Genomic DNA, 57,671 nt, shown 5'->3' with positions numbered 1-57,671 from the left:
GAGGGCGCGGTCGAACGCCGCACGGATCTCGGCGCCGTTCTCGAGCTTCTCGAGGCCGGCGAAGATTCCGCCGAGGCCGTCGTTGGCCGAGAGGCCGGCCGCCTCGAGGTCGGCGCCGTACTGCGCGAAGACGGGGGCGAAGTAGGCCTTGACGATGTGGCCGAAGATGATCGGGTCGGAGACCTTCATCATCGTCGCCTTGAGGTGCGCCGAGAACAGCACGCCCTCCTGCTTGGCCTGCGCGATCGCGTCGGCGAGGAACGCGTCGAGCGCCTTGGCGCTCATGAAGGTCGCGTCGACGACCTCGCCCTCGAGAACCGCCACCTTGTCCTTGAGGACCGTCACCGTGCCATCCGCCGCCACGTGCTCGATGCGCAGCGCGTCGTCGGCGGGCGAGACGAACGACTTCTCGTTCGAGCGGAAGTCGTCGTGACCCATCGTGGCCACCGAGGTCTTCGAGTCGGCCGACCACGCGCCCATGCGGTGCGGGTGCGCCTTCGCGTACGCCTTGACGGCGCCGGGCGCGCGGCGGTCGGAGTTGCCCTGACGCAGGACGGGGTTCACCGCGGAGCCCTTGACGCGGTCGTAGCGCGCGGCGACCTCCTTCTCGTCCTCGGTCTGCGGGTCCTCGGGGAGGTCGGGGATGTCGTAGCCCAGCGCCTGCAGCTCGGCGATCGCGGCCTTCAGCTGCGGCACCGATGCCGAGATGTTGGGGAGCTTGATGATGTTGGCGCTCGGCTCGTTGGCGAGCTCGCCCAGCTCGGCGAGTGCGTCGCCGATGCGCTGCGCCTCGGTGAGACGCTCGGGGAACTGCGCGATGATGCGGCCCGCGAGCGAGATGTCGCGCGTCTCGAACTCCACACCGGCCTTGGACGCGAAGCCCGAGATGATCGGCAGCAGCGAGTACGTCGCCAGCAGCGGCGCCTCGTCGGTGTGGGTGTAGATGATCTTTGACATGGGTGAGGCGACTCCAGACGGTGGGGTGTTGCCGGGGAACGACGGATGGCACGCGGATGGCGCGATTCTGTCTCGACATCAAGATACCTGGTGGGCTCTGCGCGGACGAAAGCGGGACGCGACTTGACCCTCACGCAGCGTCAGGCTCGAGGGTGGAGCGCATGACCGACTACTACGACGCCTTCGAGATCAGCCCCGTGCCGCCGCGCGACCCCGACGCGGTCGCGCCCGAGCCGTTCCGCGGCATCTACGCGATGCCCTCCTTCGTCACCATCCCCGCGCCCGACCTGCCCGCGTCCGTGGAGTTCTGGACGAGAGGGCTCGGCTTCATCGAGCTGTTCAGCGTTCCGGGCGGGATCGTGCATCTGCGGCGCTGGGCCTTCCAGGACGTCCTCCTCGTGCCCGCGGGCGATGCCCCCGCGCCGCCTCCCGCGATGAGCGTCAGCTTCGCCTGCGTCCTCCGGCAGATCGAGCCGGTCGCCGCCGCGTGCCGTGCCCTCAGGGCGGACGCGGTCGACGGCCCGCGCGACACGCCGTGGGGCACGCGCGACCTCGAGATCCGGACGCCCGAGAACGCCCGGGTCGTGTTCACCGCGCCCCTGCCCTGGGACCCGGAGAGCGACGCCGCGTGCCACCTCGCGGAGCTCGGCATCACGGCGCCCGATGCGGCCCGTGAGCAGAATGGGGAGCATGCGCGATGACGTCGACGGCCTGACGGTGGGGCAGGCGGCTGCGCAGCTCGGGGTCACGGTGCGGACGCTGCACCACTGGGACGCGATCGGGCTGGCGAGCCCGTCGGAACGGACGCCGGCGGGCTATCGGCTCTACACGGCGCCGGACCTCGATCGGCTGCGCCGCGTCGCGATCTACCGCGAGATCGGCGTCGCGCTCGAGGACATCCGCGCGATCCTCGACGGCGCGTCGCCCGAGGCGGCGGGCACGCTCCGGGCGGCGCACGCCCAGCTCGAGGAGCGGATCGCGCGGCTGAACCGGCTCGGATCGGGCCTCGAGCGGATGATCGCCGCGCACGAGCGCGGCGTCCCGCTCGCGGACGAGGTGCAGCGGGAGGTGTTCGGATCCGGCTGGGACCCCGAGCAGGCGCGCGGCGCGCGCGAGGCCTACGGCGGCACACGGCAGTGGCGGCAGTTCGCCGAGGCGGCCGCCGACCGCACCGCCGAGGAGTGGCGCGAGGTCGCCGACCGCGTCGCGGGCGTCGAGCGCTCGCTCGCGGACGCGATGGACCGCGGTGTCGCACCGGGCAGCGCCGAGGCCGATGACCTCGTCGAGCGCCACCGGGAGGCGTTCTCGGCCTACTTCCCGCTCAGCCGCCAGATGCAGGTGTGCCTTGCCCGCCGCTACGAGGCGGATCCGGGGTTCGCGGCGCACTACGACGGCATCCGCGTCGGCCTCGCGGCCTGGTTCCGGCGCGCGGTCGACGAGAGCGCACGCGCGCGCGGGATCGACCCCGAGACGGCGGTCTGGGAGTAGCGGGACGCGACTAGGGTCGTGGCGTGGCCGTCCTCGTCGCGTGCATCGCCGTCGTCCTGCTCAACATCTACGCGATCGTGCTCGTGAGGCTCCGATCGGCGGTGTACGGCGTGCCGCTCTACCGGCCGATGCTGCTGAACATCGGCCTCTCCTTCGTTCCGGTCCTCGTCTCGCTCGTCGCGGTCGCCGGGCTCCTCGGGCTCCCCGCGCTGCTGTCGCTCACGGCGCTGCGGCCACGGGCCGCGGCGGTCGCGGTGTGGGTGTACGTCGTCGTGGGCGCGATCGTGTGGGTGCTGCTCTTCCCGAACTCGATCTATCTCATCACCGAGCTGAACTTCAGCCACCGCCGCGACGGCGACCCGGTGCCCCTCTGGTACGACATCGTGCAGACCCTCACGCTCACGCTCTCCGGCATCGCGAACGCGGTGCTCAGCCTCGCGGTCGTGCAGACGGCCTTCCTCGTGCTCGTCGAGCCCAACGCGATCGGCGCGGTGCCCGCGTCGAGCTGGGCGCTCGCGGCGGTCATCATCGTGCTCGGGGCCGTGGGCGTCTACCTCGGGCGCTACCTCCGGTTCAACAGCTGGGACGTGCGCCATCCGGTCTCGCTGCTCCGCAAGCTGCGCGCGCACTTGCGCCAGCGCGGGAAGGCCCTCGAGGCGGGCGGGTTCGTGCTCACGCACGCGGTGCTCATCGCCCTCATCTACGTCCCGACGTACCTCCTCGGGTTCGGCGCCCTGGCCGCCTGAGCCCTCAGCCCTTCAGCGCCTTCGCGATGCGCGGGAGCGACACCGCCTCGGCCGTGCCGAGACGCTGCGCGAACAGGCTCACGCGGAACTCCTCGAGCAGCCAGCGTGCGCGCTCGAGGTGCGCGGGAGCATCCGGCGGCAGGGGGATGGCCCCGCCCGCCTCGTCGAAGACGGCCCGCGCGCGCTCGAACTCCGTCATCCAGGCGCGGTCGCGGCCGGGATTGTCGGGGAGCGCCTCGAGGCGGATCCGCGCGCCCTCGAGATACCGGGGCAGGTGCGCCAGGCGCTCGACGCCCGTCGCCGACACGAAGCCGCGGAAGATCAGGCCAGCGAGCTGACCGCGCACATCGTTCAGCGCGCCGAGGAGCGCCATCGACGTCGCGCCCTTCATCGCGCGCTCCACGTCCCGCGCGAGGGTGAGGATGTGCGCGACGAGCGAGACGCACGCGAAGACGTCGTCGACCGAGCCGCGCGAGACCTCGTCGCGCAGGCGCTCGAACGCCGCGCGGTCGCGCACCTCGCCATGACGCGCGAGGACGGCGTCGGCGACCGCCGCTCGGCAGTCCTCGATGAGGGCCTTGGCCGACGCGTACGGCGACGCGGCGAGGGCGAGCTTCTCGTTCGCCGTGAGGTGCTCCTGCACGTACGACGCGGGCGAGGGCACCTGCAGCAGCACGAGCCTGCGCAGACCGGCGCGGGTGAGACGGGCGGCCGACTCGGGTGTCGCCTCGACGCGCAGCGCGACCGTCTGCCCCTCGTCGACGAGTGCGGGGTAGCCGCGGACGACGCCGCCCGCGACGCGCGTGTCGACGACCGGCGGCAGCTCGCCGAAGGTCCAGTCCGACAGGCCGGCGCGCTCGATGCCCGCGGAGGGCGCGGAGATGCCCGACGCCGCCGCGACGGCGGCCTCGCCGCGACGGCGCTCGCCGCGGGCTCCGCCGCGCGCGATCTGCTTCGCGACGCTGTCGCGCGTGCGCTCGGCGAGCCGCCTCTGCAGCGACGCGAGGTCGCGATCGGACGCGATCGCGCGCCCGCGCGCATCCACCGCTCGGAACGACATCCGCAGGTGCGACGGCACGCGCTCGAGATCGAAGTCGGCGGGCGACACCGGCTGGCTCGCCGCGCGCTGTACGAGCCGCGCGAGGGCGTCGAGCAGCGGCTCGGCGGGAAGACCCGCGCTGTCCTCGGGGCCCCGTCCTGCCAGCTCCTCCGACAGCTTCGCGGCCCAGTCGGCCGCGGGCACGACGTGGCGGCGGATGGCCTTGGGCAGCGCCTTGAGGAGCGCCGTGACGAGCTCGTCGCGGAAGCCGGGCACCTGCCAGTCGAAGCCGTCGGGTCGCAGCGATGCGAGCAGCGGGAGCGGCACGACGACCGTGACGCCGTCGTCCTCGGCGCCCGGTTCGAAGCGGTACGCGAGGTTCAGGGTCTGATCGCCCTGCGTCCAGCGCGTCGGGAAGTCCCGCGCATCGGCGGTCGCCGCGCCGTCGACGAGGTCGGCCTCGCGCATCGTGAGGAGCTTCGGCGTGCGAGTGCGCGCGTCGGTCCACCACTTCTCGAACGACCGGACGTCGAACACCTCAGCGGGGATCCGCGCGTCGTAGAAGGCGTAGACGGCCTCGTCGCCGGCGAGGATGTCGCGGCGGCGCTCGCGGTCCTCGAGGCGCTCGAGGCGCCGACGGAGGTCGGCGTTCTGCCGCAGGAACGCGGTGACCTGCTGCGGCAGCGCGTGCGCGTCCCATTCGCCCTCGACGAGCGCGTGCTGCAGGAAGAGCTCCCGGGCGGCCGGGCGATCCACGCGCGCGAACGGGATGCGTCGGCGCGGGACGATCTCGACGCCGAACAGCGTGACCTTCTCGTACGCGATCGCGGCGCCCGAGTCCTTCGACCAGTGCGGCTCCGACACCTGGCGCTTCACGAGATCGCCCGCGAGATCCTCTGCCCACGCCGGATCGATCGCGGCCGCGGTCCGCGCGAAGAGCCGGGAGGTCTCGACGAGCTCGGCGGCCATGACGGCCTGCGGGCGCCGCTTGCGCAGCACGGAGCCGGGGAAGATCGAGAAGCGCACGCCGCGCGCGCCGCGGTACTCGGCGCCGCGCGAGCGCGGGTCCTTCTTCGCCTCGCGCTCGTCGAGCACGCCGATCTGCGACAGCAGGCCGGCGAGGATCGCGCGATGCACGGCGGCGGGATCCGTCGCACCCTCGCGCCGCGGCGCGGAATCGCGTTCGCCGCGACGGCCGAGCCCGCGCGTGAGCCCCTGCAGCTGGCGGTGCACGTCGAACCACTCGCGCACGCGCACGTAGTTGAGGAACTCCGTGCGGCACAGGCGCCGGAACGCGCTCGAGCCGAGCGCGCGCTGCTGCTCCTGGAGGTGGTCCCAGAGGTTGAGCAGCGTGAGGAAGTCGCTCGTCGGATCCGCGAACCGCGCGTGCGCCTGGTCGGCCTGCTCGCGCTGCTCCTCTGGGCGCTCGCGGACATCCTGGATGGACAGGCCCGCGACGATCGCGAGCACCTCGCGCTGCGTGCCGTTCCGCTGCGCCTCCACGAGCATCCGCGCGAAGCGGGGATCGATCGGGAGCCGGGCGAGGTCGCGGCCGATGCGCGTGAGCCGCGGCTGCCCGCCATCGCGCGCCGGGTGCACGGCCCCGAGCTCGACGAGCAGGTCGAGGGCCGCGCGCACGCCGCGGGAGTCGGGCGGAGTGAGGAACGGGAACTCGGAGATGTCGCCGAACCCGAGCGACAGCATCTGCAGGATCACCGAGGCGAGACTCGTCCGCAGGATCTCCGGCTCGGTGAACGCGGGGCGCCGCGCGAAGTCGTCGTGCGCGTAGAGGCGGATGGCGATGCCCGCGCTCGTGCGGCCGGCGCGACCCGAGCGCTGCTGGGCCGACGCCTGCGAGACCGCCTCGATCGGAAGGCGCTGGACCTTGGCCCGGTTGCTGTAGCGCGAGATGCGCGCGGTGCCGGTGTCGACGACGTACTTGATGCCGGGCACGGTGAGCGAGGTCTCGGCGACGTTGGTCGCGAGGACGATGCGGCGCCTGAGGCCCGCGACCGTCGAGCGCTCGAAGACCCGGTGCTGCTCGGCCGAGCTCAGGCGGCCGTAGAGGGGGAGCACCTCGACGGGCGCGGTCTCGCTGCGGAAAGCCCCGCGGACGGCGTCGGCCGCGTCGCGGATCTCGGCCTCGCCGGGCAGGAACACGAGCACGTCGCCCGGGGCCTCGCGCTCGAGCTCGCGCAGGGCCTGCACGATCGCCGACACGTCGTCCTCGACGTCGTACGGCCGCTCGTCGGGTCTCGGCTCGTCGCCGCCCTCGGTCGACGACCGGGGTGTCGGCGCTTCGCCGTCCTCTGTCGTGTCCGCGAGCAGCGGCCGGTACCGGATCTCGACGGGGAACGTGCGCCCCGAGACCTCGATCACGGGGGCGGGTGTGCCGTCCGGCTCCGCGAAGTGCTTCGCGAACGACTCGGGGTCGATCGTCGCCGACGTGATGACGACCTTGAGATCGGGCCGCTCCGGCAGGATGCGCTTGAGATAGCCGAGGAGGAAGTCGACGTTCAGCGACCGCTCGTGCGCCTCGTCGACGATGACCGTGTCGTAGCGGCGCAGCAGCCGGTCGCGGTGGATCTCGTTGAGGAGGATGCCGTCGGTCATGAGAGCGATGCGCGTCGCGTCCGACACCTGGTCGGTGAAGCGCACCTTGTATCCGACCAGTCCGCCGAGCTCGACCTGCATCTCCTCGGCGACCCGCTCGGCGATGGTCCGCGCGGCGAGGCGGCGCGGCTGCGTGTGCGCAATCGACGTCCGCCCGAGCTCGAGGGCGATCTTCGGCAGCTGGGTGGTCTTGCCCGACCCCGTGGCGCCAGCGACGATGACGACCTGGTGGTCGCGGATGGCCGCGGCGATCTCGTCGCGCGCCGCGCTGACGGGCAGCTCGGGCGGGTAGGGGATGACGGGGGAGGACATAGCCTTCCAGCTTAGAGGTGCGCTGGGAGCGCGTGCACGCGCCGACCCTAGGATCGACCGCATGTCACGGGCGTTCACCTCGGTCGAGCAGCGGATCGATGCCTGGGCGCACCGTCGGCTGGAGCGGCTCGAGCCCGGGGGAGCCCTGCGCCGCGGCCTCGTCGAGTTCACGGTGTTCGTGCTCAAGCAGGCGTGGGCGTGCATCTTCGGGGCGGCGATGCTCACGGCGCTCGTCGCGGCGCGCCTGTGGTACCCCGACGACGCCGCGCTCGCGCGCACCGACGCGCTCGTCATCGCGGCCGTGGCGATCCAGGCGATCATGCTGCTCGCCCGGCTCGAGAGCGGCCGCGAGGTGTGGGTCATCCTGCTGTTCCACGTCGTCGGCACCGCCATGGAGATCTTCAAGACCGACGTCGGGTCGTGGTCGTACGAGGACGGCGGCGTGCTCCGCATCGCGGGTGTGCCGCTCTACACGGGATTCATGTACGCGGCCGTCGGCTCGTACCTCGTGCGCGTCTTCCGCCTCTTCGAGCTGCGCTTCGAGCGCTACCCGCCGATCTGGGCGACCGCGGTGGTCGCGATCGGGATCTACGCGAACTTCTTCGCGCACCACTTCCTGCCCGACGCGCGCTGGGTGCTGCTGGCCCTCGTCGTCGCGCTCTATGCGCGCTGCACGATGCACTTCCGCAACCACCGCACGCGGCCCTGGCGGCGGATGCCCGTGCTCGCGGCGTTCGTCGGCGTCGCCTTCTTCATCTGGATCGCCGAGAACGTCGGAACGGCGGCGGGCGCGTGGATCTACCCGGATCAGGCCGACGGATGGCAGCCGGTCTCGATCTCGAAGCTCGTCGCGTGGCTGCTGCTCATGATGATCTCGGTCGTCCTCGTGACCTTCGTGTACCGCCCGCAGCCGCCGGTCAGATCAGACGACGCAGCGCGTCCTCGGGGCTGATGCCCCACGAGGCGGCCCGCGCGCGCAGACGCGCGAGCTCGTCCGGTGCGAGGAGAAGGCGCAGCTCGACCATCTCCTCCTCGGGGGCCGCGAAGAGGGCGAGCTCGTCGTCGGCACCCCACAGCGCCTCGTCCACCGCGGTCGGCGCCGGAGCCGCGGAGGCAGACGGCCCGGACGCGGCAGGCGGCTCGGGAGCGACGACGGCACCGCCCGACACGCCCTCGACCGGGTCGGCGGCGAAGCCCGGGCCCCGGTTCGGCTCCGCGCGGCGCTGGAACGCCTGGGCGGCCGCGTTCGCGCGCTCGTCGGCCGCCTCGTTGAGCGGATGGCCGGCGTGGCCCTTCACCCACGAGAACACGACGTCGCGGCCCTGCATGGCCTCGTCGATCCCCTGCAGCAGCTCGCGGTTCAGGACGGGCCTGCCGTCGGCCTTGCGCCATCCCTTCCGCTTCCACCCGGGCATCCACTTCGTCACGGAGTCGATCACGTACCGGCTGTCGCATTCGATGAGCAGGGCGACGCCGGCGTCGGCCGTGGCGCGCAGGAGCTCGAGGACGGCCTGCAGCTCGCCCTGGTTGTTCGTGCCGTGGGGCGAGCCGCCCGCCGCCCAGCGCTCGTCGTCGATGTACCAGGCCCACCCCATCGGACCGGGGTTCCCGAGGGCGGAGCCGTCTGCGGCGGCGGTGATTCTCATCCCGCCAGCGTAGTTTCCTGCGCTGACATCTCCCGCGCGACGGTTCGTCACACGCCCGACGCGGGGCGGGGGTAGCGTCGGGCGCGTGAAGCTCGCAGACGTCGATCCGTTCATCGGGACCCAGCCGGCCGATCTCCCCGAGCCCCGAGGCATCGCGGCGTCGTGGTGGTGGCCCAAGCCGCAGATCGGCAACACGCATCCGGGCGCCACCTTCCCGCTCGGGATGGTCTCGGCGTGCGCGTACTCGGGCGCGTACCCCACGGGCTACGGCGAGTACGACCTCGCGACCGAGGGCGTGCCCCCGCGCCTGCGGGACCGGCCCGTGGCGAGCGGCATCACGCACTTCCAGCAGAGCGGCACCGGCGCCATCCGCAAGTACTACAACTACGTCCGCGTGACGCCCATGCTCGGCTCGCTCGACGCGCTCGGCGAGCAGTGGGACGTGTCCGACGAGGTCGCCGCGCCCGGCTTCTACGCCTGCACGCTCTCGAGCGGCATCCGCTGCGAGGTGACGGTCGGGCCGCGCAGCGCCGTGCACCGCTACACGTTCCCGAAGCACCGCGACGCGCGGCTCGTCGTCGACCTGTCCCTCGGCGGCCTCGACATCCCGTACGGCGCGACCGTGCCGCTGCGCGCGCACCTCGAGTCCACGGCCCCCGGGCACGCCGAGGGCGAGATCGTCGTCGAGGGCGCGCCCCTCGCGATGCGCATGGAGGCCGACGCACCGGGATGGCGCCAGCTGCTCTGGTACGACCGCCGGCTCATGCCGGGCGGCAAGCGGCTCGACTTCGACGCCATCCGCCCGACCACGCTCCGCCCCTTCGGGCTCATGTGGGCGGGACCGGCCGCGGCGGGGCAGACGATCGAGCTGAGGATCGGGTTCTCGCTGCGCGGCGTGGAGCGCGCGGCGCGGAACCTGCGCGCCGACTGCCCGGAGGGCAGCGGCTTCGCCCACCGTCGCACCGCGACGCAGCTCGCATGGACCGAGCACCTCGGGGCCATCCGCCTCTCCGATCCGCCCGAGCACCCGCGCGAGCCCGACCGCGAGGCGCGGAAGGCCGAGACGCGCGAGCGGCGCACGGTCTTCGGCACCGCGCTGTACCACTCGCTGATCAAGCCGTCGCTCGCGATGGGCGAGAGCCCGTTCTGGCCGTCGGAGGGCCCGTTCGTCTACGACCTCTGCACGATGTGGGACATCTACCGCACGCAGCTGCCGCTGCTCACCCTCCTGCGCCCCGATCGGGCGGTCGAGCTCGGGAACGCGCTCGTGACGATCTGCGAGGAGGAGGGCAACTTCCCGATCGGGTACCGGATGGCCAAGGGCTCGGACCGCTTCGCGCGCCAGGCGAGCGCGCTCGCGCACACGTTCCTCTCCGACCTCTGCCTCGCGGGCTTCGAGGGCATCGACTGGGACTGGGCGCTCGTGCACATGCTCTCCGACCTGCGCCGCACGTACGGCGAGGACTTCCTCACCCACGGTCGCGCCGAGCCGATCACGCACACGCTCGACATCGCCTTCGGCTACTGGTGCACGGCCCAGGTGGCCGCCGCCGTCGGCGACCGTCGCGTGCGCGAGGAGTGCCTCGCGCTCGCTGGGCGCTGGCGCAACGCGTTCGATCTCGACACGGGGCTGCTGCGCGACTCGACGTTCTACGAGGGCACGAAGTACAACTACTCGTTCCGGATCGGGCACGACATGGCGGGGCGCATCGCGCTCGCCGGCGGAGACGAGGCCTTCGTGGGCATGCTCGACCGCTTCTTCGGGTTCGGCGCTGCTCCCGTCCGCCAGCCCGGCGTGGGCCCCGGCGACGTCGAGATGGAGGGCGGGTACGCGCTCGGCCGTTTCGAGGGGCTCAACAACGAGCCCGACATGGATGCGCCGTGGGCCTACACCTACGCCGGCCGCCCCGACCGCACCGCCGAGATCGTGCACGCGGCGCTGCACCAGATGTTCGGCACGGGCCCCGGCGGCCTCCCGGGGAACGACGACTCGGGCGGGCTCTCGTCGTGGGTCGTGTGGGCGTCGCTCGGGATGTTCCCGGTGGCCGGTCAGGACCTCGTGCTCCTCAACGCCCCGGCCTGGCCCGAGGCGCGCATCGACCTCGGCGGCGAGAGCGAGCTCGTCGTGCAGACGACGGGATTCCGGCGGGTGGGCCGGGACGCGGCTCCCCAGTACGTGCAGGGGATGCGCCTCGACGGCCGTCCGCATCACGCGCCGTGGCTCTCCGGCGCCCAGCTGCGCGCGGGCGGAGTGCTCGAGGTCGACCTGGGCGACGAGCCGGGCGACTGGGGCCGGGAGAGCCGGCCGCCGTCGCATCCGCACGAGGCCTCGCCGAGCTCGCGGTCGCTGCGCTGAGCCGGGCGGCGGGGTCGATCGACCGCGCGACACAGACCGCGCACGCAGCCGACACATGCGTGTCGTATCATCGCCCGAACTCGCGCGCAGATCGCCCGCGATCCACGACCATCCGCCCCCTCGGACAGGAGCCAGCATGACCCGTCGACTCGTCATCGTCGTCCGCGCCGATCCGGTGATCTGCGGCCATTCGGGGGAGGCCCGGAATCTCGCCGAGGCCGCCATCGCCCGCGGCTTCGACGAGGTGCGCATCGTGACCTGGCCCATCGAGCGCCTCGAGTCGGCCGGGCTCCCGCTCAAGCCGCTCGAGTCGGTGCTCCCGTACAGCCCCGGGATCCTCGTCGAGCGCCCCGAGCCGGTCGGCGACTACAAGGTCGTCGACGGGCGGTACATCGGAGGTCTCGTCGGGCGCCTCGTCGAGCTGTTCACCGACGGCGTGCCGACCGTCGCGATGTCGCTCTACCTGAGCCCGCACACGACGGCCGTGAGCGACGCCGTCGCGGTCGCACGCCGCACGGGGCTTCCCGTCGACGTCGTGACGGTGGCCGAGGCCGTCGGATCCGACGTGACGAACGTCGTGCGCCAGTGCGTGAACGAGGGCCGCTTCGGCGCGGCGGCGCACGTGCTCGAGTCGTATCTCGCGAGCGACGTGTGCGTCGCGGTGTCGCAGTACACGAAGGACCTCATCGTCGAGGAGGCGCGCGTGCTCGACGCGCGCCACGGCACGCGGTACGCCGCGCGCTGCGAGGAGCGGATCGCGATCTCGTACCCCGCGATCGACGCCTCGCTGTTCCTCGATCTCGACGGCGCCGAGGTCGACCGGCGTCTCGCCCAGCGGGGCCTCGAGCGCGACGGCTACGTCTTCTACCTCTCGCGGCTGGCTCGCGCGAAGGGCGTCGACGACCTCATCGAGGGCTTCGCGCGATCGAGCGCCCCCGCGACGCGCCGGCTCGTCATCGCCGGTCGCGGGCCAGAGGAGCAGGAGCTGCGCGCGCTCGCCGCGGCGTCTCCGGTCGCCGACCGCATCACGTTCCTCACCGACGTCGACGACGCCGAGAAGCCGTATCTCTTCGCCGGCGCGGCCGCGTACGTGCTCCCGACGAAGCCGCGGCCGGAGTTCATCGAGACCTTCGGCATCGCGCTCGCCGAGAAGGCGCTCTCGGGCGGTGGCCCGGCCATCACCACGCTCACGGGCGGCGTCGGCGAGGCCGTCGGCGACACCGCGATCATCATCGGCGTCGACGCGCCCGATGAGATCGCGGCCGCGATCGACCGCGCGATCGGGATGGACGTGGTCGAGCGCGCGGAGTGGGAGGAGCGGGCCAGGGCGCACGCGCTCCAGTTCGACCGCGGCAGCGTGTTCGACGAGCTGTTCGCGCGCGTCGACGCGCTCCAGGCGGCGGCGGTGTGAATCCGCATCTTCCGGCGCCGACCGCCCTCGCGCTCAATAAGGTGGAGACATGAACATTCCCGCAGTGACTCTGAACTCCGGCCACGACATCCCCCAGCTCGGCTTCGGCGTCTTTCTCGTGCCGCCGGCGGAGGCGGAGCAGGCCGTCAGCGAGGCCCTCGAGCTCGGCTACCGCCACATCGACACGGCGGCGATCTACCGGAACGAGGAGGGGGTGGGCGCCGCCATCGCGAAGAGCGGCATCCCGCGCGAGGAGCTGTTCATCACGACGAAGCTCTGGAACGACCGCCAGTCGGGCGAGCAGCCGCACGATGCCATCCGCGAGAGCCTCGAGAAGCTCGGCCTCGATTACGTCGACCTCTACCTCACGCACTGGCCGACGCCCGAGAAGGACACCTACTCGAACGCGTGGGCGAAGCTCATCGAGATCCGCGACGCGGGCCTGGCGCGCTCGATCGGCGTCTCGAACCATCTGCCTGAGCACCTCGACCGGATCGTGAAGGACACCGGCGTCGTGCCGGCCGTCGACCAGATCGAGCTGCACCCCGCCTACCAGCAGCGAGATGTGCTCGCGTGGGCCGAGCAGAACGGCACGAAGATCGAGTCGTGGGGTCCGCTCGGTCAGGGCAAGTACCCGCTGTTCGAGAACCCGGCGGTCGCCGAGGCGGCTGCCGCGCACGGCGTGACGCCCGCTCAGGCGGTCATCCGCTGGCACCTGCAGAAGGGCTTCATCGTGTTCCCCAAGTCGACGCGCAAGGAGCGGATGGCCGAGAACCTCGACGTCTTCGGCTTCGAGCTCACCGCCGACGAGGTCGCCCGCATCGACGGCATCGACCCCCTCGACGGGTCGGGGCGCGTGGGCGCCCACCCGCTCGAGTTCAACTGAGCCGACCGCGCGGCCGCCGTCTCCCCGGAGCCGGCGGCCGCGTGCTGTCTGCGCACCGCCGCACCTCCTCCCCGGGCGTCCGCCGGGTTGCGGCTAGCCTGAACTGCGCCCGGGTGGTCCGGCGCGCATGCGGGAGGAGCGGTCTGTGTCGAAGGCGCCCACCGTCTACGACGTCGCGGAGAGCGCCGGTGTCTCGATCGCGACCGTGTCCCGCGTCCTGCGCACCCCCGAGGCGGTGCGCCCGGAGACGCGCGACCGCGTCCTCGATGCCGTCTCGCGTCTCGGGTACGTGCCCAGCGGAAGCGCGCGCGGGCTCGCCGAGCGGCGCACGGGCGTGCTCGGCATGTACTTCCCCGGCTTCGACGCGATCGACGACGTCTCGGCCCTCGACGTGCTCGCGAACGAGGTCAGGGAGCCGTTCACGGTCGTCCGCGGCGCCGGTCCGCGCGACGACGCCCGCGCATCGATGCTGTTCCAGGACGAGGTGCTGCGCGGCGCCGAGCTCGAGGCCTGGCGGCGCGGCTTCGTGCTCATGGTGGGCGTGGGGCGGGGCGACCCGTCAGCTTCGACCGTGCGCGACATGGCCGGTCGCGTCGACGGGCTCGTCGTCCTCGCCAGCAGCATCCCCGACGACGCGCTGGCGTGGCTCTCGCGGCGCGTGCCCATCGTCGTGCTCGCTGGGCCCCGCCGCGGCGACCGCCACGACCACGTCACCGTGAGCAACACCGAGGCCATGGTCGAGCTGACGCGCCACGTCCTCGCGCAGACCGACGGGCGCCCGCCCGCGTACCTCGCGGGCCCGGCGGACTCGCCCGACGGCGCGCAGCGCTGGGAGGGCTTCCGCCGCGCGATCGAGGCGGCAGGACTCCGCATCGACGAGATCGACGTGCGCCGGGGGGACTTCACGCGGGCATCGGGGCGCCGCGTGGGGGAGGAGCTCGTCGCGCACGGCCTTCCCGCCGCCCTCATGTCGTCGAACGACCAGATGGCGCTCGGGGCCCTGGACGCGTTCGCGAGCGCCGGCATCCGCGTCCCGCAGGACGTGATCGTCACGGGCTTCGACGGCATCGATGCCTCCGCTCTCGTCTCGCCCCCGCTCACGACCGTGCGGCAGCCCATGATCGAGCTCGGGCGCGCCGCCATCCAGGTGCTCGCGCACCGTCTCGAGACGCCGGACGCCGAGCCGGTGTCGGTCCGGCTGCCGGTCGAGATCCTCCTGCGCGAGAGCTCGCTGCGCGCGAGCTGACGCGCGCCCCGCCTCCGTCGTGCGGATCGGAGCACCCCGCAGACCGTTGCGCGCGGCAATGTATGCGCTTACACTCGTGGTGCGGACACCCTCCGCGAACGCCTCCTCCTCACGAGGAGCCGTGATCCAGACACACACGACATCGAGGTCACACCGTGCCGAAGACGCACAGACTCCGCCGCTGGCGGCGGGCGGCGGCCGCCGGGCTCGCCGCCGTCGCGCTCGCGGTGAGCGGATGCAGCATCCAGATCACGTCGCAGCCCGATCCCTCGATCGGCGACGACACGATGCTCATCAACGCCGACCACGGGAACCCGCTGTTCACGCGAACCTTCAACCCCTATCTCACGAACACGCGCACCGCGTCGCGGTGGATCTACGAGCCGCTCGTCCTCGTCAACCCGCTCGACGGGTCGCTGACGCCGTGGCTCGCGTCGGAGTGGGAGCAGCCCGACGCAGAGACGATCGTCATGACCCTCCGCGACGGCGTCGAGTGGAGCGACGGCGAGCCCTTCACCGCAGCCGATGTCGCGTTCACGTTCGACATGCTCAAGAAGACGCCCGCGAACGACATCTACGGCGCGTGGCAGCACCTCGCGAGCGTCGAGGCCGACGGGAAGACCGTGACGTTCCGCCTGCAGGGCGAGGACGCCCCCGCCCTGTCGATCATCGGGAAGACCTTCATGGTGCCCGAGCACATCTGGGCCGAGGTCGACGATCCCGGCACCTGGCGCAACGAGCACCCGGTCGGCACAGGGCCGTTCGTGCTCGGCAACTACAGCGACCAGCAGTACTCGATGGACCGGAACCCGACGTACTGGCAGGCCGACTCGATCGAGATCGAGCACATCATCCTGCCCGCGACGAACACCCAGCTCGACACCGTGACGCGCGGCTACGACTGGGCCTACTCCTTCATCTCGGACGTCGAGGGCACCTGGGGCGCCGCCAGCGCGCACAACCGCTGGTGGTTCCCTCCCGTCGGCATCATCTCGCTCGTGCCGAACCTCGAGCGCGAGCCGTTCGACGACGTCGACGTGCGACGCGGGATCGCGCTCGCGCTGGATCGCGAGGAGATCGCCGAGACCGCGTCGGAGGGCTACATGGAACCCGCCGGACAGACGGGACTCATCCTCCCCAACCAGGAGGAGTACCTCGATCCGACGATTCCCGACAGCGGCGTCCTCGCGCAGGACCAGGACGCGGCGCTCGCGGCATTCGAGGAGGCCGGCTACGAGCTCGAGGGCGACCGCCTCGTCGACGACGCGGGGGAGCAGCTCTCGTTCTCGCTCACGACGGCGAACGGCTACTCCGACTGGACGCGCGCCGCGCAGGCCGTGCAGCGCCAGCTCGCCGAGGTCGGCGTGAGGGTCTCCCTCGAGCTGCCCCAGCCGGCCGGCTACCAGAGCGCGATCGCGAACGGCGACTTCGAGATGGCGATCGGCGGCATGGGGAACGGCGAGGTGTACCAGTCGTTCAACAGCCTGCTCTCGAGCGACTTCTACGTGCCGAGCGGCGAGACGACCGCGAACAACTTCGAGCGGTTCCGCTCCGACGAGGCGGATGCGCTCCTCACCGAGTACCGCTCGACGGTCGACCCGCAGCGGCAGACCGAGATCGTCCACGAGCTGCAGGGCATCGTCTACGACGAGCTGCCGGTCATCGGGCTCTACTACGGCGGCAGCTGGGGGCTCTTCAACGACGCGAAGTTCACCGGCTGGCCCTCGGCGGAGGACCCGTACATGATCCCCCAGAACTACGACTCGGCCCCGCTCGCGATCTTCCCGCGCCTGGACCGGGTGGAGGGAGACCAGTGAAGTACCTGCTCCAGAAGCTCGGCCTGTTCGCTCTCACGCTGTGGGCCGCGATCACCCTGAACTTCTTCCTGCCCCGCCTGATGCCGGGCTCTCCCGCCGATGCCGCTCTCGCCAAGCTCTCGCAGAACGGCCCGGTGTCCGAGGCCACGCGGGCGGCGATCGAGGCGCAGCTCGGCGTGCCGAGCGGATCCCTGTGGGACCAGTACGTCGCGTACCTCGGCCAGGTCGTCACGCTCGACTTCGGCGTCTCGTACACGTTCTATCCGCAGACGGTCTCGAGCATGGTCGCGACGGCGCTGCCCTACACAATCGGGCTCGTCGGCATCGTCACGGTGCTCGCGTTCGTCATCGGCACCCTGATCGGCGTGCTCGCGGCGTGGAAGCGCGGCACCTGGCTCGATGCGCTGCCGACGCTGACGGGCTCCTTCCTCAGCACGTTCCCGTACTTCTGGACCGCGCTCCTGCTCCTGTTCTTCCTCGGGTACGTGCTGCACTGGTTCCCGACCACCGGCGCGTACGCCGCGACCACGACGCCGGGATTCACGGGGGAGTTCGTCGCCGACCTCGTCCGGCACGCGGCGCTGCCGGCGCTCACGATCCTGCTGACCTCGCTCGGCGGGTGGATCATCGGCATGCGCAACGCGATGATCAACACGCTCGGCGAGGACTACGTCACGTTCGCCGAGGCGAACGGCCTGCGCGGTCGGACGATCGCCATCCGCTACGCGGCGCGCAACGCGATCCTGCCGAATCTCACCGGCTTCGGCCTCACGCTCGGCGGCGTCGTCGGCGGGTCGATCCTCGTCGAGCAGGTCTTCGGGTACCCCGGCATCGGATACCTGCTCTTCAACGCCGTGATCGGGCAGGACTACCCGCTCATGCAGGCGCTCTTCCTGATGATCACGGTCAGCGTGCTCATCGCCAACTTCCTCGTCGACATCCTGTACGGCGTGCTGGACCCAAGGACTCGCCGATGACCTCCACCATGAACGTCAAGATGCCCCCGCGCTCGATCGCCGGGCCGCGCCCATGGCGCTCCGCCGGCCGCATGGTCGCGACCCTGTGGGGCAACGGCAAGGCGCGCCTCGGGCTGTGCATCCTCGCCGTGTTCGCGCTCGCCGCCATCTTCGCGCCGGTGCTCGCGCCTTACGGCCCCAAGGACAACGGCTTCCCGCGCAATGCCGACGCATCGTGGGAGCACTGGCTCGGCACGACGGCGGCCGGCGAGGATGTGCTCAGCCAGCTGCTCTACGGCGCGCAGGTGAGCCTCGTCGTCGGGTTCGCTGCCGGCATCCTCTCCACGGTCGTGGCGGTGCTCATCGGACTGAGCTGGGGCTACCTGCGGGGATTCGCGGCCGAGGCCGTCGGCTTCGTGGTGAACCTCTTCCTCGTGATCCCGGGGCTCCCGCTCATGATCGTCATCGCGGCGTACCTGCAGAACGGCGGGATGCTCATGATCGTCGCCGTCATCGTCGTGACCGGATGGGCGTGGGGAGCGCGGGTGCTGCGCAGCCAGACGCAGTCCCTGCGCGGACGGGACTTCGTCGCGTCGGCGCAGTTCTCGGGCGACGGTCCCGCGCGGATCGTGTTCCGCGAGATCCTCCCCAACATGACCTCGATCATCGCCGGAACGCTCTTCGGCGCCGCGACGGCGGCGATCCTCGCGGAGGCGGGTCTCGAGTTCCTGGGGCTCGGCGACTCGAGCATCGTGAGCTGGGGGACGATGCTCTACTGGGCCCAGAACTCCAACTCGCTCCTCACCGGCCAGTGGCTGCTCCTGTTCGCGCCCGGCCTCTGCATCGCCCTCCTCGCCCTGAGCCTCACGCTCATCAACTTCGGCGTCGACGGCATCTCGAATCCGCGTCTGCGGGAAGGAAAGGGGCGATGAGCATGGAGCGCGAGATCCTGCTGGATGTCCAGGGACTGTCGGTCGAGTACGCGTCGCCGGGAGCGACGCCCGTCACGGCCGTCGACGACGTCTCGTTCACGCTGCGGCGCGGCGAGTTCGTCGGCCTCGTGGGGGAGTCGGGGTCGGGCAAGTCGACGCTCGGCTTCGCGCTCACCCGGCTGCAGAAGCCGCCGGCGCGGATCAGCGGCGGGCGCATCCTCTTCGGCGGTCGCGACATCCGCGAGCTCGACGCCGAGGAGCTGCGCCGCCAGCGGCAGGGCGGATTCGCCATGGTGCTCCAGTCGGGCATGAACGCGCTCAACCCCGTCCGCTCGATCCGGAGCCACTTCCTCGACGTCTTCGCCGCGCACGGCCACGTCGCCGGCCCCGAGCGCGAGGCGCGAGCGCGCGAGCTCGTGGCCAAGGTGGGGCTGAGGCCCGAAGCGCTCGATCGCTACCCGGGTGAGCTCTCGGGCGGCATGCGCCAGCGGGCGTCGATCGCGATCGCCCTGTCGCTCGAGCCGCAGCTCATGGTGTTCGACGAGCCGACGACCGCGCTGGATGTGCTCGTGCAGCGCGCGGTCATGGACACGATCCAGGCTCTCCAGCGCGCCGAGGACTTCACCGCGATCCTCATCAGCCACGACCTCGGCATCGTGCTCGAGGCCACCGACCGCGTCCTGGTCATGCACGAGGGCCGCATCGTCGAGGACGCGCCGAGCCGCGACATCCTCGAGCGCCCGCAGGATCCGTACACGCGCATGCTGCTGAGCCACTACGCGGATCCGCGTGCTGCGCACATCTCGATCCCGGGCTTCGTCGACCTCGCGACGCGGAAGGCGCAGGGCGCCACGCGTGCCGAGGGCACCGAGACCGTGCCCACGGTCGGGTCGCGCGGAACCCGCCGCGCGGATGCGGCCATCGCGGTCGAGAGCGTGTCGAAGACCTACCCCGCTCCGCGCCGCGGACAGCCGCCCGTGACCGCGGTCGACGACGTGTCGTTCCGGCTCGAGCCGGGGGAGTCGCTCGCCCTCGTGGGCGCCTCGGGGTCGGGCAAGTCGACCCTCGCGAAGCTCATCACGGGAGTCGAGAAGCCGACGTCGGGCGTCGTCCGCTTCGGCGACGTCGACGTGCCGTCGCTGCGGCGGAAGGGGCTGCGCGACCTGCGCAAGGACGTGCAGATGGTGTTCCAGGACCCCTACGCGGCGCTGAACCCGCTCCACACGGTCGAGTACACGCTCACGCGCCCCGTCGTGAACTACACGGGTCTGCGCGGAGTCGAGGCGCGCGCCCGTGTCCTCGAGCTCCTCGAGACCGTCGGGCTGACGCCCGTCGAGCAGTTCGCGGCCAAGCTCCCGCACCAGCTCTCGGGCGGGCAGCGACAGCGCGTCGTCATCGCCCGTGCACTCGCGAGCGATCCGCAGGTGCTCATCGCGGACGAGCCGGTGTCGATGCTCGACGTGTCGCTGCGCGCCGGCGTGCTCGCGCTCCTCGAGGACCTGCGCGAGCGCTGGGGCATCAGCATGCTCTACATCACCCACGACCTCCTGAGCGCCCGCCTCGTCACCGAGAACATCCTCGTGCTCGACCAGGGGCGCGTCGTCGAGCGCGGAGAGACCGCGCACGTGCTGCAGCATCCGCAGGACCCGTACACGATCGGCCTCCTGGACGCCGTGCCGAACCCCGCTCGCGCGCTCTGAGCGCGCGGGCGGCATCCGAAACCGAAACAGCGAGAGGAGCATCCGTGCTCTCATTCCCCGATGGCTTTCTCTGGGGCGCCGCGACCGCGGCGCATCAGGTGGAGGGGAACAATGTCGGCAGCAACTGGTGGGTCATGGAGCACGCTCCCGGCTCCCCGATGGTGGAGCCCTCGGGCGACGCCGCCGACCACTATCACCGCTACCCGGAGGACATGCGCCTCCTCGCGGAAGCGGGCCTGAACTCCTACCGGTTCTCGATCGAGTGGGCGCGGATCGAGCCCGAGCGCGGGTTCGTCTCGCGCGCCGCGCTCGACCACTACCGGCGGATGATCGACACGGCGCGCGAGACGGGGCTCGACCCGACCGTGACGCTCATGCACTTCACGGTGCCGCGCTGGTTCCAGGACGACGGCTTCTGGCGTGCGGACGACGCGGTCGACCTGTTCGCGCGCTACACCGAGACCGTGCTGCCGATCCTCGAGGGGGTCGAGCACGTGTGCACGATCAACGAGCCGAACATCGCCGCGATGCTCGCCGGCGGGGAGGACGCCGCGAACCTCGTCGCGTACGGGCTCCCGCATCCCGACCTCGGCGTCGCCGACACCCTGCTCGCCGCCCACCGTCGATCCGCCGAGATCCTCCGGTCCGTGCCGGGCGTCAAGGCCGGCTGGACCATCGCGACGCAGGCGTTCCACTCGACGGGCGAGCCCGGCGCGGACGAGAAGCTGCAGGAGTACGGTCATCCGCGCGACTTCTGGTACCTCGAGCAGTCCGCGGGCGACGACTTCGTCGGGGTGCAGGCGTACACGCGCACGTTCATCGGGCCGGAGGGGCCGCTGCCCGTCGCGGAAGGCGTCGAGACGACGCTCACCGGCTGGGAGTTCTTCCCCGACGCGCTCGAGCTCGGCGTCCGCTCGGCTTGGGAGCTGTCCGGCGGGACGCCCATCCTCGTCACCGAGAACGGGATCGCGACGTCGGACGACACGCGACGCGTCGCGTACACGCGGGGAGCGCTCGAGGGCCTCCACCGCGCGATCTCGGACGGCATCGACGTGCGCGGCTACCAGCACTGGAGCGCGCTCGACAACTACGAGTGGGCGAGCGGGTACCGGCCGACGTTCGGCCTCATCGCGTTCGACCGCGAGACGTTCGCGCGCACGCCGAAGCCGAGCCTGGCCTGGCTCGGCGAGGTCGCGCGCCGCAACGGCCTCGACGGCTGAGCGCGTGATGCGCGAGACCCCCGGAGCGCGCGCTCCGGGGGTCTCGCGCATGCGGGATCAGACCCAGCTGGGCAGCCAGTTGTGCAGCTGCCAGAGCGGGAACGGCTCGACGATCCCGAGCGCGAGCGGAAGGTAGAACGCGCCCACGACGACGGCCACCGCGAGGAAGACGGCTGCCGCGATGCGCCACGCGCGCCGCTCGCGATCGGCGGCCTCCGTCGCGAAGGCGACCTCGGCATCCGTCGGGAACGGGAGCAGGTCGGGCTGCCGCGAGCGGGTCAGATGCTGCAGCGCGACCGCGAGTCCGAGCACGACGAACGGCAGCATGACGACCGTGTAGAACTGGAACACCGTGCGCTCGGGGTAGAGCAGCCAGGGCAGGTAGGTCACGGCGATCCCCGCGAGCGGGAAGCCGAATCGGGCGTCGCGGGTGCGGATGAGCAGCCAGACGAGGAAGAGGGCGGCCGCGATCCCCGCGTACCAGACGACGGGGTTCGGGATGCTCCCGATCACGCCGATGCAGTCGGTCGACCACGCGCAGGTCGTCGTGCCGACCTCGGGGCGCGTCAGCCACATCGCGGTCGGGCGGAGAAGGAGCGGCCACTGCCACGCGGGGCTCGCGTACGGATGGCTCGCGCTGAGCCCCACGTGGAACCCGTAGACCGCCTGATGGTAGTTCCACAGGGCGACCAGCGGGTTCGCGTCGCTCGCGCGGTCGTACCCGCCGGTTGTGACGAGCCACCCGCTCCACGAGAGCAGGTACACCACGGCGGCGGCCGGCACGAGCAGCAGGAAGGTGACGGGGCCCTGGCGGAGGATCGCGGAGAAGTACCACTCGCGGACGCCCGCGCGGCGGCGCCAGAGCGCGTCGAGGACGACGAGTCCGATCCCGACGCCCGCGATGACGTACATGCCCGACCACTTGACGGCGGTCGCGGCGCCGAACGCGGCGCCCGCGGCGAGGAGCCAGGGGCGCGCCCAGACGACGGGCCCCCACGCCGCTGTCTGATCGCGGAGGACGCGATCGCGCGTCTCCTGCACATCGCGCAGCAGGAACGAGAAGCCCAGGAGCACGAAGAGCGCGAGGATGCCGTCGAGCAGCGCGACCCTGCTCATCGCGACCGCGAGCGGGTCGATGGCGAGCAGGAGCCCCGCGACGCCCGCGACCGCGATCGAGCCGGTGAGACGGCGCGCGACGAGGGAGAGCAGCGGCACGAGGAGGGTGCCGACGACGGCGGTCGAGATCCGCCAGCCCCACCCCGAGTCGGCGCCGAAGACCGCGAGCCCCAGTGCGATGATCCACTTGCCCAGGGGCGGGTGCACGACGAAGGAGGCGTCCGCCGAGTACACGTCGGTGTCGCCCGCGAGGAAGCTCTCGTTCGCGCCCTCGGGCCACGTGCCCTCGTAGCCGAGATGCAGAAGCGTCCAGGCGTCCTTGACGTAGTAGGTCTCGTCGAAGACGAGCTCGTGGGGATGGCCGAGTCCGACGATGCGCACGAGGCCCGCGAGCAGCGTGAGAGCCGAGGGCACCAGCCAGCCCGCGTGCTGGCGGATGGCCGTGAGGGCTCTGTCGCGGGGGGATGCCTCGGGCAGCGCGTGCGTCACGGCTCCAGCGTAGTGCGCGGGCGCGAGGCGCCCGGGGGCGGGCGACTCTCCGGCCGGGTCCGCTCCAAGGGTCCTGACAACGCTCACCCAGGCGGGCTTCGTATGTTGACGGGATGTCCTACTCCGCGCATCGCCCGGGACGCTACGACTCGCAGGGGCGGATCATCCTCCCCGACGACGACCCGAACGGCGCCGTTCCCGACGAGGAAGCCCTGTACCTCGAACGGGAGTTCTTCCCCGAGACCGCCGCCGCCCCGACCGAGCCGATCGAGGTCGACGAGCGCCCCGCTGAGGCGTCTGCCGAGCCCGAGCCGACGCCGCGCGCTCCGCGACGTCGCGCGGCGCGTCCGCCGCGCACGCCCGGCTCGCGTCTGCGCATGCTCGCGATCCTCGGCGGCGCGGACGGGCACGTGCTCGACACCGTCCCGACCGAGACGCCCCGGTTCGTGCAGATGTTCTTCGTGCTGCTCGGCACCGCGCTCGTGTCCGCCCTGTCGATGCTCTTCGCCCTCACGACCGGCGTGCAGGTCTCGGTGTGGCTCGCGGTGCCGCTCGCGATCGTCTGGGCGGGCATCATCTTCAACCTCGACCGGTTCCTCACGTCGACGATGACCGCGACCCGCAGCATCGCGCGCCTCGTCGGGCTCGCGCTGCCGCGTGTCATCATGGCGCTCCTCATCGGCGTCGTCGTCGCGGAGCCCGTCGTGCTGCAGGCCTTCCGCAACGACATCGCGCAGGAGGTCGCCTCGACGAACATCGTGCAGTCGCAGGAGGACCAGGCGGCCCTCGACTCCGGGCCCGAGAAGCAGGCGCTCGACGCCGCGACCGCGCGCCTGGGCGAGCTGCAGAACCAGGCCGCGACGGGCATCGTCGCGGGCACCGACTCGGCCTCTGCGACGCAGGCCGCCGCGCAGGCGACGGTCGACGACCTCACCGAGAAGCTCGCGGCGCAGCAGACCGTGATCGATGAGGCGCGCGCGCTCTACCAGTGCGAGCTCGACGGCACAGGAGCGGGCGAGGTCGCCGGCTGCACGGGCGTGCAGGGGGAGGGCGCGAGCTCCGATGCCGCCCAGGACCAGCTCGCGGCGGCTCAGGCGACCTATGACGACCTCGCCGCCCAGCTGCGCGAGGCGAACGAGGCCCTCGCGGCGGCCGAGACTGCTGCGGGCGAGAACGCCGCGGCATCCGAGGCCGCGAACCGCCAGGCGGCAGAGGACCAGCTGCCCGCGGCGCAGCAGGAGTACGACGCGGCGCTCGCCGCGTACAACGCGCGGGCGGCATCCGTCGCCGAGACGAACGCCGGCGCGATCGGGCTCCTCAGCCAGATCAGCGGGCTGAACCGGCTCGCGGAGAAGGAGCCGGCGATCTGGTGGGCGCATCTCCTCATCGCCGCGCTCTTCCTCATGATCGAGCTCCTCCCCGTGCTCGTGAAGGTGCTGACGAGCTTCGGCGATCCCTCGCTGTACGAGAAGGCGGCCGCCGTGCGCAAGCAGGTCGCGGAGGAGCGCGTGAACGCGGACGGGTTCCGCGACCGCGCCGACATCATCTCGGCGCCTAGGCTGGCGGGGTGATCATCCTCGCCGCGACGCCCATCGGCAATCTCGGCGACGCGTCGCGCCGCCTCGTCGAGCTGCTCGAGCAGGCGCCCGTCGTGGCCGCCGAGGACACGCGCACGACGCAGCGCCTTCTCGCCGGGCTGGGCATCGCGAACCGCCCGCGGCTCATCGCCCTGCACGACCACAACGAGAGGCAGAAGGCGGCCGAGCTCGTGGAGCTCGCGCGCGGTGAGGATCTCGTCGTGCTGACCGATGCGGGCATGCCGACCGTGAGCGACCCGGGTTACGGGCTCGTGCAGACCGCGGCCGCTGCGGGAGTCGACGTCACGGTCGTTCCGGGCCCGTCGGCCGTGCTCACGGCCCTCGCGGTGTCCGGTCTCCCGACCGATCGCTTCACCTTCGAGGGCTTCCCCGCGCGCAAGCCCGGTGACCGCCGTCGCGCCCTCGCGGCGCTCGCGGCCGAGCCGCGCACGATGGTGTTCTTCGAGGCGCCCACGCGCGTCACGCAGACGCTCGCCGACATGGCTGCCGCGTTCGGCGGCGACCGCAGGGCGGTCGTCGCGCGAGAGCTCACCAAGCTGCACGAGGAGGTCGCGCGCGGCACGCTCGACGAGCTCGTCGGATGGGCCGAGGCCGGTGTGCGCGGCGAGCTCGCGATCGTCGTGGCCGGGTCGGAGCGGCGCGAGACGCCCCTCGAGGACGCGGTCGCCCAGGTCCTCGCGCTCGTCGCCGACGGCGGCCGCCTCAAGGAGGCGGCCGCCGAGGTCGCCGCAGCGACCGGGCGCTCATCGCGCGAGCTGTATCAGGCCGCGCTCGCGGCGCGCTGACGCGCGCCCGCGGGCTCAGCCGTCCGCGCGCCCGTGGTGCGCGCGGAACAGGTCGTGCGGGTCGACTGCCCGCTTGATCCGCTCCACGCGCGCGGTGTCCTCCGGCAGGTAGGCCGTCGCGAGCTCGGCGCGCGTCACCGCCGGGCCTGAGAGGAAGCTGGCGAGCACGCCGCCCGTGCTCCATGGCGACATGTCGCCGATGAGTCCGGCGAGCGCGGACCTGAGGGCGGGCGCGTCATCGCCGTGTGCCGCACCGCCCGCATACAGGACGAACGCGCCGTCTCGCCTCCCGATCGCGCTCGGCACGGCGGCGGGCCGAGCGAGGGCGCCGCCCAGGAGCCGGAGCTCGACGAGGTACGGGGCGGCCGCCTCGGGCCCGGCGTGCCGCAGGAGCGTGCTGATGGCGGCCGGATCGAGCGAGGCGAGCACGGTGTTGCGGCCGTGGAAGGGGACCGGAGCGGTCGGCTCGGCGTGGATGGACCCGACCTCGGCGTACGGCATCTCGGCCACCGTGTCCGTCGCCGGGTCCAGGTCGCGGAAAGGCTGGATGAGTCGCGCGCCTTCTTCGGCGCTCCCGGTGAACGCGAAGCGGAGGTGCAGGACCGAGCGGCCGCGCAGGGCGTCGGGGAGCTGCGGCAGGTCGGGCATCCGGATCAGGAGCGCGGAGGTTCCCATGGCCTCCGGAACAGTCTGCGTCCACTGCGCCCACGCCCGCAGCGCGCGCTCGACGTCCTCGGCGGCGAAGTGCATCCCGCCGCCGTACAGCCGGCTGATCGGATGCAGCGCGACCTCCATGCCGACCACGACGCCGAGGGTCCCGCGTCCCGCGCCCCGCAGCGCCCAGAACAGCTCGGGTTCCTCGGTCGCGCTCGCACGGCGCACAGCGCCGTCGGCCGTGACGACGTCCAGCGCCCGCACGTGATCGACGGCCCAGCCGAGGGTTCGGCCGAGGATGCCGACGCCCCCGCCCAGGTGGTATCCGATCACCCCCACCTCGGGAGATGAGCCGTTCACGGGAGCCAGTCCGTGCGCGGCCGCCGCCCGGACGAGGTCGCCGCCGCGGACGCCTGCTCCCACGCGCGCGATGCGGCGGACGGGATCGATCTCGACGGCATCCAGGCCCGACGTGCGGATGAGCACGCCGCCGTCGGCGGGAAGCGACGGGCCGTGCCCGGTCGCCTGGACGGCGATGCCGAGACCGCGCTCCGCCGCGAAGCGGACGCCGTCGATGGCATCCTCGACGGTCGAGGCGGGCACGACGAGGTCGGGGCGATGGGCGACAGAGAGGTTGTATCCGACGCACTCGGCGTCGAAGCGGGGATCCGAGGGGGAGAGGAATTCGGTCATGACTCCACCCTCGGCTCGGCGGACCCCGCGAACAACGACGGATCCCGCATCGACTGATAACGTGAGCCTTATGGAACGGCGCGAGATCGAGGTCTTCCTCACGCTCGCCGAGGAGCTCCACTTCGGACGGACGGGGGAGCGCCTGCTCATCTCCCAGGCCAGGGTGAGTCAGACGATCGCGGGTCTCGAGCGTCGGCTGGGCGTCGCCCTGTTCGAGCGCACCAGCCGGCGCGTCGCGCTCACCCCGGTGGGCGCGGCACTGCACGCCGAGGTGCGCGAAGGCCACGAGCGCATCGAGCGCGCTGTGGCAGACGCGATGGCCGCCGGCCGCGGGGTCGCCGGGAGGCTCGTCGTCGGACTCGAGGCGCCGGCGGTCGCCGAGCTGGCGGCGGACGTGTTCGACCGCTTCCGCGCGCGCCGCCCCGCTGTCGATCTCGCGTTCCGGGAGACGGGGTTCGCCGACCCGCTCGACCTCCTGCGCACGGGGGAGGTGGACGTGGTCGTCACGAACGGGCCCATCGACGAGGACGGCTTCGTCGAGGGACCGGAGGTGCTGCGCGAGCCGGTCGTGCTCGCGGTCGCGCACCGTCACCGTCTCGCGAAGCGCGAGACCGTGACCCTGGCCGACCTCGAAGGGGAGACGGTGTTCCGCGCGGGCCGCCGCGCCGCGCCGTACCGGCGCGAGCCGGATCGCACGGCTGCGACGCTCCTCGACCTCCTGACGATGATCGCCGCGGGCGAGGGCGTCTGCCCTCTGGCCGCGCACGCGGCGGACTACTTCGCGCGGCCGAGCCTGAGGATGATCCCGTTCGAGTCATCGGCGCCGCCCGTGAGCTGGGTGCTCTGCTGGCGCACCGGGCGGCTCACGGCGCAGGTCGCTGCGCTCGCCGAGGCGGCAGCGCGCGGCGACGCGGACGCCGCCGCGCGCTGAGCCGCCTCAGCCGACCTTCACGAGACGCACCTCGTCGACCGTTCCCCACGCGCCGGCCGACAGCTCCCACGCGATCTCGACCGTGACCTCCTGCCCACGCTGCACGCGCACGGCGTCGGTCTCTGAGGTGGCGTACGCGCGCCATCCGTCGAACGCGAGCAGCGCCTCCGCGGTGCGCGTCTGCGCCTGCGCCGCCCGGTCAGCCGCGGTCGCCGGCAGGTGCGTCGGCGACGCCGTGACGCGGAGGGTCACCGTGTCGCCGGGCAGCGTGCCGCCGCCCTGCGACGTCGCCGTCGCGACGTAGCGGCCAGGCTCGAGACCCGTCACGACCTGGGTCGCCGAACCCGTGAAGTCGCGGTCGAGCCACACATGGAGCGCATTCGTCCCTGCCGAGGCGTCGGCCCGCCATCCGATCGAGCCGCCGTCGCCGGCGAGCGTCCACAGCGCAGCCCCGTCTCCCTCGAAGCCGCCGCCGGGGAGGTGCGAGCGGGCGAGGACCTCGATCGTCGCGGACGTCTCGTGGCCGGCCGACGTGCGCCCCGCCACCGTGTAGACACCGGGCCCGTCGATCTCGACAGCATCCCAGACTACGGGCTGATCCTCTGTCGTGCCGTCGCTGTACGAGACCGTGACGGTCTCCGGCAGCGCGGCGTCCTCGCCCTCCTCGATCTCGAGCGCGACCGTCTCGACGCCGGTCACGACGCGCGGCCCCTGCGCTCCGGTGCGGACGTACTCGAACATCCGCAGCGACGGCAGGGGAGTGCCGTCGAACGCGAACAGCGCCTGGTTGTCGACGGCCGACCCGCCGAACCAGCGACCCGCGTCCGCGGGGTCGTACGCGCCCGCGTAGCTCGTCGCCCACCCCGAGCCGTCGCGCTCCCAGAGGAGGCGGTTCGCTTCGAGCTGCTCCGGAGGGCCGACGGGGAGCCACGCTGGCTCCCACGAGAACACGCCGATCCCCGCATCGCCGACATCGGCGACCGCCTGCACGACGTCGCGGAACGCCGTCGCCTGGCCCTGAGGGCTGACGGGATACGCCGTGGCCTCGCTTGCGAGGTCGATCGTGTTGCCATGGCCGTCGCCGTCCTCGAGCGTGTAGGCCCAGGAGGTCTCGACGACCGCGACCTTCTTGTCGTGCACCTCCGCGACGTGCGAGAGCACATCGGTGAGGTTCGCGATCGTGCCGTGCCAGTACGGGTAGTACGACGATGCGAACACGTCGTAGTCGACGCCGCGGGCGGCGAGCTCCGCGGCGTAGCCCGCGTAGCGCCCGGGCGTCTCGGGATTCGTGAAGTGCACGGCCACGAGCGCGTCAGGGAGCGTCTCGCGGACTGCCGCCGACCCGGCCCGGAACACCTCCGCCATCCCGTCCCAGCCCGTGACGCCGGCGACGCCGTTGTTCGTCTCGTTGCCGACCTGCACCATCCGCACATCGACGCCTGCATCCGCGAAGCGCGCGAGCGCGTCGGCGGTGAAGTCGTGCACCGCATCCGCGGTCTGGGCAGCCGTCAGTCCCTCCCACGCCTTCGGCGCCTGCTGCTTGCCCGGATCGGCCCAGAAGTCGGAGTAGTGGAAGTCGACCGTCACGCCGAGCCCCGCGTCGGTCGCGCGCTCGCCGATCTCGATCGCCCGTGCGACGTCGACGTTCCCGCCGCCGTATCCGCGTCCCTCGGCGTCGAAGGGGTCGTTCCACACCCGGACCCGCACGTCGGTGACGCCGTGGTCGGCGAGCACGTGGAACAGGTCGGCCGGCGCGCCGGTGTCGTCGCGGAACACGACCCCGGACTCCTCGAGCGAGAGGACGGAGGAGACGTCGACGCCGGTCATGAAGTCGGCCGACAGGCCGTCGACGGCGGACAGCGAGATGTCGATGCTCGCGTCATCGGCATGCGCGGGCGACGCCACGAGGGCGAGGGAGACGGCCGCGGCCGTCGCGATGGCCGCTCGGATGGGGGATGGCATGGCACTCCTTCGTGCGGGTGGATGGATGGGGGATCGGTTTCGACTCGCTGCGCGCGCTCAGCCCTTCACGGAGCCCGCGGTGAGGCCGCCGACGATGTAGCGCTGGAGCGACAGGAACAGCACGAGGACCGGGATCGATGCGAGCACGGAGCCCGCGGCGAAGATGCCCCAGCGCGACGTGAGCTGGTTCGAGACCCACTGGTACATGCCCACGGCGAGGGTCCAGTTGTCCTCGCTGGTCAGGACGATCTTCGCGAGGATGAAGTCGCCGAACGCCGAGATGAAGGCCAGCAGCGCGACGACGGCGAGCACGGGCGTCACGAGCGGCATGATGATGCGCCAGAAGATCTGCGCGTGCGAGGCGCCGTCGATCTTGGCCGACTCGTCGAGCTCGATCGGGATCGAGTTGAAGAACCCGTACATGAGGAAGGTGTTCGCGCCGAGCGCGCCGCCCAGATAGACGCAGATGAGCGCGAGGCGCGAGTTGATTCCGAGGGCCGGCACGACCTCGCCGAGCGCGAGCAGCAGGAGGAACACCGCGACGAACGCGACGGTCTGCGGGAACATCTGGATGATGAGGAGGCTCGTGAGGCCCGCGCGCCGTCCCGCGAAGCGGAAGCGCGAGAAGGCGTACGCTGCGGCTGCGCCCATGAGCACCGCGCCGATCGCGGCGACGCCGCCGACGTAGAGGGTGTTGAGCATCCAGGTCCAGAAGCGCGTCTCGGCGAGCGCGGCGTAGTTGTCGGCGCTCACCGCCGAGAACAGCGCGCTCGACCCGGCGAGGCTTCCCCGCGGGTTCACCGACGCCGAGACGATGTAGAGCAGCGGGAACATCGCGTAGACGAGGATGACCGCCGCGACCGGGTACTTCCAGCCCACCTCGGCCCACCAGCGGGAGCGACGTGCGGTGCGACGCCCCGGGGTAGCGGACGTGATGCGTTCGGTGACAGTGCTCACTGGAACTCCTCGAGCTTGCGGGTCTGTCGGAAGGCGAGCGCCGAGATCACGCCGATGACGATGAACACGACGATCGAGAGGGCGCTCGCGAGGCCGTAGTCGGCTGATCCGCCCGCGACGCCGGAGATCCGGTAGATCGCGGAGATGAGGATGTCGGTCTCGCCCAGTCCCGAGTTGCCGAGGAACGCGGGGCCGCCCTCGGTGAGCATGTAGATGATCGTGAAGTTGTTGAAGTTGAACGCGAACGACGAGATCGCGAGCGGTGCCGTCGACACGAGCAGCTGCGGCAGGATGATGGATCGGAATCGGCGCCAGCGTCCGGCCCCGTCGATCGTGGCGGCCTCGAGCGTGTCACTGGGGAGCGCCTGGAGCGCGCCCGTGCACACGAGGAACCAGTAGGGGTAGCTGAGCCAGAGGTTCACCCAGAGGACGGCGGCCTTGGCGAGCAGGGGATCGCCCAGCCAGGCGATGTCGGCGCCGAGGAAGAGCAGGTCGTTGACGACGCCGAACTCGGAGTTCAGCATGCCTCGCCAGAGGAGCGCGGACATGAATGCGGGGAACGCGTACGGGAGGATCATGAGCGTCCGGAGGACCTTTCGGCCGCGGACACGGGAGTCGTTGTAGATGAGAGCGAAAAGGAGCCCGAGGCCGAAGCTCGTGAGCACGGTCAGAATGGCGAACGCGAACGTCCACGCCGCGACCTGGAGGAGCGGCCCGGCGAGGCTCTGATCCGTCACGGCGCGCACGAAGTTGTCGAACCCGACGTTGACGTACCAGCCGGTCGGGAGAGCCGACCCGTCCTCGGCGACGAAGCGGCCGTCATCGGACGCCGCGTAGACGACCCCGGTCTCTGTGTCGGTGAAGGTCCGCGCGGCGGCATCCCATTCGAGGCCCGAGGTGTAGACCGCGCCGGTCGTGCCCTCGCGGGTGCGGAGCGAGCCGTCTTCCGCCTCGTCCGAGACGGGGACGCGCAGGCTCGCGACGCGCTCCTGCAGATCGGGGTCGGTGAGGATGTCCGCGCGCGGCACGACCGTCCACCCCGGCACGGTCTCGGGGGCGCTTGATCCGCCGGTGCGTGCGCCCGCGACGGCCTCCAGCGGCTGGTCGGCGGTCCCGGCCCGCACGACGCCGTCCTCGTCGACGATCGCGAACCCGAGCTCGCCGTCCTGCTCGACGACCGCGAGGGGATAGGACGGGGAATCGGGATCCCGCCGCTCGTCCTGGATGAGCGCCGCGTCGACGGCCTGCTCCATCGAGCCCGCATGCCCGGTGCCGTAGTTCGTGAACGCGACGTAGGCCGTGTAGCCGAGCACGAACACCTGGAAGACGGCGAGGAACACGAGCCCGGGCAGCAGGTACTTGAGCGGCAGAGCCCGTCGTGAGAAGTACACCGCGTCCGCGATCGCGAGCAGCACGAGGGACGCGCCGAGCACGATCCACGACTCCGCCTGCCACGCCGACAGCGCGACCGCGATGCCGAGCGCGTTGACGATCCCCATGAGCACGAGCTTCACGACGAAGCCCCATCCGAGCCCGCGCCAGCCGCGCGCGTGCGATTCGCCGCGCCGCGCGGGGGCGGTCGTCACATCCGTCATTCCGTCTTCCTTCCGCCGGAGCGCCGGGGCGCGCGTCCGCCCGCCCCGGCGCAGCCGGTCAGCCCAGCTCGGCCTCGAGGTCGGCGACCATCTGCTTCCAGGTCGCTGCGGGGTCGGCGCCGCCGATGATCTGCACCTCGGCCGCGTTCCAGAGGTCCCACACCGAGCCCATCTCGGGGATGCTCGGCATCGGCACGCCGTTCTGCGACGAGGCGAGGAATCCCGCGATGACGGGGTCGGAGGCGACCTCATCGGCGAGCGCCGTGAACGCGGGAATGCGCGGGTCGGCCTCGTAGAGGGCACGCTGCGCGTCCTCCTTCGCGAGGTAGTTCACGAGGAACTCCTGAGCGAGCAGCGCGTTCTCGCTCTGCGAGCTGAGGTAGAAGCCCTGCACGCCCACGAAGGGCGCCGCGGTCTCGCCGCCGGCCGACGGGATGGGGTGCACCGCGACGTTCGGGACGTCGGCATAGGCGCTCATCGCCCACGGTCCCTGGATCGTGAAGGGCGCCGTGCCGCTGTTGAACAGCTCGTTGTTGATGTCGTAGTCGACCGTGGTCGAGATGTAGCCCATGCCAGCCGACCCGTTCTCGTGGAGCCACTGCGCGAACGCCTCGCCGTTCGCGCCGCCCATGCCGATCTCGGCCGTGTACGAGCCGGTCTCGTCCTGGACGAAGACCGGCGCGCCGAACGAGGTCTGCAGCCCGTACATCGTGTACGCGTCGCCCGTCTCGCCGGCCGTGTTGACCGCGATCGGGCGCTCGGCCCCCGCCTCCTGCGCCATCGACACGAGCTCGTCCCAGCTCGCCGGGGCGTCGGGGCCCACCATGTCGACGTTCTGGATGAGCGCGACCGTCTCGAGCGAGTACGGCAGCGCGTAGAGCTGGCCGTCGTAGGTCATCGCGTCGAGCGCGACCTGCTCGAAGTCGCCCGTCGCGTCGCCGAGATCGATCGTGTCGACGACGCCGGCGGTGACGAGCGCCCCGAGCCAGTCGTGCGCGCCGACCGTGATGTCAGGCCCCTCGCCCGTGGGCACCTGCGCGATGAAGTCGTTGCGCAGGTCCTCGAAGTTCTTCTGGACGAGCGTGACGGTCGCTCCCGTGTCGGCCTCGAACTGCTCGGCGGCCGCGGCGATCGCGTCCTCCCGCTCCTCGTCGGTCCACACGACGAGCTCGGCGGTCGAGCCCTCGTCGGCCGGCTCCTCGGCCGTCTCGGGGGCGCTGCCGGAGCAGCCGGCCAGCAGCAGTGCCGACGCGGCGGCGATGCCGGCGAATGCGATCTGCGTGCGCATGATTGTCTCCTTCTCGATGGTCGTGCGATGCGGTCGCGTCGTCACGACCTGGTGGTGGTGGATCGGTCGGGCCGGGCGGCCCCGGGGTGCCCCGGAGGGCGGGTCAGTCGGTCTCGATGACGGCGACGCCCCCGGCGGGGACGACGAGGGATCCGGACGCCGTGGCGCCGGTGAGCAGCTCGCGGCCGACGGCGTCGATGGTGACGTCGTCGTCGCGGTGGTTGATCGCGAAGAGGAACGTGCGATCGTCGGCGCGGCGCCGGACGACCTCGAGGCCATCCGGAGTCGACGACGCGACGACCCCCGCATCGGCGTACACGTCGGACAGGACGGCGCGCAGCCCCTCCGCGTCCAGGCGGGTGGAGATGTACCACCCCGTTCCGGCGCCGTGACGGTGACGTGTGATGGCGGCGCCTCCCGCCGCGGGGCCCTCGGCGTAGGCGCCGACGACGTCGGCGCCGTGCAGACGGAGGCTCTCCTGCCAGTGGTCGGCGCCCAGCAGGGCGCCGTCGCTCCATTCGACCGCGGCAGCGGCGCCCTCGCGCAGCGGCAGGTGCTCCTCGACGTCGACGCCGAGGGCGTCGCGGAGGGGAGCGAGGAACCCACCGGGGTGGACGGCGTCGTTCTCGTCGACGACCGCCGAGAAGTACGAGACGACGAGCGTTCCGCCGCCTTCGACATACCGGGTGAGGTTCGCGGCGTCTGCCGCCGTGAGCAGGTACTGCGCGGGGGCGACGACGAGCCGGTAGCGCGACAGGTCGTGGCCAGGGAGCGCGAAGTCGACCGTGACGCCGTCCCGCCAGAGACGCTCGTAGAACGCGCGCACGCGCTCCTGGTGGGAGAGGTCCTCGGTCGGGCGCCATTCGAGGTCCTGCGCCCAGAACGACTCGAAGTCCCACAGGACGGCGACGTCGGCCTCGACGCGCGACCCGACGACCGCGTCGAGCCGGGACAGCCCCTCGCCGAGCGCAACCACCTCGCGCCAGACGCGCGAGTCGGTGCCGGCGTGGGGGAGCATCGCCGAATGGAACTTCTCGGCGCCCGAGCGTCCCGCGCGCCACTGGAAGAAGAGCACGGCGTCCGAGCCCCGTGCGACGTGCGTCAGCGAGTTGCGGGCCATCTCCCCGGGACGCTTCGCGATGTTGCGCGGCTGCCAGTTCACGGCCGACGTCGAGTGCTCCATGAGGATCCACGGCTTCCCTCCGCCGACCGACCGGGAGAGATCGGCGGCGATCGAGAGCCCGATGTGCGCGTCCTCGTCGGCCGCCCACAGATAGTGGTCGTCGGACACGACGTCGACGTCCCTGGCCCACGCCCACAGGTCGGTCGTCCAGCTCTGGTTCGCCATGAAGTTCGTCGTGATCGGCTGCGGGGCGCGGGCGCGGATCGCGTCGCGCTCGGCGATGAAGCACGCGCGGAGCTGATGGTCGGTGAAGCGCTGGAAGTCGAGGCGCTGTGCGGGATTGACGACCGACGGCGCCGCGGCCGGGGCGCCGATGTGCTCCCAGGCCGTGTAGTGCTGGCCCCAGAACGCCGTGCCCCATGCGGCATTGAGAGCGTCGAGTGATCCGTAGCGCTCGCGCAGCCATCCGCGGAAGGCGCGCACGGAATGCTCCGAGTAGTCCTCGCCGACCGGGACGCCGTACTCGTTGTGCACGTGCCACAGCACGACGGCGGGGTGATCGCCGTAGCGGTCGGCGAGTGCGCTCGCGATGCGGACGATCGCCTCCCGGTAGGCGGGGGAGGAGTGGGACGCCATCCCGCGCGATCCGAAGCCCATGACGGTGCCGTCTCGTGTGACGACACGCGCGTCGGGGTGCGCGGCGAAGAACCAGGCGGGCGGTGAGGCGGTCGGCGTGCCGAGGTCGACGGCGATGCCGTTCGCGTGGAGGAGGTCGATCACCTCGTCGAGCCAGGCGAAGTCGAACTCGCCCTCGGCGGTCTCGAGCAGAGCCCACGAGAAGATCCCCACGCTCACGAGGTTGACGCCCGCCTCGCGCATCAGGCGGACGTCCTCCTGCCACGTCTCGCGCGGCCACTGCTCGGGGTTGTAGTCGCCGCCGAAGGCGATGCCGGGCAGGGCGGGCAGGGGGGTCTGGTCGGGCATGGACGCTCCATCGGGTCGAAAGACTGTGACCGGTCCCAGTGTGGCGCGGCGTCGTCGGAGCGCCAAGGCGATCGCCCATCCGTTATCGAACTGTGACCGGTCCCAGTCGCACGCTCGGCTCGCGCTAGAGTCTTGATCCATGGAGCAGACGCCGCCCGCGCGCAAGCCGACGATCCGCGACGTCGCGGCGGTCGCGGGCGTCTCGCGCGGCACGGTCTCCCGCGTCATCAACGGAGGGCACTGGGTCTCGCCCGACGCGCGTGCCGCGGTCGAGGACGCCATCCGGCGGACGGGCTACACGGCGAATCACCACGCGCGCAGCCTGGCGACGGGCCGCTCCGGATCGCTCGCCTTCCTCCTGACCGAGGAGCACCACCTGCTGTTCGAGGACCCGACCTTCGGCCTGCTGCTGCGCGGCGCTGCCGAGTCCCTCTCGAAGCGGTCGATGACCCTCGTGCTCCTCGTGGCGGGAACGGATGCCGAGAAGGCGAACGTGCTCGAGTACGTGCGCGCGGGGCACGTCGACGGCGTGCTCCTCGTGTCGAGCCATGCATCCGACCCCTTCCTCGGCCGCATGCACGAGGCCGGCATCCCGATCGTCAGCACGGGCGTCCCGCTCGGCCTCGAGGGGCTCGTCCCGTCGGTCGGCATCGACGAGGCGCGCGCCGCGCGCGAGATGACGGCCTACCTGCGCTCCCGCGGGCACCGTCGCATCGCGCATATCGCGGGGCCCGACGACACGCCGGGCGGCCGGTTCCGTCTCGCCGGGTTCCGCGAGGAGATGGGCGGCGGCTACGACGCCGAGCTCGTCGAGCGCGGGGACTACTCGCGCGAGTCCGGCTCGCGCGCGATGGCGCGCCTGCTCGCACGCGGGCGCGATATCGACGCGGTCTTCGCGGCCTCGGACGGGATGGCCGCCGGCGCGGTCGCGGCGCTGCGCCGCGAGGGGCTGCGCGTGCCCGACGACATCGCGGTTGCGGGGTTCGACGATTCGGGCCTCGCCGAGACCCACGATCCGCCGCTCACGACGATGCGTCAGCCGTGGGCCCGGATCAGCGAGGAGATGGTCGCCCTGCTGCTCGACGTCGTGGCGGGGAGCCCTGGCCGCGATCTCATGCTCCCGGCGTCGCTCGTCGTGCGCGAGAGCGCGTAACGCTCGGCGCGGAGCACGCGCGGCCCGGAATAGACTCTCCTGGTGACTTCCGGCCGTTCCTTCTACATCACCACGCCGATCTACTATCCGAGCGATGTCCCGCACATCGGGCACGGGTACACGACCGTGGCGGTGGACACGCTCGCGCGCTGGCACCGCCAGGCCGGTGACGACACGTGGATGCTGACGGGCACCGACGAGCACGGCCAGAAGATGATCCGCGCCGCCGCCGCGAACGGCGCGACCCCGCAGGAATGGGTCGACAAGCTCGTCGCGGAGTCGTGGCAGCCGCTCCTGCGGACGCTGGACGTCGCCAACGACGACTTCATCCGCACGACGCAGGAGCGTCACGAGAAGAGCGTCCAGCTGTTCCTGCAGGCGGTGTACGACCGCGGCTACATCTACGCGGGCGAGTACGAGGCGCTCTACTGCGTCGGGTGCGAGGAGTTCAAGCCCGACAGCGAGATCGTCGACGGCACCGGGCCGTTCGAGGGGCTCAAGGTGTGCGCGATCCACTCGAAGCCGCTCGAGCTGCTGCAGGAGAAGAACTACTTCTTCAAGCTCAGCGAGTTCCAGGACCGCCTCCTCGAGCTCTACCGGGAGCGCCCCGACTTCGTCCAGCCCGAATCCGCGCGCAACGAGGTCGTCGCCTTCGTGCAGCAGGGCCTGAAGGACCTCTCGATCTCGCGCTCGACGTTCGACTGGGGCATCACCGTCCCGTGGGACGAGTCGCACGTCATCTACGTGTGGGTCGACGCCCTCCTCAACTACGCGACCGCGGTGGGGTACGGCTCCGACCCCGACAACTTCGCGCGCCGCTGGCCCGCGCACCACGTCGTGGGCAAGGACATCCTCCGGTTCCATGCCGTGATCTGGCCGGCGATGCTGATGGCCGCGGGCATCGAGGTGCCCGAGAACGTCTTCGCGCACGGATGGCTGCTCGTGGGCGGCGAGAAGATGTCGAAGTCGAAGCTCACGGGCATCGCGCCCAACGCGATCACCGACGTCTTCGGCTCCGACGCGTATCGGTTCTACTTCCTGTCGGCGATCTCGTTCGGCCAGGACGGCTCGTTCTCCTGGGAGGACCTGTCGGCTCGGTACCAGGCGGAGCTCGCGAACGGGTTCGGCAACCTCGCATCGCGGACCATCGCCATGATCGGCAAGTACTTCGACGGCGTCGTCCCCGCTCCCGCGGAGTACGCGGATGGCGATCTCGCGATCCAGCGGACCGTCGCGGAAGCGGCTCGGAAGGCCGATGCGGCGATCGACCGCTTCCGCATCGACGAGGCCATCCGCTCGATCTGGACGATCGTCGACGAGCTCAACGGCTACATCACCGAGAACGAGCCGTGGGCGCTCGCGAAGGACGACGCGCAGCGCGACCGCCTGGCGACCGTGCTCTACACGTGCGCCGAGGGGCTGCGCGCGCTCGCCGTGCTGCTCTCGCCCGTGATGCCGCAGGCCACCGGCAAGCTCTGGGACGCGCTGGGCGTCGAGAGCGCCCTGGGCGCGCTCGTCGAGCAGCCCGTGCGCGAGGCCGGCGCGTGGGGCGGCATCCCCGCCGGCACGGCGACGTCCACGCTCCAGCCGCTCTTCCCGCGGGTCGAGCAGCCGGAGTGATCCGATCGAGGGGGATGGCGTGAAGGACAACGGGGCGGACCCGACCGTCTACGTGCGCGAGCGGAGCCGGGACGGGCGGAAGGACCTGCGCTACCCGGCCGCGCCCGAGCCGCTCGCGGTGCCCGTGTACGACAACCATTGCCACCTCGAGATCGAGGACGGCGACGAGCCGCTCTCGCTCGAGGAGCAGCTCGATCGGGCGAGCGCGGTCGGCATCGCCGGCGTCGTGCAGTCGTCGGGCGACATCGACTCTTCGCGGTGGGCCGTCGCCGCCGCCGAGCGGGATGCGCGCGTGCTCGCGGCCGTCGCCATCCACCCCAACGACGCGCCGACGTACGCCGAGCAGGGGCGCCTCGAGGAGGCGCTCGGAGTCATCGACGAGCTCGCGGGGCACCCGCGCGTGCGCGCCGTGGGCGAGACGGGGCTCGACTACTTCCGCACGGGCGAGGAGGGGCGACCGGCACAGCACGCCTCCTTCGAGGCGCACATCGACATCGCCAAGCGCCACGGCGTCGCACTGCAGATCCACGACCGCGACGCCCATCGCGACGTGCTCGACACGCTGCGGCGCGTCGGCGCCCCCGAGCGGACGGTCTTCCACTGCTTCTCGGGCGACGAGGACATGGCCCACGAGGCGGCCGACGCGGGCTACTGGGTGTCGTTCGCGGGGAACATCACGTTCAAGAACGCGCAGAACCTGCGCGACGCCCTGCGGGTGACGCCGCGCGACCGCATCCTCGTCGAGACGGATGCGCCGTTCCTCACTCCGACGCCGCACCGAGGGCGCCCGAACGCGCCGTACCTCGTGCCCGTCACGGTCCGCTTCATGGCCGCGGAGCTGGGTGCCGACGTCGACGAGCTCTCCGCCCAGCTGGCCGCGAACACGCGCGCCGTGTACGGGGAGTGGACATGACCGTGCGGCTCCTCGGGGCCGGCGACATCCGCGAGCTCGCCGCCGAGCTCGATGTCACGCCCACGAAGAAGCTCGGCCAGAACTTCGTCGTCGACGCCAACACCGTGCGGCGCATCGTGCACACCGCGCGCGTCGAGGCGGGGGAGCGGGTCGTCGAGATCGGCCCAGGGCTCGGCTCGCTGACCCTGGCCATCCTCGAGGCCGGCGCGACCGTGACCGCCGTCGAGATCGACCACCGGCTCGCCGAGCGGCTGCCGCGCACGGCGGCCGAGCGCGGCGTCCCGGACGGCGCGCTCACGGTGGTCGACGCCGATGCGCTGCGCGTCACCGAGCTGCCCGGCGATCCGACCATCCTCGTCGCGAACCTGCCCTACAACGTGTCGGTGCCGGTGCTGCTGCACTTCCTCGAGACGTTCGCCCGGCTCGACCGCGGTGTCGTCATGGTGCAGGCCGAGGTCGGCGAGCGCCTCGCGGCCGAGCCGGGGAGCAAGGTCTACGGGGCCCCGAGCGCGAAGGCCGCCTGGTACGGCGCGTGGCGGCTCGCCGGCAGCGTCTCCCGCCAGGTCTTCTGGCCGGTGCCGAACGTCGACAGCGTGCTCGTCGCGTTCCAGCGCGACGCCGCGGCGCGCGGCACGGAGGACGAGCGGCTGCGGACCTTCCGGATCGTCGATCTCGCGTTCCAGCAGCGACGCAAGATGCTGCGCCAGGCGCTCGCCGGCGAGCTCGGCGGCTCGGCGGGCGCGACCGAGGTGCTCGAGCGCGCGGGCGTCGCGCCGACCGCGCGCGGCGAGTCGCTGGACATCGACGACTTCCTGCGGATCGCACGCGCGCTCGCCGAGACGAGCGGCGCGGAGGCGACGGCGCCATGAGCCTCGCGTCGTCGGAGCCGCAGGTGCGCGTGCGCGCACCGGGCAAGATCAACGTCTTCCTCGAGGTCGGATGCCGGCAGAGCGACGGCTACCACCAGCTCGCGACCGCCTTCCAGGCCGTCTCGCTCTACGAGGATGTCGTCGCGACGCATGCCGACGGCTTCACGCTCGAGGTCGAGGGCACCGTCGACGTGTCGGGCGTGCCGGTCGACGACCGCAATCTCGCGCTCCGAGCGGCCCGCCTGCTGGCGGCGGAGACCGGGTACGGGGGCGGCGTCCACCTCGACGTGTTCAAGGAGGTCCCCGTCGCTGGCGGCATGGGCGGCGGCTCGGCGGATGCCGCCGCCGCGCTCGTGGCGTGCGACGCGCTCTGGGGCACGCGGGTCGGGCAGGCCGAGCTGCATCGCCTCGCAGCGCAGCTCGGCGCCGACGTGCCGTTCGCGCTCAAGGGCGGCACCGCGATCGGGACCGGTCGCGGCGATGAGCTGAGCCCGGCCCTCGCACGCGGCCGCTTCGACTGGGTGCTCGCCGTGAACGAGGAGGGCCTCTCGACGCCCGAGGTGTACGGGGCGCTCGACCGCCACCGCGAACGGCACCGGCTCGACATCGCCCCCACGCGCGTCGTGCCCGAGGTCGACGCCGGCGTGCTGCAGGCGCTGCGCGCGGGCGACGCGGCGATGCTCGCCGAGACGCTCCGCAACGACCTCCAGGTCGCCGCGCTCGGGCTGCGCCCCGATCTCGCCGAGACGCTCGAGCTCGGGGAGTCGTCGGGGGCGCTCGCGGGTCTCGTGTCGGGCTCAGGACCCACCGTCGCCTTCCTCGCGGCATCGCCCGAGGATGCCGCGGAGCTCCGCGACGTGCTGGACGCCGCCGGTCGGGATGTGCTCCTCGCGCACGGCCCCGTGCGCGGCGCGCGCGTCGTCGGCTGAGCGCACGTCGTCGCCTCCGGTAGCGTGGGCGGGATCGAGCAGTCCAGACAGTCTTAGAAGGGCATATGCGCTGATGCGGTTCCTCCTCATCGTCCCGCTGAACGGATACGGTGCGCCCTTGCTCGAATCGGGGTCGGCGTCGAGTGACGAGGCGTTCCTCGTTTCACGCTCGACCTCGAATCCCGAAGTGCTCGTGCAGAGGTGGGTCGACGCGCCGGCGCTTCCGGCGCGTCCGGAGGTCGCATTCGACATCGACAAGGCGGCACTCTGCGAAGTCGGCGGGCGGAGCTATCTCGCGCTGGAGGCAGTCGGATCCGTATCGGCCTTCGAGGACGACATCGTCGGTCTCGAGACCGCGCTCAGCGGACACGCCCGGCAGTATGTGGCGGATCATCTCGGCGTCGGACAGGAGCACGTGCCCTGGGTCGCGCGCTACGCCCTCGTACCGGAGGGCGGCAAAGAGCCCGTGCACTGGATGGCTGCGGAGAGCGAGTGCACCGACGTGACGCAGGCCGCCGGGGTCTCTTTCGGAGAGGTCGCCGTCGAGATGGGGTGGGGCAACGGAGTCATCCGTGGATGGGATCGGCTCTCCGAGCCCTCTCGTTACCACATCGTGCGGGGGATCATCGATGCGCAGCATATCTGGAACGACGCGGCCGCGATCATGACGAGGAATGACGCGGCCTTCCGAGCTGTGATCGGCGCGCAGGAGCGTCCTCGCCGGAAGGAGATCCGGCGGCTCGCGCGCGAGGCGGCGTCGATCGAGATCGACGCGAGCTCTCATCAGCTGCTTTTCGACGACCTCATACAGAACGTCCAGGGTGTCCGGCGCCAGAGCGCTGAGGTCCTTCTGCGGGCGTGGCGCTACGAGAGATTCGTCGGGCGCATGCTCGATCGGGTGCGCGACCTGGCGCAGCAGATCGCGAACCTCCAGACCCGTGCGGAGTCGAGATACCAAGGCGCCGTGCAGGCGACCCTCCTCGTCCTCGGATTCCTCGTGGTCGTCGACACGGCGCTCTCCTTCATCGGCACCGCCTTCTCCGGCGACGTGACCGGCGTACCCGGGGGAGAATCCGGCATCTTCGCTGCGCTGCGGGATTCGGATGCGGACGTGATGCTCGCGGGTGCGCTCCTAATCACCGCGCTCCTCGTGCTCCTCTTCGCGAGGCGACGATGAGCGCTCGGATCGCGGCTGCGGCCGCGGAGATCGCCCGCCTTCTCGAGCACGGCATGTCGAGCGATGCGCAGGATCGCATCGCTCGAGAACGAGGCCTCGTCGAGCAGCTCATGGCCGGACCAGGACGCGCGCCGATCTACGGATTCACGACGCTGCTGGGTCACCTGGATGACGTGGAGGCCGTGGCAGGAGCCCAGCGCGAGCTTCTCGCGGCGCACCTCGTGGGCCCACTCGAGCATTTCCCGCCGGAGTGGGGTGCGCTCCTGCTCGACGTCAAGCTCGCCCAGCTCGCACAAGGGTCCTCCGGCATCCATCCCGAGACGCACGCCCTCCTGGTCTCCGCCCGTGCCGACTTCGGAAGCGCTCGATTCCCTGCGTCGTGGACGGGGAACTGGACAGCCAGCTACAGCTCGGGCGACGTCGTGCCGGGGGCATGGTTCGTGCACGTCCTGGAGCAGGCCGGCCTGCTGCACATCCACAGGGCCGGCGATCTCATCTCGATCATCAACGGCCACTTCGTCTCGACGAGCGCCGGTCTCGCGGTCGCCGCGCAGCTCTCGGGAATTGTCGACGAGCTGCTCGATCTCGTATGCCGAGCCGTCCCGAAGTCGCCGGATCGCGGCGTGCAGCTTCCGGTGACCCTGCGGGACCTGCAACCGATCCGGCTTCAGGCCGAGAATGTGGTGTTCGCCCTCGTCGACACTCTGCGGAGTCGTCTCGAGCATCCGAGCGGCAATCCGCTGTTCATTCCGCACGGCACCGGAGTGCGGGCGGTCAGCCAGTCGTCGTTCCTGGACTTCCGACTCACCGGTGCGCTCGGGCAGGCGGTGCAGCTGTGCGCGCAGATCGCCGCGTACGCCAAGGCCGCGGTCGTGTATGCGACGGACTCCGACGAGCGCGGCGCGAGCGCGCGTGTGCAGCCCGCCAAGATCGCCGAGGCCCTCATCCGTCAGCTCTCGCTTCTCGCCGTTCCGCAGGACTTCGCCTTCGCCGAATCTCATGGCGTCGAGGATGTCGGGGATCTCAGCCTCGAATCGGCGGGCATCCTCGCCCGCGGCGTGCAGATCCTCGACAGCCTGGCAGACCTTGTCGCGGACGCCGTGCACTGCGTGCGTGCTCCGAGCGCCGACGCCCTGCGTCTTCGGGTGCCGTCGGCCGGGATCGCCGCTTCCCTGGTGTCCTGAGCGCCGCCGCGGCGCCCTCGCGCCACGCCCCGTCGTGGCCGGGATGGCCCCGTGCGCGTCCGTGCGCCATACTGTGGGAGGCGATGTGACCGTGCGCATCGTGGAATCAGGTGAGGACGAGACGGCTGTGGCCCACGCAACGGAGCGACCGCGGATGCCGAGCATCCGCGATGTGGCGCGCCTCGCCGGCGTGTCCCATCAGACGGTCTCGCGCGTGCTCAACGAGCATCCGTCGATCCGCGAGGAGACGAAGCAGCGCGTCCTCGATGCGATCCGCCAGCTCGACTACCGGCCGAACCAGGCTGCGCGCGCGCTCGTCACGAGCAAGCTGAATCTCATCGGCATCCTGTCGGCCACGGTCGGCGAGTTCGGCCCGACCGCCTCGATCGCGGCGATCGAGGAGGCCGCGCGCGAGGAGGGCTACTCGGTCACCACGCTCAACCTCCCCGACACGTCGCCGGAGGCGATCGGCGGCGCCGTGCGGCAGCTGCTGCGCGAGCAGGTCGACGGCATCGTCGTGCTCGCCCCCCAGGTGCGCGTGTTCCATGTCCTTCGCGGCATGGCGATCGGCGTGCCGTTCGTGAGCCTCCAGACGGCATCCGGCGCGCTCGAGGAGAGCGTCGCACCCGACCAGCTCGAGGGGGCGCGGATGGCGACGCGGCACCTCATCGAGCTGGGGCACGTCGACATCCTCCATCTGTCCGGCCCGCAGGACTGGATCGAGGCGGACTCGCGGATGCGCGGGTACCTGCAGGCTCTGCGCGATGCGGATCTGCCCACGATCCCGCCGATCCGCGGCGACTGGACGGCAGACTTCGGCCACTACGCGGGGCTCGAGCTCGCGCGGCGGCAGGACTTCTCCGCCGTCTTCGCGGCCAACGACCTCATGGCGATCGGGCTCATGCACGGCTTCCGCGATGCGGGTCTCGATGTGCCGCGCGATGTGAGCATCGTGGGCTTCGATGACATTCCCGTCGCGGCACATGTCTGGCCGCCCCTCACCACGGTCCACATCGACTTCGCGGATCTCGGCCGTCGTGCGATCGCGCGACTCCTCGCATCCCTCCGCGGCGAGGCCCCTTCGGCGGAGGAGCCGCCGGCTCCCGCCCTCGTCGTGCGCGACTCGGCCGCACCGCGTCGTTAGCGAGATGTGACACGGCGTCGGCTTGACAGCCCGGCGCGGCGGGTGCACGATAAGACGCGATGTGAACGGTCACACGGAGACGTGCGACCCCGACGAGGATGTCCCGCGACTCCTCGACGGCGCATCCCCCCGCTGTGACGCGGAGGCACACGTCCTGGATTCAGAGGAGAACACCCGTGAAGAAGCACCTTCTGCTCGTCGGCATCGTGGCCGTCGGCGGACTGGCCCTCGCCGGCTGCAGCGGCGACCGCACCGGAGGCGGAGCCGCTGAGGAGGGCGGCGAGGTCGACACGAGCTCGCTGACCATCGGCGTCGCGATGCCGACCCAGCAGTCCGAGCGATGGATCGCGGACGGCGACAACGTCAAGGCGACCCTGGAGGAGATGGGCTACCAGGTCGACCTCCAGTTCGCGAACGACGACATCCCCACCCAGGTGTCGCAGATCGAGAACATGATCTCGAGCGGCGCCGACGCCCTCATCGTCGCGTCGATCGACGGCACGACCCTCACCGACGTCCTGCAGACGGCCGCCGATCAGGACATCCCCGTGATCGCATACGACCGCCTCATCAACGGCACGGAGAACGTCGACTACTACACGACGTTCGACAACTACCAGGTCGGCGTGCAGCAGGCGACGAGCCTGCTCACGGGCCTCGGCGTGCTCGACGAGAACGGCGAGGAGACCGGCGAGAAGGGCCCGTTCAACATCGAGCTCTTCGCGGGCAGCCCCGACGACAACAACGCGACGTTCTTCTGGAACGGCGCGATGGACACCCTCCAGCCCTACCTCGACTCGGGCGTTCTCGCGGTTCCGTCCGGCCAGACCGACTTCGACCAGGCTGCGATCCTGCGCTGGCTGCCGGAGACGGCCCAGGAGCGCATGGAGAACATCCTCACGATCATCGGCGACACCAAGCTCGACGGCGTGCTCTCGCCGTACGACGGCCTCTCGATCGGCATCATCTCGGCGCTCACGAGCGGCGGCTACTCGGCCGACGCGCTGCCCGTCATCACCGGCCAGGACGCCGAGGTCGGCAGCGTGAAGTCGATCCTCGCGGGCGAGCAGTACTCGACGATCTTCAAGGACACGCGCCTGCTCGGCGAGACCGCGGCCGACATGGTCGACGCGCTCATGCACGGCGAGGAGCCCGAGGTCAACGACACCGAGACGTACGACAACGGCGTCAAGGTCGTGCCCTCGTACCTCCACGAGTCGGTCATCGTCACGGCCGACAACTACGAGGAGGTCCTCATCGACAGCGGCTACTACGAGGCCGGCGAGCTCGAGTAGCACGGAGCGCGGGTCCGCCTCGACGGCGGGGCGGACCCGCGCGCCCGTCACCCCTCATCCTCACGGCGAGAAAGCGAACCTGTGAACACCATCCTCGAGATGCGCGGCATCACCAAGGAGTTCCCGGGCGTCAAGGCACTGCAGAACGTGACGCTCGAGGTCGAGCGCGGCACCGTCCACGCCATCTGCGGCGAGAACGGCGCCGGCAAGTCGACCCTCATGAAGGTGCTGTCGGGCGTCTACCCGCACGGCACCTACGACGGCGAGATCGTCCTGGAGAACGAGACCGCCCAGTTCCGCGACATCCGCGACTCCGAGCGCGCAGGCGTCGTCATCATCCACCAGGAGCTCGCGCTCAGCCCGCACCTGTCGATCGCCGAGAACATCTTCCTCGGCAACGAGCGCCAGAAGAACGGCTTCATCGACTGGCACGACACGAATGTCGAGGCGCAGAAGCTCCTCGCACGCGTCGGGCTCGGCGACAACCCCGCGACCCCGGTCAAGGAGATCGGCGTCGGCAAGCAGCAGCTCGTCGAGATCGCGAAGGCCCTGTCGAAGAGCGTGAAGCTGCTCATCCTCGACGAGCCCACCGCGGCCCTCAACGACGAGGACTCCGCTCACCTGCTCGACCTGATCCGCCACCTCAAGGGGCAGGGGATCACGTCGATCATCATCAGCCACAAGCTCAACGAGATCAAGGCGATCGCCGACCGGGTGACGATCATCCGCGACGGCCGCACGATCGAGACGCTCGAGCTCAAGACCGACGACGTCTCCGAGAACCGCATCATCAAGGGGATGGTCGGACGCGACCTCGAGCACCGGTACCCCGACCGCACGGTCGATGTCGGCGAAGAGGTCTTCCGCGTCGAGGACTGGTGGGTCGACCACCCCACCGAGTCCGGGCGCACGATCATCCACGGCGCGAACCTCTCGGTCCGCGCGGGAGAGGTCGTCGGCATCGCGGGCCTCATGGGCGCGGGGCGCACGGAGCTCGGCATGAGCATCTTCGGCCGCTCCTACGGATCGAACATCCGCGGCCGCGTGTACGTGCGCGGCAAGGAGGTCAACACGAAGACCGTCGCCGACGCGATCGACGCGGGGATCGCGTATGCGACCGAGGACCGCAAGGTCTTCGGGCTCAACCTCATCGACGACATCAAGCGGAACATCTCCCTCGCGTCGCTCGGCAAGCTCGCCCGACGCGGGTGGGTCGACGCGCACGAGGAGTTCGCCGTCGCCGAGCGGTACCGCAAGAGCATGAACATCAAGGCGCCGTCGGTCGCCTCGGTGGTCGGCAAGCTCTCGGGAGGCAACCAGCAGAAGGTCGTGCTCTCGAAGTGGCTGTTCTCCGACCCCGAGGTGCTCATCCTCGACGAGCCCACGCGCGGCATCGACGTCGGCGCGAAGTACGAGATCTACACCCTCATCAACGAGCTGGCGGCGCAGGGCAAGGCCATCATCGTCATCTCGTCCGAGCTGCCCGAGCTGCTCGGCATCAGCGATCGCGTCTACGCGATCTCGGAGGGGCACATCACCGGCGAGCTGCCGATCGAGCAGGCGACGCCCGAGTCGCTCATGCAGCTCATGACCAAGGAGAAGGAAGCCGACCATGTCCTCAGCTAGCGCCACCGAATCGCCCGTGCGCGGTGCGATCGCGTTCCTGACCTCACGGCTCCGGCAGATCGGCATCTTCATCGCGCTGATCGCGATCGTGCTGTTCTTCCAGATCGTCACGAGCGGTCGCCTCCTGACGGCCGGCAACGTCTCGAACATCGTCGTCCAGAACAGCTACATCCTCATCCTCGCGATCGGCATGGTGATGATCATCATCGCCGGCCACATCGACCTGTCGGTCGGATCGGTCGCGGCCTTCGTCGGCGCCGTCTCGGGTGTGCTCATCGTGCACTGGGGATGGCCGTGGTGGGCGGGCATCCTCGTCTCGCTCCTCATCGGAGCGCTCGTGGGAGCCTGGCAGGGCTTCTGGGTCGCGTACGTGGGGATCCCGGCGTTCATCGTGACGCTCGCTGGCATGCTGCTCTTCCGCGGTCTCACCCAGATCGTGCTCGGCAACACGCAGATCACCCCGTTCCCGACGGAGTACCGCCAGCTGGGCGGCGGCTACCTCTTCCCCGAGCTCTTCCCTGCGTCGAGCTCGCCCGCCGAGTGGATCACGGTGGGCCTGGGCATCCTCGCCCTCGTGCTCTACATCGGCAACTCGCTGCGCGAGCGCGGCAAGCGCGTGAAGCTCGGCCTCGAGAGCGAGCCCGCGTCGTGGTTCTACACGAAGCTCGTCTTCATCTCGGCGCTCATCGCCTACATGACGTACCTGCTCGGCGTGGCCCCCGGATCGCGCGGCACCCCGATCGTCCTGATCGTGCTCGCGGTGCTCATCCTCGCGTACTCGCTCGTGATGAACCGGTCGGTCTTCGGCCGCCACATCTACGCGATCGGCGGCAACCGCCACGCGGCCGACCTGTCGGGCATCAAGTCGAAGAAGGTGGACTTCTACCTCTTCGTCAACATGGGCGTGCTCGCCGCGCTCGCCGGCCTCGTCTTCACGGGCCGCCTCAACTCGGCGGGCCCCGGCGCGGGCAACCTGTTCGAGCTCGACGCGATCGCGGCGGCGTTCATCGGCGGTGCGGCCGTCCAGGGCGGCGTCGGCACCGTGATCGGCGCGATCACGGGCGGTCTCATCATGGGTGTCCTGAACAACGGCATGTCGCTGCTCGGCATCGGCACCGACTACCAGCAGTTCATCAAGGGCCTCGTGCTCCTGCTGGCCGTCGCGTTCGACGTCTGGAACAAGCGCCGCACGCGCGCGAGCTGACCGGCCATCCGACCGCGAAGGGCCGGGGCGTCTTCGGACGCTCCGGCCCTTCGGCGTCCGTCAGACCGGAAGGCCGAGGGGGAGCACGTGCGGCGCGCCGCCGTCGGGATCCGCGACGAGCGCGGAGCGGATGCCGAACACGCGCTGCAGGGTCTCGGGCGTCGCGATCTCCGAGGGCTCGCCCGCGGCGACGACGGCGCCGTCGCGCATGGCGATGAGCCAGTCCGCGTAGCGGGCGGCGAGCGACAGGTCGTGGAGCACCATGACGATCGTGCGCCCCGACGTGCGGTTGAGCGACCTCACGAGCTCGAGCACCTCGAGCTGGTGCGCGACGTCGAGGTAGGTCGTGGGCTCGTCGAGCAGGATGGTCTCGGTCTGCTGCGCGAGCGTGAGCGAGATCCACGCGCGCTGACGCTGCCCGCCCGACAGCTCGTCGAGCGGAGCGTCCGCGAGGTCGTCGAGCCGGGTCGCGGCGAGGGCCTCGCGCACGATGCGCTCGTCCTCCCGAGAGAACCGGTCGTACCAGCGCTGATGGGGCGTCCGTCCGCGCGCGACGAGCTCGAGCACGGTCAGCCCCGATGGCGCGGACGGCGCCTGCGGGAGGAGCGCGATGCGACGCGCGATCTCGCGGTGTCCGAGCCGTGCGAGCGGGACGCCGTCGAGCAGCACCTCGCCCGCGGCTGGCGGCAGCAGCCGCCCGAACCCGCGCAGGAGCGTGGACTTGCCGCATCCGTTGGGCCCGATGATCGCCGTGACGCGACCGGCGGGGATGGCCAGCGACAGGTCGCCGACGATGACGCGGCCGTCGTAGGCGAGCGAGAGCGCCGAGGCCTCGAGGCGAGCGGACGTCATGCGATCCTCCTCCGGTTCAGGACGATGAGCCACAGCAGGTACGGGACGCCGACGAGCGCCGTGCCGATGCCCGCGGGAAGCGGGATGGGGAAGAGATGAGCGGTCACGACGTCGGCTGCGAGGAGCAGGACCGCGCCTACGAGCGCGCTCGCCCAGAGGGGAGGCGTGGGCGTGTGCGTCGCGAGGCGCGCGATCTGCGGCGCCGCGAGCGCGACGAACGAGATCGGGCCCGCGACGAGGGCCGCGAACGAGGCGAGCAGCACGGCCGTCGCGAGCACGGCGAGACGCACGGGGCCCAGGCGCACGCCGATGCCGGCTGCCGTCTGGTCGTCGAATGCGGTGAGCGCGAGCTGGTGCGCGAGCGCCGATCCGATGACGAGCAGGACGGCGATCGCTGCGACGCTCGGCGCGATCGCGCTCCACTCGCGCCCGTTGAGGGAGCCGCTCATCCAGGTCACGGCGATCGCGGCGTTCGTGACGTCGCCGAGCGTGAGCAGCCAGGTCGTGAGGCTCGTGGCGAGCCACGACACCCCGATGCCCGCGAGCACCGTGCGGTGCAGGTCGATTCCGCCGCGCCATCCGAGCACGGCGGTCGCGATTCCCGCGAGGATGCCGCCGCCGAGGGCGGCGGCGGGCATGAGCACGGACGCCGCGATGCCGCTCGCGCCCGCGCTCGCGCCGCCCGCGAGCACGAGGACGGCGACCGCGCCGAGCGCGGCGGCGGAGGTCACGCCGAGGATGTCGGGGCTCGCGAGTGGGTTCCGGGCGATGGTCTGCGTGAGGGCGCCCGACATGCCGAGCGCGAGGCCCGCGGTGAGCGCGGCCGTCGCGCGCGGGAGCCGGAAGCCGTGGACGACGAGGGCCGTCGCATCGTCGGGCGGATTCCCGAGCAGTGTCGCGATGAGCTCGGAAGGCGGGATCACCGTCGTGCCGATCGAGAGATGCAGCGCGAACGCGGCGCCCGCGAGCAGCGCGAGGGCGACCGTCGCGACCACGGCCCGCATCCGCACGAGCGCCGAGAGGCGCCCGATCCTGACCGGCGCGGGCACGGCCATCCGCGCGCTCACAGCGCGATCTTCCTGCGCGAGCGGGCGATCGCGACGAACAGCGGCGCGCCCACGACCGCGAGGACGACGGTGACCGAGATCTCGCCCGGCCGTGCGACGACGCGGCCGACCGTATCGGCGATGAGGACGATCGCGGGCCCGAGCAGCGCCGACACCGTCAGCTGCCATCGGTAGTCGGGCCCCACGAGCGAGCGCGCGAGATGCGGGACGATGAGGCCCGCGAATGCGATCGGCCCGGCGAGGGTCACGGCGGATGCTCCGAGCAGGGCGATCGCGGCGATGCCGACGGCGCGGGCGCGCCAGGGCGCCTGGCCGAGAGCGGATGCGGCGTCGTCGCCCAGCGCGAGCACGTTGAGGGCGCGCGTGTTGGCGATGGCGAGCACGAGGCCGATGACGATGAGCGGCCAGACGGCGCCGATCGCGCCGCTGCGCGAGGCGAGGGAGCCGACCTGCCAGAACCGGAGCTGGTCGAGCGCCTGCAGATCGAGCAGCGAGATCGCCGTCACGAGCGACGACGCCAGCGCGGAGATCGCGACGCCCGCGAGCACGAACGACAGAGTGCCCTCGCGCCCGGGGGCGACGCGCGCGATCGCGAAGACGAGCACGGCCACCGTGAGGGCGCCCGCGAAGGCGCAGAGAGCGAGGGCGAGGGCCGGCGGGTTCGCTCCGGACGCCGTGACGACGACGATCGCGAGCGCCGCCCCCTGGTAGATGCCGAGGAGCCCCGGGTCGGCGACCGGATTCCTCGTGTGCCCCTGCGTCAGCGTGCCGGCGATGCCGAGGCACGCACCCACGACGAGCCCGAGCACGGTGCGGGGGAGGCGCAGGCCGAGGATCGTCACGTCGGCGTCCGTTCCGGTCGGCGCGAACAGGGCGCCGAGGAGCTCGCCGACGGACGTCACCCGGCCGCCGACGGCGAGACTCAGGACGACCGCGACGAGGAGGAGCAGTGCGCACAGGAGCGCGGCCGCCGGTCGGGAGCGGGGTCGGGCACGGCGCTCGCTCGGGCGCGCGATCGCGGAGACGGATGTCAGGGGAGCCTCCGGCGGTCGGGACATCGGGAGTTCTTAGGTTAGTCTACCCTTCGCGCTGACCCCATCCGCGCGCCGTCCCCGCGACGGCCTCCTGACACCCGATAGAGGAAGACCGCATGAACACCCTGCGCACCTCGGCGTCCGCCCTCGGCATCGCCGGCCTCGCGCTCGGCCTTCTCGCCTGCGCCCCCGCGACCGCCGAGAGCGGATCCGCCCCCGAGGAGACCCCGGCGGCCAGCGCCGAGGCGTCCGAGTTCCCGATCACGATCGAGCACGCCATGGGCGAGACGACCATCCCCGAGGAGCCCCTCCGGATCGTCGCGCTCGACCCGAGCTACGTCGACGCGACCCTGCTGCTCGGCTCGCACCTCGTCGGCTACGCCCAGTACCGCCAGGACCCGGACGACCCGTTCGCCCCCTACCTCGGCGACGTCAGCGAGTTCGCGGGCGACGCCGTGAGCGTCGGCACGATGGCCGAGCCCGACCTGGAGGCGATCCTCGCGCTCGAGCCCGACCTCATCATCTCCGCGAAGGTGCGCCAGGAGGCGCTCTACCCGCAGCTGTCGCAGATCGCGCCGACCGTGTTCTCGGAGAGCACGGGCCCGACCTGGCGCGAGAACGTCGTGCTCCTCGGCGAGGCGCTCGGCAAGAAGGACGAGGCCGAGGCCGCCGTCGCCGCCTACGAGGAGCGCGCCGCAGCGGTCGGCGCCGAGATCCTCGAGGCGCAGCCCGACCTCACGGTCGACCTGGTCCGCTTCGCCGGCGAGGACACCGCGCGGCTCTACTCGAGCAACTCCTTCATCGGCGAGATCCTCACCGACATGGGCCTCCCGCGCCCCGAGACGGCGCCCGACACGACGGAGGAGATCTTCGTCCCCATCTCGCAGGAGCAGATCCTCGACGTCGACGCCGGGCTCATCCTCGTGAGCTCGTGGGAGCCCGAGGGAGCAGAGGGTGACGCGTCGCGCGCGCAGCGCGAGCAGTTCGAGTCGAACCCCCTGTGGGACCGCCTCGAGGGCGAGAAGCTCTACGTCGACGACGCGGTCTTCCTCGCGTCGGTGTCGATCCAGGGCGCGCACGAGGTCATCACCACGCTCGCCGAGCACTTCGGGGTCGACCCGCAGCTCAAGGACTGACGCGGGATCCCGGCACCATCGTCAGCATCTCGGACGGTGCCGTGAAGGTGATCGGACACGTGAACCGCTGATGCGCGAGGGGATGGTCGGCCCCGGCCATCCCCTCCGCCCAGGCCGGTCGCCTACCCTGGTAGGGACATGGCGCATCTTCTCGGGGCCGAGGCCCTGCATCTCGAGTTCCCCACCCGCATCGTCTTCGACTCCGTCACGCTCGGCGTGAACGAGGGCGACCGCATCGGCATCGTCGGCCGCAACGGCGACGGAAAGTCGAGTCTGCTCGCGATGCTCGCGGGTCGTCTCGAACCCGACAGCGGCCGCGTGACGGTGCGCGGGGGCGTGCGGATCGGCGTGCTCGACCAGGCGGACACGCTCGACGACGACGACACGATCGGGAGCGCCGTCGTCGGCGACACCCCGGAGCACGAGTGGGCGGGCGACGCCCGCGTGCGCGATGTCATCGCGGGTCTGCTGCGCGACCTTCCGTGGGATGCCCGGCTCGCCGAGCTCTCGGGCGGTCAGCGCCGCCGGGTGGCGCTCGCGCGGCTCCTCGCCGGCGACTGGGACGTCATCGCGCTCGACGAGCCCACGAACCACCTCGACGTCGAGGCGATCGCGTGGCTCGCCGCGCACCTCAAGCGCCGGTGGTCCGCGAACGCGGGCGGGCTGCTCGTCGTGACGCACGACCGGTGGTTCCTCGACGAGGTGTGCACCACGACCTGGGAGGTCCACGACCGGATCGTCGAGCCCTTCGAGGGCGGCTATGCGGCGTACATCCTGCAGCGCGTCGAGCGCGACCGGCAGGCCGCGGCGATCGAGCAGCGGCGCCAGAACCTGGCCCGCAAGGAGCTCGCGTGGCTGCGCCGGGGAGCGCCCGCGCGCACGTCGAAGCCGAAGTTCCGCATCGACGCGGCCAACGAGCTCATCGCCGACGTCCCCGACGTGCGCGACAAGGTCGCGCTCCAGTCGCTCGCCGTCTCGCGCCTCGGCAAGGACGTCGTCGACCTGCTCGACGCCTCGGTCTCCTACGGCGACCGCGAGGTGCTCCGGCGGATCGAGTGGCGCATCGCACCGGGCGAGCGCACCGGCATCCTGGGCGTGAACGGCGCCGGGAAGTCGACGCTGCTCGGTCTGATCGCGGGCACCGTCGAGCCGACGGCAGGCCGGGTCAAGCGCGGGAAGACCGTGAAGGTCGCGACCCTGACGCAGCGGATGGACGAGCTCGAGCCGCACATGCAGGACCCGGTGCGAGTGGTCATCTCGAACCTGCGCACGAGCTACACGATCGGGTCGGGCTCGAAGGCGCAGGAGCTCACTCCGGGCCAGCTGCTCGAGCGCATGGGCTTCTCGTCGGTGCAGCTGTCGACCCCCGTCAAGGACCTCTCGGGCGGGCAGAAGCGGCGCCTGCAGCTCCTGCTCATCCTCCTCGATCAGCCCAATGTGCTCATCCTCGACGAGCCCACCAACGACCTCGACACCGACATGCTCGCGGCGATGGAGGATCTCCTCGACTCCTGGGCGGGCACGCTCCTCGTCGTCTCGCACGACCGGTACTTCCTCGAGCGCGTCACCGACCAGCAGTACGCGGTTCTCGACGGGCGGCTGCGGCATCTTCCCGGCGGCGTCGACGAGTACCTCCGACTGCGTGATGCGCAGGAGGCCGCGCGCGACCGTGCCCCGGCTGCCGCGGCGGGGGCCGCCGCGGCGACGCCTGGCTCCGGGCTGTCAGGCGCCGAGCTGCGGGCCGCGCAGAAGGAGCTCGCCGCCGCGGAGCGCAAGCTCGAGAAGCTCCAGGCCGATATCGCGAAGGTGCACGACCGGATGGCCGCGCACGACCAGAGCGACTACGAGGGCCTGGGCGCGCTGTCGGCCGAGATCCGGGCGCTCGAAGAGCAGACGGCGCAGATCGAGGAGCGCTGGCTCGAGCTCAGCGAGCTCGTCGAGTAGCGCGCCCGCGGTCAGCGCCGGTCGGAGGCGATCCGCGACCAGATCCCGAGGTCGACGCGGCCGCCATCCGTGAACCCCGCATTGCGCGCCGTGCCCTCGTAGACGAACCCGGCGCGCTCGGCGACGCGCGTGGACGCCGCGTTGCCGGTCGCGATGCGGAGCTCGACGCGCTCGAACGCGTGCGCGTCGATCAGCCAGGAGGCGAGGGCATCGACGGCGCCTGCGGCGAGCCCGCGGCCCCGGTGCGCAGGTGAGAGCCAGTAGCCGAGCTCGGCGGTGCGCGCCCGCCAGTCGACGCGCTTGACGTCGATGCAGCCGGCCATCCGCTCGCCTGCCCTGATGCAGCGGACGAGCCCGGATCCCGACGTGCGGATGGTCTCGGCGACGCGGGTGCTCCAGTCGGCTGCGAGCTCGAGCGGGTACGGACGGGGGAGCGGGAGCCAGCGGCGGATCTCGACGTCGTCCACCGCGGCGTGGATGACGGCCGCGTCGTCGGGCGCGAAGGCCGTCAGGGCGACCCCTTCCCGCACGGGGATCACCTCATCGGGCAGCGCGTTCATGCCTGGTCCGGCATGAGCGCGCCGATCGCCGTCTCCGCGCCGCTCACGCGGAGGTCCCAGTCGGGGCGCGCGAACTCCGCGGCCGAGACGCGCAGGCGCACGAGATCGTCGACCTGGTCGGGACGCGCCCGGACGCGCTCGATGCCGTTCTCGCGGTAGCCCAGTGCGCGCGAGACCCCGAGCGACGCCGCGTTCCAGCTGGCGGCTCCGGACTCCGCCCACTCTGCGCCGAGCACGTCGAAGGCGAAGAGGAGGACCGCGGCCCGCATCTCGCGCCCGAGCCCGCGCCCCTGCGCGGAGCGGGTCAGCCACGAGCCGGTGTGCACCGTGCGCAGGGCGGGGAAGTCGCGTCCGTCGAGATCCTGGATCCCGATGGGCCTGCCGTCCTCGAGGACGGCGAAGCTGATGCCCCATGCCTCCGGCCGGAGCTGCGCGCGCCGGCTCCAGTGGAACCGCGCGAACTCGCGTCGCAGGATCTCGGGCTCGGCGTCGGTCCATGGCGCGCTGAACGGCATGCGGTCCGGATCGTGGATCCCCTCGATCGCCGCATCCGTGAGCGGTGCGAGATCCTCGTCGCGCAGCGGCCTCAGGGTGAGGCGCGGCGTGGCGAGCTCGAGCGCGAACAGCGGCCAGACGGTCTCGATCCCCATCCGGTCAGGCTATGCGACGCGCGGGCGTGCGTGCGATCAGGACGCGCGGCGCGCTCACCCCGACGGCTTCATGTCGTAGGTCACCCAGGGCGTCGCGACAGCATGGGCGTCGTACACGGACCGGGCGACCTCGTTGTCCGCCGTCGTGATCCAGCGGACGACGCTCGCCCCTCCCGCAGCGGCGAGCTGGGCAGCGTGCTTCAGCAGCATGCCTGCCGCGCCGGCTCCGCGGGCATCCGGAGAGGTGAAGAGATCGTCGAGGTAGAGGCCCGTCGTCGCGGTGGATGGCCGAGCGAACCATCGCAGGTTCGCGAGCGCGACGGGGCGATCGCGCTCGTCCACGGCGACGAGCCCGACGAGGCCATGCGCTCCTTCGCGGACCCAGGTCCACGTCGTGGCGACGGCAGCGGGATCATCGGGGAGCCGGTAGAAGGCGCGATATCCGCGGTAGAGGGCGGCCCACTCGTCGGAGTCACGCGCATCGACAGGGCGAACGCTCAGTGTCATCCTCAGATCGTCCCCTCCACGGGAGGCTGACCCCGACGGCGGTGCCCTCGCCGCACGATCCGTTGCCGATTCGTGATCGATCCTCACGGAGCCCGCGTCGTCAGAATCTGCGAACGTCGGTGGTCCTTGTGATGATGGATGTATGGAGATCAGTTCGAGTGCGCGGGTGTCGACGGGGTGGCTGCCGACGCCGGATGAGCGCGCTCGGCTGGGGGCGCTCGCGGATGCACTGGAGGTGAACGGGCGGTCCCTGGCGTCGCTCGAGGCGATGCAGGCGCTCCTGATCGCGCACATGGTGGAGGTCGCGCAGGAGCAGTACGCGCGGGAGGCGCGAGCGCTGGCCGACGGCGAGGAGGGCCGAGGGTGGTCCTTCCGGGCGCTGGCAGAGGAGATCGCGGGCGTGCTGGGATGCGCGCGGGCGACGGCCGAGGCGTGGATGGCCGACGCGGTCGCGCTGGTGAATCGGTATCCGCGGGTCCTCGCGTCGATGCAGGCGGGGCGCATCTCGGCAGGGCAGGCGCGCGTGATCGTGGAGCTCGGGGATGAGCTGGAGTCCGCGACGGCGCGGGCGCGGTTCGAGGAGCTGGTGCTGGGCGTGCTGGCCGAGCACGCGCTGACACCCGGCCGGCTGCGTCCCGTGGCGGAGGCCGTGGCGGAGCGGCTGCAGCCGCGGTCGCTGCGGGAGCGGCACGAGGAGGCTCGGCGGCGTCGAGTGGTGTTCCAGCGGGGCCGGCACGGGATGGGCTGGGTGCGGATGTACGTGTCCGCGCTGGTCGGCGAGGGGATCGTGGATCGTTCCCGGCAGCTGGCTGAGGAGCTCGCGGCGGCGGATGTCGACGGCTCTGACGAGCGCACCGCCGAGCAGCGGCAGGTGGATGTGCTGTGCGATCTCGCTCTCGCGGGGGCGCCCACAGCCGGCCCGCAGGGAGTGCCGACGGGACTCGCGGGAATCCGCGCGAGCGTGCAGATCACGATCCCCGCCCGCGCGTTCATCGCCGCTGCCGAGCACCGCGCCGCCGGCGCCGCGGAGATCGGCGGAGGGGGCGACGACGAGCTCGCCGACCCGTGTCCCGACGATGACACCGCGGACGCGACCGCTCAGGGGTCTGGGCGTGACGCGTTCGGACGCCCGACGGAGCGCCTCGTGGGCGGGGCAGCCGTGCTGTGCGGGCACGGGGTGATCCCCGTCGTGCAGGCGGTTGAGCTCGCTGAGCTTGTCAAGTTGTGTGTGTAAGGAGTTGGGTCCTCGGGGTCAGAGGTAGGGCTCGATGCGCTCGGGGTAGACGAGGGCGAGTTGTTCGAGGGCC

At 71.5% G+C, this 57,671-nt stretch carries 46 protein-coding genes (1 of these 46 running past the window's edge); 30 read left to right on the top strand and 16 right to left on the bottom strand.

The features are described from left to right. Positions 1-957, bottom strand: the start of a protein-coding gene (locus PKE79_RS05800) for an NADP-dependent isocitrate dehydrogenase (protein ID WP_271172725.1). 1,254 nt of this gene lie to the left of the window's left edge; the window shows 957 of its 2,211 coding nt (coding positions 1-957); it begins with the start codon at positions 955-957; the stop codon falls past the left edge of the window. Between the two features lie 161 nt (positions 958-1,118). Here PKE79_RS05800 and PKE79_RS05795 point away from each other — a divergent pair, with 161 nt between their 5' ends. From PKE79_RS05795 to PKE79_RS05785, 3 genes are read left to right on the top strand one after another with little or no spacing between them, the layout of a single operon-like run. Further along, entirely contained in the window at positions 1,119-1,658 is a 540-nt protein-coding gene (locus PKE79_RS05795; protein ID WP_271172724.1) for a VOC family protein, read from the top strand. Beyond that, a complete protein-coding gene (locus tag PKE79_RS05790; RefSeq protein WP_271172723.1) occupies positions 1,648-2,445 on the top strand; it encodes a MerR family transcriptional regulator in 798 nt (265 codons plus the stop codon). Before PKE79_RS05795 ends, PKE79_RS05790 begins: the two co-directional genes overlap by 11 nt. A gap of 23 nt (positions 2,446-2,468) precedes the next feature. Continuing rightward, entirely contained in the window at positions 2,469-3,191 is a 723-nt protein-coding gene (locus PKE79_RS05785) for a DUF1361 domain-containing protein (protein WP_271172722.1), read from the top strand. A gap of 4 nt (positions 3,192-3,195) precedes the next feature. Here PKE79_RS05785 and hrpA read toward each other — a convergent pair whose 3' ends face one another. Beyond that, entirely contained in the window at positions 3,196-7,155 is a 3,960-nt protein-coding gene (gene hrpA / locus PKE79_RS05780; protein ID WP_271172721.1) for an ATP-dependent RNA helicase HrpA, read from the bottom strand. Positions 7,156-7,216: 61 nt separating this feature from the next. On the opposite strand from hrpA, the gene PKE79_RS05775 reads away from it, so the two are divergent. Beyond that, positions 7,217-8,107 carry a DUF817 domain-containing protein gene (locus tag PKE79_RS05775; protein WP_271172720.1) on the top strand — a complete coding sequence of 297 codons (891 nt, stop codon included), beginning with the start codon at positions 7,217-7,219 and terminating at the stop codon, positions 8,105-8,107. Here the strand turns inward: PKE79_RS05775 and PKE79_RS05770 are convergent. Beyond that, the gene (locus PKE79_RS05770) at positions 8,073-8,801 is read right to left on the bottom strand and encodes a ribonuclease H family protein (protein ID WP_271172719.1); all 729 of its coding nucleotides are present in this window, start codon (positions 8,799-8,801) and stop codon (positions 8,073-8,075) included. The genes PKE79_RS05775 and PKE79_RS05770 overlap by 35 nt on opposite strands. 85 nt (positions 8,802-8,886) lie before the next feature. Here PKE79_RS05770 and PKE79_RS05765 point away from each other — a divergent pair, with 85 nt between their 5' ends. The 9 genes from PKE79_RS05765 (at position 8,887) to PKE79_RS05725 (ending at position 21,325) form a co-directional block, all read left to right on the top strand. Beyond that, positions 8,887-11,157, top strand: a complete 2,271-nt coding sequence (locus PKE79_RS05765; RefSeq protein ID WP_271172718.1) for a glycoside hydrolase domain-containing protein — start codon at positions 8,887-8,889, stop codon at positions 11,155-11,157. 136 nt (positions 11,158-11,293) lie between these two features. Continuing rightward, positions 11,294-12,568 carry a glycosyltransferase gene (locus PKE79_RS05760; protein WP_271172717.1) on the top strand — a complete coding sequence of 425 codons (1,275 nt, stop codon included), beginning with the start codon at positions 11,294-11,296 and terminating at the stop codon, positions 12,566-12,568. A 49-nt stretch (positions 12,569-12,617) separates the two neighbouring features. Next, positions 12,618-13,454 (top strand): aldo/keto reductase, encoded by an 837-nt coding sequence (locus tag PKE79_RS05755; protein ID WP_271172716.1) that lies wholly within the window; start codon positions 12,618-12,620, stop codon positions 13,452-13,454. Positions 13,455-13,599: 145 nt separating this feature from the next. After that, entirely contained in the window at positions 13,600-14,700 is a 1,101-nt protein-coding gene (locus PKE79_RS05750; RefSeq protein ID WP_271172715.1) for a LacI family DNA-binding transcriptional regulator, read from the top strand. A 155-nt stretch (positions 14,701-14,855) separates the two neighbouring features. Beyond that, positions 14,856-16,517, top strand: a complete 1,662-nt coding sequence (locus PKE79_RS05745; protein WP_271172714.1) for an ABC transporter substrate-binding protein — start codon at positions 14,856-14,858, stop codon at positions 16,515-16,517. Then, entirely contained in the window at positions 16,514-17,494 is a 981-nt protein-coding gene (locus tag PKE79_RS05740; RefSeq protein WP_271172713.1) for an ABC transporter permease, read from the top strand. The genes PKE79_RS05745 and PKE79_RS05740 overlap by 4 nt, the downstream gene beginning before the upstream one ends. After that, a complete protein-coding gene (locus tag PKE79_RS05735; RefSeq protein ID WP_271172712.1) occupies positions 17,491-18,405 on the top strand; it encodes an ABC transporter permease in 915 nt (304 codons plus the stop codon). Before PKE79_RS05740 ends, PKE79_RS05735 begins: the two co-directional genes overlap by 4 nt. Next, positions 18,402-20,105 carry an ABC transporter ATP-binding protein gene (locus PKE79_RS05730; protein ID WP_309299965.1) on the top strand — a complete coding sequence of 568 codons (1,704 nt, stop codon included), beginning with the start codon at positions 18,402-18,404 and terminating at the stop codon, positions 20,103-20,105. The genes PKE79_RS05735 and PKE79_RS05730 overlap by 4 nt, the downstream gene beginning before the upstream one ends. 44 nt (positions 20,106-20,149) lie before the next feature. Further along, positions 20,150-21,325, top strand: coding sequence for a glycoside hydrolase family 1 protein (locus PKE79_RS05725; protein WP_271172711.1), 1,176 nt, complete (start codon positions 20,150-20,152; stop codon positions 21,323-21,325). Positions 21,326-21,382: 57 nt separating this feature from the next. On the opposite strand, the gene PKE79_RS05720 is transcribed toward PKE79_RS05725, so the two are convergent. Beyond that, complete coding sequence (locus PKE79_RS05720; protein ID WP_271172710.1) at positions 21,383-22,930, bottom strand: dolichyl-phosphate-mannose--protein mannosyltransferase; 1,548 nt, start codon at positions 22,928-22,930, stop codon at positions 21,383-21,385. A 113-nt stretch (positions 22,931-23,043) separates the two neighbouring features. Here PKE79_RS05720 and PKE79_RS05715 point away from each other — a divergent pair, with 113 nt between their 5' ends. Together PKE79_RS05715 and rsmI are read left to right on the top strand one after the other, a co-directional pair. Then, complete coding sequence (locus tag PKE79_RS05715; RefSeq protein ID WP_271172709.1) at positions 23,044-24,501, top strand: DUF4407 domain-containing protein; 1,458 nt, start codon at positions 23,044-23,046, stop codon at positions 24,499-24,501. Beyond that, a complete protein-coding gene (rsmI, locus tag PKE79_RS05710; protein ID WP_271172708.1) occupies positions 24,498-25,313 on the top strand; it encodes a 16S rRNA (cytidine(1402)-2'-O)-methyltransferase in 816 nt (271 codons plus the stop codon). The genes PKE79_RS05715 and rsmI overlap by 4 nt, the downstream gene beginning before the upstream one ends. A gap of 15 nt (positions 25,314-25,328) precedes the next feature. Here the strand turns inward: rsmI and PKE79_RS05705 are convergent, their stop codons facing one another. After that, entirely contained in the window at positions 25,329-26,660 is a 1,332-nt protein-coding gene (locus tag PKE79_RS05705) for an FAD-binding oxidoreductase (RefSeq protein ID WP_271172707.1), read from the bottom strand. 70 nt (positions 26,661-26,730) lie between these two features. Between PKE79_RS05705 and PKE79_RS05700 the strand changes: the two genes are divergently transcribed. Further along, positions 26,731-27,591: a LysR family transcriptional regulator gene (locus PKE79_RS05700; protein WP_271172860.1), complete on the top strand. Its 861-nt coding sequence runs from the start codon at positions 26,731-26,733 to the stop codon at positions 27,589-27,591. A gap of 6 nt (positions 27,592-27,597) precedes the next feature. Here the strand turns inward: PKE79_RS05700 and PKE79_RS05695 are convergent, their stop codons facing one another. From PKE79_RS05695 to PKE79_RS05675, 5 genes are all read right to left on the bottom strand, one after another. Continuing rightward, positions 27,598-29,553, bottom strand: coding sequence for a glycosyl hydrolase 53 family protein (locus tag PKE79_RS05695; RefSeq protein ID WP_271172706.1), 1,956 nt, complete (start codon positions 29,551-29,553; stop codon positions 27,598-27,600). Positions 29,554-29,610: 57 nt separating this feature from the next. After that, a complete protein-coding gene (locus PKE79_RS05690; protein WP_271172705.1) occupies positions 29,611-30,510 on the bottom strand; it encodes a sugar ABC transporter permease in 900 nt (299 codons plus the stop codon). Beyond that, positions 30,507-32,105 carry an ABC transporter permease subunit gene (locus PKE79_RS05685; RefSeq protein ID WP_271172704.1) on the bottom strand — a complete coding sequence of 533 codons (1,599 nt, stop codon included), beginning with the start codon at positions 32,103-32,105 and terminating at the stop codon, positions 30,507-30,509. The genes PKE79_RS05690 and PKE79_RS05685 overlap by 4 nt, the downstream gene beginning before the upstream one ends. Before the next feature lie 58 nt (positions 32,106-32,163). Beyond that, positions 32,164-33,393 (bottom strand): sugar ABC transporter substrate-binding protein, encoded by a 1,230-nt coding sequence (locus PKE79_RS05680; protein WP_271172703.1) that lies wholly within the window; start codon positions 33,391-33,393, stop codon positions 32,164-32,166. 103 nt (positions 33,394-33,496) lie between these two features. Then, positions 33,497-35,500: a beta-galactosidase gene (locus tag PKE79_RS05675; RefSeq protein ID WP_271172702.1), complete on the bottom strand. Its 2,004-nt coding sequence runs from the start codon at positions 35,498-35,500 to the stop codon at positions 33,497-33,499. 139 nt (positions 35,501-35,639) lie between these two features. On the opposite strand from PKE79_RS05675, the gene PKE79_RS05670 reads away from it, so the two are divergent. From PKE79_RS05670 to mmsB, 11 genes are all read left to right on the top strand, one after another. Further along, the gene (locus tag PKE79_RS05670) at positions 35,640-36,653 is read left to right on the top strand and encodes a LacI family DNA-binding transcriptional regulator (RefSeq protein ID WP_271172701.1); all 1,014 of its coding nucleotides are present in this window, start codon (positions 35,640-35,642) and stop codon (positions 36,651-36,653) included. A gap of 42 nt (positions 36,654-36,695) precedes the next feature. Next, positions 36,696-38,273 (top strand): methionine--tRNA ligase, encoded by a 1,578-nt coding sequence (metG, locus tag PKE79_RS05665; protein WP_271172700.1) that lies wholly within the window; start codon positions 36,696-36,698, stop codon positions 38,271-38,273. 19 nt (positions 38,274-38,292) lie between these two features. After that, positions 38,293-39,186, top strand: a complete 894-nt coding sequence (locus tag PKE79_RS05660; RefSeq protein ID WP_271172699.1) for a TatD family hydrolase — start codon at positions 38,293-38,295, stop codon at positions 39,184-39,186. Further along, complete coding sequence (rsmA, locus tag PKE79_RS05655; RefSeq protein ID WP_271172698.1) at positions 39,183-40,055, top strand: 16S rRNA (adenine(1518)-N(6)/adenine(1519)-N(6))-dimethyltransferase RsmA; 873 nt, start codon at positions 39,183-39,185, stop codon at positions 40,053-40,055. The genes PKE79_RS05660 and rsmA overlap by 4 nt, the downstream gene beginning before the upstream one ends. Further along, positions 40,052-40,984, top strand: a complete 933-nt coding sequence (locus PKE79_RS05650; protein ID WP_271172697.1) for a 4-(cytidine 5'-diphospho)-2-C-methyl-D-erythritol kinase — start codon at positions 40,052-40,054, stop codon at positions 40,982-40,984. Before rsmA ends, PKE79_RS05650 begins: the two co-directional genes overlap by 4 nt. A gap of 187 nt (positions 40,985-41,171) precedes the next feature. Continuing rightward, complete coding sequence (locus PKE79_RS05645; RefSeq protein ID WP_271172696.1) at positions 41,172-42,161, top strand: hypothetical protein; 990 nt, start codon at positions 41,172-41,174, stop codon at positions 42,159-42,161. Continuing rightward, positions 42,158-43,345, top strand: a complete 1,188-nt coding sequence (locus PKE79_RS05640) for an aromatic amino acid lyase (RefSeq protein ID WP_271172695.1) — start codon at positions 42,158-42,160, stop codon at positions 43,343-43,345. Before PKE79_RS05645 ends, PKE79_RS05640 begins: the two co-directional genes overlap by 4 nt. 154 nt (positions 43,346-43,499) lie before the next feature. Beyond that, positions 43,500-44,489 carry a LacI family DNA-binding transcriptional regulator gene (locus tag PKE79_RS05635; RefSeq protein ID WP_271172859.1) on the top strand — a complete coding sequence of 330 codons (990 nt, stop codon included), beginning with the start codon at positions 43,500-43,502 and terminating at the stop codon, positions 44,487-44,489. Between the two features lie 176 nt (positions 44,490-44,665). Continuing rightward, positions 44,666-45,784, top strand: coding sequence for a multiple monosaccharide ABC transporter substrate-binding protein (gene chvE, locus PKE79_RS05630; protein ID WP_271172694.1), 1,119 nt, complete (start codon positions 44,666-44,668; stop codon positions 45,782-45,784). Between the two features lie 99 nt (positions 45,785-45,883). Then, a complete protein-coding gene (gene mmsA / locus PKE79_RS05625; RefSeq protein ID WP_271172858.1) occupies positions 45,884-47,410 on the top strand; it encodes a multiple monosaccharide ABC transporter ATP-binding protein in 1,527 nt (508 codons plus the stop codon). Continuing rightward, on the top strand, positions 47,397-48,614 hold the full coding sequence (mmsB, locus tag PKE79_RS05620) for a multiple monosaccharide ABC transporter permease (RefSeq protein ID WP_271172693.1): 1,218 nt from the start codon (positions 47,397-47,399) through the stop codon (positions 48,612-48,614). Before mmsA ends, mmsB begins: the two co-directional genes overlap by 14 nt. A 60-nt stretch (positions 48,615-48,674) precedes the next feature. On the opposite strand, the gene PKE79_RS05615 is transcribed toward mmsB, so the two are convergent. From PKE79_RS05615 to PKE79_RS05605, 3 genes are read right to left on the bottom strand one after another with little or no spacing between them, the layout of a single operon-like run. Further along, entirely contained in the window at positions 48,675-49,466 is a 792-nt protein-coding gene (locus PKE79_RS05615; RefSeq protein WP_271172692.1) for an ABC transporter ATP-binding protein, read from the bottom strand. Then, entirely contained in the window at positions 49,463-50,533 is a 1,071-nt protein-coding gene (locus PKE79_RS05610; RefSeq protein WP_271172691.1) for a FecCD family ABC transporter permease, read from the bottom strand. The genes PKE79_RS05615 and PKE79_RS05610 overlap by 4 nt, the downstream gene beginning before the upstream one ends. Then, entirely contained in the window at positions 50,530-51,591 is a 1,062-nt protein-coding gene (locus PKE79_RS05605; RefSeq protein WP_271172690.1) for a FecCD family ABC transporter permease, read from the bottom strand. Before PKE79_RS05605 ends, PKE79_RS05610 begins: the two co-directional genes overlap by 4 nt. Positions 51,592-51,683: 92 nt before the next feature. Between PKE79_RS05605 and PKE79_RS05600 the strand changes: the two genes are divergently transcribed. Both PKE79_RS05600 and PKE79_RS05595 read left to right on the top strand, forming a co-directional pair. Continuing rightward, complete coding sequence (locus PKE79_RS05600; protein ID WP_271172689.1) at positions 51,684-52,703, top strand: ABC transporter substrate-binding protein; 1,020 nt, start codon at positions 51,684-51,686, stop codon at positions 52,701-52,703. Between the two features lie 138 nt (positions 52,704-52,841). Beyond that, positions 52,842-54,647 (top strand): ABC-F family ATP-binding cassette domain-containing protein, encoded by a 1,806-nt coding sequence (locus PKE79_RS05595; protein WP_271172688.1) that lies wholly within the window; start codon positions 52,842-52,844, stop codon positions 54,645-54,647. Between the two features lie 11 nt (positions 54,648-54,658). Here the strand turns inward: PKE79_RS05595 and PKE79_RS05590 are convergent, their stop codons facing one another. Genes PKE79_RS05590 through PKE79_RS05580 form a run of 3 tightly spaced genes read right to left on the bottom strand, consistent with a single transcriptional unit; the run spans position 54,659 to position 56,364 of the window. Next, positions 54,659-55,207 carry a GNAT family N-acetyltransferase gene (locus PKE79_RS05590; RefSeq protein ID WP_271172687.1) on the bottom strand — a complete coding sequence of 183 codons (549 nt, stop codon included), beginning with the start codon at positions 55,205-55,207 and terminating at the stop codon, positions 54,659-54,661. After that, on the bottom strand, positions 55,204-55,857 hold the full coding sequence (locus PKE79_RS05585; protein ID WP_271172686.1) for a GNAT family N-acetyltransferase: 654 nt from the start codon (positions 55,855-55,857) through the stop codon (positions 55,204-55,206). Before PKE79_RS05585 ends, PKE79_RS05590 begins: the two co-directional genes overlap by 4 nt. Before the next feature lie 54 nt (positions 55,858-55,911). After that, positions 55,912-56,364: a GNAT family N-acetyltransferase gene (locus PKE79_RS05580; RefSeq protein WP_271172685.1), complete on the bottom strand. Its 453-nt coding sequence runs from the start codon at positions 56,362-56,364 to the stop codon at positions 55,912-55,914. A 142-nt stretch (positions 56,365-56,506) separates the two neighbouring features. Here PKE79_RS05580 and PKE79_RS05575 point away from each other — a divergent pair, with 142 nt between their 5' ends. Then, positions 56,507-57,598 (top strand): DUF222 domain-containing protein, encoded by a 1,092-nt coding sequence (locus PKE79_RS05575; RefSeq protein WP_271172684.1) that lies wholly within the window; start codon positions 56,507-56,509, stop codon positions 57,596-57,598. Positions 57,599-57,671: the final 73 nt, after the last annotated feature.

This window comes from Microbacterium barkeri (genome assembly GCF_027921765.1).
GTDB lineage: Bacteria > Actinomycetota > Actinomycetes > Actinomycetales > Microbacteriaceae > Microbacterium > Microbacterium barkeri.
This window is presented reverse-complemented; position numbering and strand designations above follow the sequence as displayed.

Coding starts and splice junctions, on each gene's coding strand:
- PKE79_RS05685 (WP_271172704.1), bottom strand. CDS start 32,105: ATGACGGATGTGACGACCGCCCCCGCGCGGCGCGGCGAATCGCACGCG.
- PKE79_RS05575 (WP_271172684.1), top strand. CDS start 56,507: ATGGAGATCAGTTCGAGTGCGCGGGTGTCGACGGGGTGGCTGCCGACG.
- PKE79_RS05700 (WP_271172860.1), top strand. CDS start 26,731: ATGGAACGGCGCGAGATCGAGGTCTTCCTCACGCTCGCCGAGGAGCTC.
- PKE79_RS05585 (WP_271172686.1), bottom strand. CDS start 55,857: ATGGGGATCGAGACCGTCTGGCCGCTGTTCGCGCTCGAGCTCGCCACG.
- PKE79_RS05705 (WP_271172707.1), bottom strand. CDS start 26,660: ATGACCGAATTCCTCTCCCCCTCGGATCCCCGCTTCGACGCCGAGTGC.
- PKE79_RS05790 (WP_271172723.1), top strand. CDS start 1,648: ATGCGCGATGACGTCGACGGCCTGACGGTGGGGCAGGCGGCTGCGCAG.
- rsmA (WP_271172698.1), top strand. CDS start 39,183: ATGACCGTGCGGCTCCTCGGGGCCGGCGACATCCGCGAGCTCGCCGCC.
- PKE79_RS05760 (WP_271172717.1), top strand. CDS start 11,294: ATGACCCGTCGACTCGTCATCGTCGTCCGCGCCGATCCGGTGATCTGC.
- mmsB (WP_271172693.1), top strand. CDS start 47,397: ATGTCCTCAGCTAGCGCCACCGAATCGCCCGTGCGCGGTGCGATCGCG.
- PKE79_RS05795 (WP_271172724.1), top strand. CDS start 1,119: ATGACCGACTACTACGACGCCTTCGAGATCAGCCCCGTGCCGCCGCGC.
- PKE79_RS05595 (WP_271172688.1), top strand. CDS start 52,842: ATGGCGCATCTTCTCGGGGCCGAGGCCCTGCATCTCGAGTTCCCCACC.
- PKE79_RS05670 (WP_271172701.1), top strand. CDS start 35,640: ATGGAGCAGACGCCGCCCGCGCGCAAGCCGACGATCCGCGACGTCGCG.
- PKE79_RS05635 (WP_271172859.1), top strand. CDS start 43,500: ATGCCGAGCATCCGCGATGTGGCGCGCCTCGCCGGCGTGTCCCATCAG.
- PKE79_RS05770 (WP_271172719.1), bottom strand. CDS start 8,801: ATGAGAATCACCGCCGCCGCAGACGGCTCCGCCCTCGGGAACCCCGGT.
- PKE79_RS05615 (WP_271172692.1), bottom strand. CDS start 49,466: ATGACGTCCGCTCGCCTCGAGGCCTCGGCGCTCTCGCTCGCCTACGAC.
- hrpA (WP_271172721.1), bottom strand. CDS start 7,155: ATGTCCTCCCCCGTCATCCCCTACCCGCCCGAGCTGCCCGTCAGCGCG.
- PKE79_RS05580 (WP_271172685.1), bottom strand. CDS start 56,364: ATGACACTGAGCGTTCGCCCTGTCGATGCGCGTGACTCCGACGAGTGG.
- PKE79_RS05640 (WP_271172695.1), top strand. CDS start 42,158: ATGAGCGCTCGGATCGCGGCTGCGGCCGCGGAGATCGCCCGCCTTCTC.
- PKE79_RS05715 (WP_271172709.1), top strand. CDS start 23,044: ATGTCCTACTCCGCGCATCGCCCGGGACGCTACGACTCGCAGGGGCGG.
- PKE79_RS05650 (WP_271172697.1), top strand. CDS start 40,052: ATGAGCCTCGCGTCGTCGGAGCCGCAGGTGCGCGTGCGCGCACCGGGC.
- PKE79_RS05695 (WP_271172706.1), bottom strand. CDS start 29,553: ATGCCATCCCCCATCCGAGCGGCCATCGCGACGGCCGCGGCCGTCTCC.
- PKE79_RS05605 (WP_271172690.1), bottom strand. CDS start 51,591: ATGTCCCGACCGCCGGAGGCTCCCCTGACATCCGTCTCCGCGATCGCG.
- mmsA (WP_271172858.1), top strand. CDS start 45,884: ATGCGCGGCATCACCAAGGAGTTCCCGGGCGTCAAGGCACTGCAGAAC.
- PKE79_RS05675 (WP_271172702.1), bottom strand. CDS start 35,500: ATGCCCGACCAGACCCCCCTGCCCGCCCTGCCCGGCATCGCCTTCGGC.
- PKE79_RS05730 (WP_309299965.1), top strand. CDS start 18,402: ATGAGCATGGAGCGCGAGATCCTGCTGGATGTCCAGGGACTGTCGGTC.
- PKE79_RS05680 (WP_271172703.1), bottom strand. CDS start 33,393: ATGCGCACGCAGATCGCATTCGCCGGCATCGCCGCCGCGTCGGCACTG.
- PKE79_RS05590 (WP_271172687.1), bottom strand. CDS start 55,207: ATGAACGCGCTGCCCGATGAGGTGATCCCCGTGCGGGAAGGGGTCGCC.
- PKE79_RS05600 (WP_271172689.1), top strand. CDS start 51,684: ATGAACACCCTGCGCACCTCGGCGTCCGCCCTCGGCATCGCCGGCCTC.
- PKE79_RS05735 (WP_271172712.1), top strand. CDS start 17,491: ATGACCTCCACCATGAACGTCAAGATGCCCCCGCGCTCGATCGCCGGG.
- PKE79_RS05755 (WP_271172716.1), top strand. CDS start 12,618: ATGAACATTCCCGCAGTGACTCTGAACTCCGGCCACGACATCCCCCAG.
- PKE79_RS05775 (WP_271172720.1), top strand. CDS start 7,217: ATGTCACGGGCGTTCACCTCGGTCGAGCAGCGGATCGATGCCTGGGCG.